The following is a 55379-nucleotide window of genomic DNA, read 5'->3' on the forward strand; positions in this document are numbered from 1 at the left end:
ACGGGGTCCGGCCTGCGGACCATGGGCAATAAGGCGCGGCAGGTGTGCGAGGCGCTCGCCACGCTCGGCGCCGTCACCGTCGCGCGGGTGCACGGCGACGTGATCGGCGCGGGCGTGGCGCTCGCGATGTTCTGCGACCTGCGGGTCGGCGCCGACACCAGCCGGTTCCGGCTGCCCGAGCTGGCGTTGGGCCTGCCGCCCGCCTGGGGCGGCATCCTGCCCCGGCTGCTCAACGAGGTGGGAGCCGCCCGCATCCGCGAACTCGTCCTCACCGGCGAGGCGTTCGACGCGGCCAGGGCCGTCGAGCTGTCCGTCCTGCACAAGGCCGTGCCCGAGGCCGGGCTGGACGCCGCCGTCGACCAGTGGGCGCGGCCGATGCTCCGCCGCTCCCCGGCCGCGCTGCGCGCCGCCAAGACGATGCTCAACGCGTACGGCGGCGCCCACCGCCTGGCGGACGCCACCCTCTTCGACGGCGAATGGCTGGCCTCGGTGATGATGGCGGCCGAGTCCGCCAAGCGCCAGTGAACTCCCGCTCCCGCGCGGCTACTTCGGCGCGGCCTCCAGCGCCTGCCGCAGGTGGCCGCCCGACTCCGTCAGCAACCGGGCCGCCGTGGCCGCGTCCACATGGGCGAGCAGCGTCAAGATGGCGTGCTTGACCTCGCCGTCGGTGGCGGTCAGCGCGTCCTCGATCGCCTCCTCGTCCGCGCCGGTGGCCAGCGCGACGATCCGCCGCGAGCGCGCCCGCAGCTTCTCGTTGGAGGCCCGCACGTCGACCATGAGGTTCCCGTACGTCTTGCCGAGCCGGATCATCGTGATGGTCGAGAGCATGTTGAGCACGAGCTTCTGCGCGGTGCCGGACTTCAACCGGGTGGAACCGGCGATCAGTTCGGGCCCGACGACGACCTCGATGCCGTGGTCGGCCGCCGCCGCGAGCGGCGAGTCCGCGTTGCAGGACAGGCCCACGGTGAGCGCCCCCGTGGCGCGCGCGTACTCCACCGCGCCGACCGCGTAGGGAGTGCGCCCGGAGGCGGAGACGCCGACGACGCTGTCGGCCGGGGTCAGTCCGAGCGCGGCGAGGTCGGCGGCGGCCAGCTCCTTGCTGTCCTCCGCGCCCTCGATGGAGGTGATCATCGCGGACGGGCCGCCCGCGATCAGTCCGAGCACCTCGCGTCCCGGCGTGGTGTTGAAGGTCGGCGGGCACTCGCTCGCGTCGAGCACGCCGAGCCTGCCCGCCGTACCGGCGCCCGCGTAGATCAGCCGTCCGCCGCGTTCCATCCGGGCGGCGATCCCGTCGATGGCGGCGGCGATCACGGGCAACTGCCCGGCGACCGCGGCCGGAACGGTGGCGTCCTCACCGTTCATGGTCCGCGCGATCTCCAGGGTGGGCATCCGGTCGATCTCGGCGAGCTCGGGCCGGAACGCCTCGGTGGTGAGGGTCTCCAGCTCGCGGCGCAGCTCGGTGTAGTGCGACATATGCGGCTCGTTCATCCTTCTGCTGTGGGGGTCGTGGAGTGGTGCGGACCGGCCGTCAGGCGCGGCCCGAGCGGGGACTGTGCCGGTGCGCGAGCGCTTCGTACGAGGCGGACAGCGCCGGGGCCGCGGTCTCGTAGGTGCGCTGCGCGACGCCGATGAACAGACAGTCGACGACGAGGAGCTGACTCGTACGACTGGACATCGCGGCGGGCCGCAGCTCGCTCTCGCGGGAGGTGGACGTGGTCAGGACCAGATCGGCGTACTGCGTGACCGCGCCGTCCGCCCGGCCGGTGATGGCGATGGTCGTCGCCCCCCGGTCGAACGCGGCCCGCAGCGGCTCGATGACGTCGTGCGTACTGCCCGAGTGCGTGATGGCCAGCGCCACATCGCCCGGCTTGAGCTGTACGGCGTTGGTGACCGCCAGGTGCGGGTCGGCGTGCGCGTGCGCGATCAGGCCGATCCGCAGCAGCTTCTGCGCCAGGTCCTGGCCGACCAGCGCGGACGCGGCTATCCCGTAGATGTCGGTCCGCCGCGCGGCGGCCAACGCGGCGACGGCGGCCTCCAGTTGGCCCATGTCGAGCTGGGCGGCGGTGTCGGCGAGGGTCTGCTGCTCCTCCATGGCCAGCTTGGTGACCACGTCGGCGAGCGGGTCGTCGACGGCGATGTCGGCGGTGACGGCGGGCGGCGCCCCGGTGGCCTGCTGGGCGGCGAGCGCGGCCAGCGCCAGCCGCAGATCGCGGTAGCCGGGGTAGCCCAGCAGCCGGGCGGTGCGGACGACGGTCGCCTCGCTGGTGCCGGTACGCACCGCGAGCGCCGTGACGGTCAGATGGGCACAGCCCGCCGGATCACCCGCGACGGCTTCCGCGACCCGGTGCATGGACCGGGTCATCGACGGCGCGAGGGTGCGGACCTTGGCGGCGAGGGCCCCCGGGTCGGGGGGCGTGACGGGGAGGACGGGCGCGCCGGACACGCCGCGGAGGGCGCGGACGCTCGGGGAGAAAGTTTCCTTCACGCTATAGGTCACCTTCTGAAAGGTATTTTCAGAGACGGCCGTACGTCAAGGCACCCGACGATCACGGCGTCCGCGTCCGCCGGGCTTGCGACAATGGAGGGATGGAAGGTGAAACCGTGCTGCATGGTGCCCGCGCTCTCGTGCTGTCCGACCTCAGCGCCCGCGGTGTCGCGGAGGCCGACATCGTCTCGCTGGTCGAGGACGCCGTCAGCAAGCGCCGCTGGTGGCTGGAGCAGTGGCCGGACGGCGCGGAGTACATCCCCGGGCTGCTCGCCCAGGACGTCCAGGACGCCCTGCTCGAACGCTACGGGCGCTGGCCGCTGTGCCCGGACTGCGACGACCCGCACGCCCTGGCCGTCGAACCCGAACTCGGCCCCGACCCGCACTGGGTCTGCGAGGCCCGCGGCGCCGTCGTCGCCCCCGTCGGCGCCCTGACCCCGGTGAACCCGGTATGACCCACGACACCGAGTCGGACCCCTCATGACCCTCTACATCGACCCGCCGACCTGGCCCGGCCACGGCCGCCACTGGTCCCACCTGGTCAGCGACGTCTCCTACGCCGAACTGCACGCCTTCGCCGCCCGCCTCGGCGCCCCGTCCCGCGCCTTCGAACGCGACCACTACGACATCCCCTCCGAGCGGTACGCCGACGCGGTCGCCCTCGGCGCGGTCGAGACCGGCAGCAAGGAGATCGTCCGCCTGCTGACCGCCGCGGGCCTGCGGCGGCGCAAATACGTCAGGCCGTGAGCAGGTCCGGCTCCGTCAGGCCGTGAGCAGCTCCAGCTCCGTCGTCAGATTGCGGCGGGCCGTGCGCTCCCACTGGTCCTTGCCGTAAGGGGTGCGGAACAGGGCGGGGAGGGCGAGGAGTTGGCGCAGGACGGCGGCGCGGCCGGCGCGGAAGGCGTCGTCGGGGACGAAGCCGTACTCGGAGCGGACGGCGGCGGCGTAGGCCGCGTAGGCGGCGGGGTCGCCGGCCAGGACGGCGAGGTCGGCGTCGCAGAGGACCGCGCCGTTGTGGTCGCCCTCGGCCGGGTCGTGGGTGACCGTCAGACGCACCAGGCGGGCGACCTCGGCGGTGCGGTCGGCGGCCACGCCCGCCTCGGGCAGGGCGCGTTCGGCGAGGTGGGCGCTGCGCTCCTCGTTCTCCGAGCGGTCGGGGCGGTAGACCGCGTCGTGGAACCAGACGGCGAGGGCCACCGCGTCCGGATCGGCGGCGTACGCGGTCAGTTCGGTGGCGTGGTCCAGGACCGCCTGGAGATGGTCCAGCGTGTGGTAACGCCGCTGCGGTTCGGCCCAGCGGCCGAGCAGATCGGCGCCGTACGGCGCGGGGTCGGGGGCGGGCGCGTCGTCCGCTGTCGGCTCCTGGCAGCGGCGCAGCAGGTCGCACCACTCGGCGAGCAGGGCGTCGTAGCGGGGGTGAGGGGCGGCGGGCGTGAAGGACATGCCGGTAATTGTGCGCTACACGTCTCGCGCGGGAGTGACGCATGTGGCACCCTTGCTCATATGTCTAGACCAATCTTCGAGGTGATCGCCCTCGGCGCGGACGATGCCGTAGCGGCCCGGGACGGCGGCGCGGACCGCCTCGAACTGGTCACCGACATGGCCGCGGACGGGCTCACCCCCTCCCGCGCCACCTTCGGGGCGATCAGGGCGGCCGTCGACATCCCGCTGCGCGTCATGCTGCGGCTGTCCGACGGATTCAGCGCCGGTGACGCGCGCGACCTCGACGCCCTGTGCGCCGCCGCGCAGTCCTTGCGGTCCGAGGGCGCTGACGAGTTCGTCCTCGGCTTCCTCGACGACGGCGGGCGCGCCGACCTCGACGCCGTGCACGCGCTGGTCGACGTCATCGACGGCTGCCGCTGGACCTTCCACCGGGCCATCGACCGCGCCGCCGACCGCGACGCGCTCCGCCTCCAGCTCGCCGGGCTGCCGGGCCTCGACACATACCTCACCGCGGGCGCCGCGGACGGCGTGCCCGCCGGGCTCCCGGTGCTCTGCGACGAGGCCGCGCGCACCGGCGAACCGGGGTACGAACCCCAGCTCCTCGTCGGCGGCGGCCTGCTCCTGGAGCATGTGCCGCACCTGCGCGGCGCCGGGCTCGACGGCTTCCACGTCGGCGGCGCCGTGCGCCCCGCGGGCTGGGCCTCCCCGGTCGACGTCCGCGCGGTCGCCCGCTGGCGCGCCGCCCTGGACACCCCGGTCCCGGTCTCCTGAGGCCGGGCGGCACGGCCGTCGCGCCGCCCCGGACGGTCCCGCCGGGCCGGGGCACGTACCGGCGGTTGTCGTACCCCCGCGCCACAATGGAGCCATGAGCGTCATGGACCTGGGCGAGCTGCGGCTTCTTCGGCGTGCCCGCGACCGTATGGACCGCGAGTACGCCCAGCCGCTCGACGTCCCGGCCCTGGCCCGGACCGCGCTGATGTCGACCGGCCACTTCAGCCGCCAGTTCCGCGCGGCGTACGGCGAGACCCCGTACTCCTACCTCATGACCCGCCGCATCGAGCGCGCCACCGCCCTCCTGCGGCGCGGCGACGTCAGCGTCACCGACGCCTGCTTCGCCGTCGGCTGCACCAGCCTCGGCTCTTTCTCCGCCCGCTTCACCCAGATCGTCGGCGAGACCCCCAGCGCCTACCGCGCCCGCGACCACAGCGACTTGGAGGTCGTCCCCGGCTGCCAGGTCATGCTGGTGACCCGCCCCCGCAAGACGGGCGGCGCCGCCGCGCGCTCGCCGCTGTGAGCCCGCGCCCGTCGCCTCCGATATCGGCCGGACAGCCCCTAGCATCGGCCGTATGACCGTTTCCATCAGTGCCGTGCACGTCTTCGTCGACGACCCCGACGCCGCCCTCGTCTTCTACCGGGACACCCTCGGTCTCACCGTGCGCAATGAGGTCGAGCACGACGGCTTCCGGTGGATCACGCTGACGACCAAGAGCCAGCCGGAGATCCAGATCGTGCTGTCGCAGCCGCACGCGGGGCGGTCGAAGGAGGACGGGGACACGCTGGCGGCGCTGCTGGCCAAGGGGGAGCTGCGGCCGCTGCACTTCCGCAGCGACGACCTCGACGCGACGTTCGAGGCCGTCGCGGGGGCGGCGGGGGCCGAGGTGCTCCAGGAGCCCGCCAGCCAGCCGTGGGGGGTACGGGACGGCGCCGTACGGGATCCGGCGGGCAACTTCTTCCGCATCGAGCAGGCGTAGCGCGCAGCGGCGCGCCCGCCAGACGAGACCTTGCGGACGCGGCCTAGGCCGGGGCCAGGGCCTCGGGGAGCGGCGCGGTGTGCAGCACCGCGAGGCCGGAGACGGCCCGGGTGAGGCAGACGTACAGGCGTCGCAGGCCGGTGCGGACGTCGGGCTCGGCGGCCACGATGTCCGAGGGCTCGTCGAGCACGACGTAGTCGTACTCCAGGCCCTTGGCCAGGGACGCGGGCACCAGCGTGACGCGGGCCTCGGCGGAGGTCTCCTCACCGGGCGAGACGTACTGGATTCCGGCGGCCTCAAGTGCCGTGGCCAGTACGGGAATCCGCGGGTCGGCGGCGATCAGGCCGACGGACCCCTCGTGCCGGAGCGCCGTGTCGCAGGCCGCGAGCACGGCCGCGTCCAGCGCGCCGGCGGCGACGGCCCGTACCGACATCGTGCCGGCCGCCTCACGGACGGACGTGGCGGGCGCGAGGCCCGGCGCGATCTGCGGCAGCAGCCGCGTGGCGTACGCGATCACCTCGCGCGGCACACGGAAACCGGCCGTCAACTCCTCGACGCGGGCGTCCGGCTTGCCGAGATGGCCCAGCGCCTCGGCCCACGAGCCGGTGGCCCAGGGCGTGGTGCCCTGCGCGAGGTCGCCGAGCACGGTCGCGGACCCGGTCGAGCAGCGCCGCCCCACCGCGCGGTACTGCATCGGCGACAGATCCTGCGCCTCGTCCAGCACCACATGCCCGAGCGACGACGTCCGCTGCACGAGGTCGTACGCCTCGTCGATCAACACCGCGTCGGCGGCTGACCACTTGGCCGACGCGAGCCCCCGCGCGGGCTTCGCCCACAGGATCGTCCGCTGCTCCTCGGCGTCCAGCACCCCGTCCGCCGCCTCGGCCAGGAACTCCGGGTCCGACAGCAGCCGCAGCACCGTCTTGGCCGGATCGACCGCGGGCCAGCACGCCTTGACGGCCGCCTTCACGGCGGGAGTTCGCGCCACCGCGTCCTGCACGCGGTCGTCCGGCGCCTCGCCCGAGCGCTCCATCTGTACGAGGACGACGTGCGCGATCCGCTGCGGCAGCGCGTCGTGCGCGGCGCCGTACCGGATGTCGCGGGCCGCCAACTCCTTGACGATCTCCTCCAGTTCGTACGCCGGGACCCGCCAGCGCCGCGAGCCGCGCACCACCATCACCGGCTCGGTGGGCATCCGGATGCCGGACCGCACCGCCCGTCGCAGCACCTCCGCCATCCGCGCGTCGCCCTTGACCGTGGCCGCCGCCGCCGAGTCGGTGCCGCGCACCTCGACATGGGCCACCAGGTCGTCCACGGTGGCCTGCTTGACCTGCAACTCGCCCAGCGCGGGCAGCACTTGCTCGATGTACTGGAGGAAGGACCGGTTCGGCCCGATCACCAGCGTGCCGGTCCGCGCCAGCCGCTCGCGGTGCGCGTAGAGCAGATACGCGACCCGGTGCAGGCCGACAGCGGTCTTCCCGGTGCCGGGCGCGCCCTGCACACAGACGCTGCCGGTGATGTCGGCGCGGACGATCTCGTCCTGCTCGGGCTGGATGGTGGCGACGATGTCGCGCATGGGGCCGACGCGGGGCCGTTCGATCTCGCTCTGGAGCAGCTTGCTCGACGTCCCCGGATCCGCCGCGCCCTCCGGCGGGTCGGTGAGGTACTCGTCCTCGTACGCGGTCAGGTCCCCGCCGGTGTAGCCGAACCTGCGGCGCAGCCGTACGTCCATCGGCTTGCGGCGCGACGCCTGGTAGAAGGGTTGCGAGACCGGCGCGCGCCAGTCGATCACCATCGGGTCGCCGTCCGCGTCGTGCACATGGCGGCGGCCGATGTAGAACTGCTCGCCGGTCGCGCCCTCGGCCAGTTCCGTGCCGGGCGCGTGCAGGTAGTCCAGGCGGCCGAAGAAGAGCGGGGTGTCGGCGAGGTCGGAGAGCGCCTTGATGCGGTCGTCGATCTCGGCGGCGAGGATCTTGGCGTTGACCCAGTTTCCCGTCACGTCCGCGATGTCGAGCGACTCCACGTCGTGCCGCATGGCGCGCAGCGCGGTACGGGACGAGGCGAGGTGGGAGCGTTCCCTGCCGAGCGGGTCGGGGGAGTGGTCGGTGCGGTCCTGCGGGCTGGGGCTGCTGCCCTGGGTCGGGACGTGCGAGGGCACGGCTTTGCCTCCGGCTGATACGAGTGCGTACGCGAGGGGTCGTCGGCGAGGCGACGAGCCGACCGGTTTCCGTCCGGCCGGCGGCACTCCCGTGGGGAGGCGGCAAGACCGGCGATCATACGCGTCCGCGCGGGGAGCCGCGAACGAATTTCACCCCCCGTTCGACCTGCGGTCGGGCGGGGCGGAGACGCGGCCCGGGGGCCCGGGGGAGCCGCAGGTCGTAGGGCCTCAGGGTGACCCTGATACCCGGGTCAGGGTCCGGTGTCAGACCAGAGTCGGACACGGAGCGTGCGAGTTAAGCCCTGAGCCCGATGTAGGCCGTATGCCTGATTTCGTACGGTGGATTCATGACCACCACCACCGTTTCCCCAGGTCCCACCGTCCACGGCGGCACCGCTCTCGGTGCCCGCCCCGATCACCCCCGCCACCTGCTGGGAAGCACGCTGCGCGCGGTCCGTGTCTTCGCCGTCACGGCCGTCGAAGTGGTGCTGCTCGGCAACGAGGGCAAGCGCCACTGAGCGGCGGCCCCGCGCCGCGTTGACGATCACCGGCGGGCAGGTCCACTACTGTCGCCGCGGTGACCGCTCCCGCGCTCGGCCCGGCGCGCCCCGCCGACCGTCCCGCCGACCCTCGCCGTCCCCGTAGCGCCCGCTGTCCCGGCACCACCGCGCTGGCGCTCGCCGCGCTCGCGCTCTCCCTCGCCCTCTTCGCTGCCTGGTGGCTCCGCCGCCCGGTCCCGATGGCCGACCTTCAGGTCTACCGCGCCGAAGGCGCCGCCGTCCTGGGCGGCCGGGACCTGTACGGATTCCGCGTCACACGCTGGCGGCTGCCCGCCACGTACCCGCCCTTCGCGGCCCTGCTCTTCACCCCGGTCGCCCGGCTCCCGCTGTCGGCCGCCCGCGCGGCCTGCGTCGCCGCCAATCTGGCCCTGCTGGCCGCCCTCGTCCGCCTCTCCCTGCGGCTGGCCGCGGACACCGGGACCGCCGCCGCCGACGCCGTACGGTCCCGGCGGTACGCGGTGCCCGTCCTGCTCGGCACCGCGGGCGCGCTCTGGCTCGAACCCGTCTTCCAGACGGTGGTCTTCGGGCAGATCAACCTCGCCGTCGCCGTCCTCGTCCTGTGGGACCTCACCCGCCCCGAGGGCGCGCGGGGCAAGGGTTTCGCGCTGGGCCTCGCGGCGGGCGTCAAGATCACGCCCGCGCTGCTGGCCGTGCACCTCGCGCTCACCGGCCGCCGCCGGGAGGCGGCCCGCGCCGCCGCCGGATTCGCCGCGAGCGCGGCGCTCGGGCTCGCCGTCCTGCCCGGCGCCTCGCTGGACTTCTGGACCGCCCGGCTCTACGAGACCGACCGGGTCGGCGAGGTCTGGATCGTCGACAACCAGTCCCTCCAGGGTCTGCTCGCCCGCGTCCTGCACACCCCGGCCCCCGGCCTGCTCTGGGCCGCGTCCGCCCTGGTCACCGCCGCCGCGGGACTCGCCGTCGCCGCCCGCGCCCACCGCGGCGGCCGGCCCGCGCTCGGCCTGCTCTGCGCCGCCGTCACCGCGCTGCTTATCTCGCCGGTGAGCTGGTCCCACCACTGGGTCTGGTGCGTGCCCCTCCTGGCGTTCCTGGCCACGCGCCTGTCCGCCGAAGGCCCAGGCCCAGGCCCGGACAGCGGCCCCGGCCCCGGCTCCCGTACGGCACGGTCGCGCGGCCCGCGCGCCGCCGACCTGCTCGGCCGCCGCGCCGCGCTCCTCGGGTGCGCCGCCGTCTTCTACGGCCGCAGCATGTGGCTCGTGCCGCACCAGGGCGACCGCGACCTGCGCTTCTCCTGGTGGGAACAGCCCCTCGCCGCCCCCTACCCCCTGCTCGGCCTCGCCCTGCTGGCCGGCACCGCCCTGAGTACCCGCCCACGCCGACCTGAGTACGACGCCGGATCCGGCCCGGCCGCCCGGTCCGTTGAATGGATGACATGACCAACAGCCGCCCGTACGTCCCGCAGGACCCGTACGGCCCGCCGCAGCCGCACGAGTGGCAGCACGGCGCGGGCACCCGTCCGCAGGTCCCGCAGAGCCCCGCCTACGGCCCCGCCCCCGTCATGCCTCCCTTCGTGCCCCGCTTCAGGCCGCCGGACCACGACAGCCACGCCTACGTCGCCCCGCTGATCGCCACCGTCCTCGGCGGCCCGGTCATCGCCTTCTGCGGCCTGATCGCGATGTTCTCCCCGATGGCGACGGACTCCTGCACGCCGAACGGCTGCCAGGCGCTGACCACCATGCTCCTGGTCGCCCCCGCCGTCCTCCTGCTCGCCGTCGTCGCGCTCGTCGTGTCCTGGGCCCTCCCCTGGCGCCTGCGCCACCGCACGACCCGCGCCGTCGCCTCCCTCGCCGCCCCGCTCCTCGCCGTCACCACCCTCCTGATCTACTTCCACCTCCCCGCCGCCGGCTGAGCCCCGTCGTGCGACGGGCTCCGGTCCGGCTCTGCGAACTCCAGCGTTCTGCCGATGTGCGCCAGGCGCGCGCTGTAGGAGTCGAGCAGGAACACCGACGGGGTGGAGATGGTGACGCAGACGCAGTAGCTGTGCGGCGCGGGAACGATCAGCTCCAGGACGCCGACGGGGAGCGGCGGTGTGGCCAGACCCGGTTCGAGGGTGGGGAACTGGAGGCTGCGCAGCGCCGTCGTCATGACGCCGGGCCCGCACGGAAGCTTCGCGGCGAGGACCATGTCCTCCGGGCCCTGAAGGCCCTCGCCGAGCGGGAAGCTCAACTCCTGGAGCGACCCCTCGGGTACGGCCGAGAACACCTTGCGCACCGCGGCCTGGTAGATGCCCTCCGCGGTGAAGACGCGGCTCGCGGGGGTGTGGCCGCTCGGCCGTACCGTCACCGCGACCAGGCCCATGGACAGCCGCTCGCCCCCGTCGACGTTCTCGGTGCCGATGCACATGGCGGTGAGGACGACATTCTCCCGGGCCGTCAGCAGCGGCAGTTGCTGCCGCAGGCTCTCGCCCGCCGCCTCCCGTTCTTCCTCACCGGCCTCCGGCAGCAACTCCGCCATGGCCTGGCGCCAGCCGTCGGACCCGGTGGGGTCGGGCAGTCGCACGAACTCGTCGGGGACGTGGTGGTGGAACGCGTAACGGAAGGCGGGGACGGTGTCAGGACCTGAGGCGCCCGTCCCGCGCTGCTCGGCGACGCTCATGCGGCGGTACCGAACCGCGACGGGTCCAGATGCGAGGTGAAGGCGCTGCCGGACGAGGTCAGGACCGAGGACGGGTCGAAGACGGGCCGCTGGGGGCCGCTCGCCGCAGGGGCGGGCGCGGCGGTGGTCGTGGGCGGGCTGACGTAGTTCACCAGGGGGCCGACCACCGGGATGTCACCGACCTCCCACTTCCCGTCCGTCCAACGCCCCTTGCTCCAACTGCCGTTGTGCACGTTGGAACCGATGGCGAGCGCGGCTCCCACCCAGGTGGCCCCGGTGTCGATCATCTCGCCCGCGCCCTTGAACACCCAGCCCTTGCCCGCCATGGCGAATCCGCGGGCGGTGTTCGAGACACCGCTGGGGATGCCCTTGAGACCCTTGAAGATGTTGCCGAATCTGACCTCGCCGAGCGACTTCATGAAACCGGAGGTCAGTCGCAAACTGCGCCCCGCCTCCACCAGCCCCTCACCGGCCCTGGCCAGCCGCGCGCCGCCGAGACTCACGGCACCGGCGAACACGCCGACCGCGTCCCAGGCCAGGGTCTCCCACGACACGTCCGCGCCGCCCGCCTTCGCGGCCAGATGGAAGGCGAGCGCGAGAGCCGCGACGACGAACGCCGCCATGCCGAGCCCCGATATGAAGATCGCTGCCACACCGATGACCATGGCGACGTCCGCCAGGATGTCGCCGATCAGCTTCCAGAACTCGGGGTCGCTGATCACGTCCCAGGCGCCCTCGGCGAACGCGGCCACCGCGTGCATCGCCTTGTCGAACCAGCCGGGCTCGGGCGGCGCGTCGTCCGCCGCGCCGTGGATGAGCCGCGCGGTGTCCGAAGCGGCCTGCGCGTGCTCGGACTTGAGCGCGTGGCCGCGGTCGCGGACGGCCGCCAGTTCGGTGGTGGCGGAGTCCAGGGAACTCTTCGTGGTCTTGGTGTCGCCCTCGTGCCGCTCCTTCTCCTGGTCCGTCATCCCGTCGGTGGAGGAGGGGAGCGCGTCGACCGCGGACTGCGCGGAGCTGACCCGCGCCGCGGCGTGCGCCGCGTCCGACTCCAGCCGCCGGGCCCGCGCCTGGAAACCGTCCAACTGCCGCTCCCAGGAGGTGAGAGCGCGATGCGCGGTGCTCAGCGATGTCAGCGCCTTCTGGAGATACGGCGGCACTTTCGCGTATGCCTCGGTGAACGCGTCCGCGGACTTCCCGACCCACGCACCGTCCGCGCTGCCCATCTTGCCCAGTTCGGTCTTCGCGGCGTCGCTTCCGCCGATGACCCGGCCGATGGCCAGCGTCAGGGCACGGGTCGATTCGAGATCTCCGGGTGCCGGATCAAAACCAAGGTGCGGATACGTGTCTGAAGCCATCAGTTCTCCCCCTCGAACCACGACGGTGGCCACTGAACGTTTTACGGCGGCGGCCACCGGACTCCGCTTGCCGCCAAGCGATTCCGATGCCGCGCGAGTCTGAGCCGCGCGATGCCGAGCCCGATCAGGTACACGGCGAAGAAAGCCAGCCATACGCCCGCGCCGACGAGGACGTGACGCACGGTGTATCCGGGAAAGAAGAGGACGCCCGCTATGACGACGAGCAGCACCAGGATGTTCTTCCGCACCCGTCGGCCGTAGCGAAGGCACGCGTCGACGACCATCCGCGAATGGATCAGGCGCACGTCACCCGCCGCCGACTTCGCGGGCCGCAGTCCGCGTCCCTCGACCATTCCCGGCAGCGGACCGCCCCCGGCCGGGTCGGGATACCGGGCCGCGGTCCGCGCGGCGAGATCCCCCGACTCCGGGTTCCGCCGGAAGGTCATCAGCGGCTGGTTCATCGAGCGGCTGCCGGGCGCCGGGCCCGCGTACCGGTAGCCGAACTGCTCGGCCACGTAGGCGTAAGCGGCGAGTTTCCTCAGGCCCGGAGAGGTGAGTTGCACCTCGTACTGGTCGCGTCCGGTGCTGACGGCGTCCCTCAGCGCGGTGAGCGGAGTCCTGCGTGGCATGAAGCGCTGTTCACCTCCCTCTCCCTGGCCGTCGGTCGTCGTCGGTCCTTCACCTGCCGCCCGGGCTAGGAACCGCCGTGCTCCTGGCTCTTCTTCCGCAGGTCGTCCGCGAGCTTCTGGTCCATCTTCTGGAATTCGTCGGACGCCTTGTCGGCGTATTCGGAGATCCCCTTCGTGGCCTTGGAGAGTTGCCCGAATCCGTAGTGCCACGAGTCGGCGAAATCGTCACAAGCGGAATGCAGATCGGCGTGCCCGAGCCGGCTTGCGTCGACCCGCTGCATCTCCTTGGACGCGCCCCGCATGTGCTCACCGCTGGTCTCCAGGGTCCGCGCGATCCCCTTGACCTCGTCGCCGAAGAACTTCAGAAACGACAACTGAGCCTCCGTTCCGCCGATATGCAGGACGCGAAAAGGCTATCGGAAACGGTCTAGGCCGTCTCGCCTTCCAGGAGGCCGTCGGCGTCGATGATGCGATAGGCGTAGCCCTGTTCGGCGAGGAAGCGCTGGCGGTGGGCGGCGAAGTCCTGGTCGATGGTGTCGCGGGCGACGACGGAGTAGAAGCGGGCCTCGTGGCCGTCGGCCTTGGGGCGCAGGACGCGGCCGAGGCGCTGGGCCTCCTCCTGGCGGGAGCCGAAGGTGCCGGAGACCTGGATGGCGACGGTGGCCTCGGGGAGGTCGATGGAGAAGTTGGCGACCTTGGAGACGACCAGGACGGAGATCTCGCCGTTGCGGAAGGCGCCGAAGAGCTTCTCGCGCTGGGCGTTGGTGGTCTCGCCCTTGATGACGGGGGCGTTGAGGTGCTCGCCCAACTCGTCGAGCTGGTCGATGTACTGGCCGATGACGAGGGTCTGCTGCCCCTTGTGCTGGGCGACCAGGGCCTCGGTGACGCGCCGCTTGGTGGCGGTCGTGGCGCAGTAGCGGTACTTCTCCTCGGGCTCGGCGGTCGCGTAGGCGAGCCGCTCGGAGTCGGTGAGGTTGACGCGGACCTCGACGCAGTCGGCGGGCGCGATGTAGCCCTGCGCCTCGATCTCCTTCCAGGGCGCGTCGAACCGCTTCGGGCCGATGAGGGAGAAGACGTCGGACTCGCGGCCGTCCTCGCGGACCAGCGTCGCGGTCAGGCCGAGCCGCCGCCGCGCCTGGAGGTCGGCGGTGAACTTGAAGACCGGCGCGGGCAGCAGGTGCACCTCGTCGTAGAGGATCAGGCCCCAGTCGCGGGAGTCGAACAGCTCCAGGTGCGCGTAGACGCCCTTCCGCTTGGTCGTCAGCACCTGGTACGTGGCGATGGTGACCGGCCGGATCTCCTTGCGGGTGCCGCTGTACTCGCCGATCTCCTCCTCGGTCAGCGACGTCCGCTTGATCAGCTCGCTCTTCCACTGCCGCGCCGAGACGGTGTTCGTCACCAGGATCAGCGTGGTCGCCTTGGCCTCGGCCATCGCGCCCGCGCCGACCAGCGTCTTGCCCGCGCCGCAGGGCAGCACGACGACACCGGAGCCGCCGTGCCAGAAGTTCTCCACGGCCTGCCGCTGGTACGGCCGCAGCGCCCAGCCGGTCTCGTCCAGCTCGATCGGGTGCGCCTCGCCGTCCACGTAACCGGCGAAGTCCTCGGCGGGCCAGCCGAGCTTGAGCAGCACCTGCTTGATCTGGCCGCGCTCGGAGGGGTGCACCAGCACCGTGTCCGGGTCGATCCGGGCGCCCACCAGCGGCTGGATCTTCTTCGAGCGCAGGATCTCCTCGAGGACCGGGCGGTCGGTGCTGGTCAGCACCAGGCCGTGGGTGGGGTGCTTGCTCAGCCGCAGCCGCCCGTAGCGGTCCATCGTCTCGGCCACGTCGACCAGCAGCGCGTGCGGCACCGGATAGCGCGAGTACTCGACCAGCGCGTCCACCACCTGCTCGGCGTCGTGGCCCGCCGCCCGCGCGTTCCACAGGCCGAGCGGGGTCAGCCGGTAGGTGTGGATGTGCTCGGGGGCGCGCTCCAGCTCCGCGAAGGGCGCGATGGCGCGGCGGCAGGCGTCCGCCTGCTCGTGATCGACCTCCAGGAGGAGCGTTTTGTCGCTCTGCACGATGAGACAGGACACGCATTACCTCCGCTGACGGGACCGAACAGAGAATTGTACTGCGAATGGCGGTCAAGACCGCGTGTCGCGGTTCACCCCGATGGCGGCCAACCCTGCGCGCAACCGTTCGCCATCCGAGCGAAGCTGCGCCGATCGCGTACGTGGCGACCGGCGCGTCGCACCCGACCTGCTGTTATCTGCCCGCTATGGACAACCCACTGTCTCCTCCCCCCGCGCTTCCCCCCGCAGACCCGCGTGAGCGGGGGAAGCTGCGGGCCGTAGCGGCCTCCACAGCCGTCGTCGGTGCCGCGGTCATGGCCGCGGCCGGGCTGCTGCTCCCCGGTTCGGCGGCCGGCGCGGCCCCGAGCCCGGCGGACGGGCCCTCGTACAGCGATACGGGATGGTCGTCCGCCCCCGACACCGGGTGGCCGTCGCCCGGCGAGAGCACGTCGTGCCCGCCGACGACCCCGCCGTACTCGTCACCTCCCACGACGCCTCCCACGACGCCTCCGACCTCGCCTCCCACGTCCCCGCCCACCACGCCGCCGACGACGGGCTGGACGACGCCTCCCACGTCCCCGCCCACCACGCCGCCGACGACGGGCTGGACGACGCCTCCGACGACCCCGCCGACCACGCCGCCCACCTCGCCTCCGACCACGCCCCCCACGACCCCGCCCACGACGGGCTGGACGACGCCGCCCACCACGCCGCCCACCACGCCCCCCACGACGCCCCCGACCTCCCCGCCGACCACGCCCCCCACCTCACCTCCGACGACACCCCCCACGACGCCCCCCACCACTCCGCCCACGACGGGCTGGACGACGCCCCCGACCTCCCCGCCCACGTCACCCCCGACCTCCCCGCCCACGTCACCTCCGACCTCGCCCCCCGGACACCTCCCGCACACCGGTGCGGAGACCGAGTGGCTGGCCGTCGCGGCGGCCGGAGCGCTGGGAGCGGGCGGGCTGCTCGTCGCGGCGACGCGCCGCAGGGGCCGCCACGGCTGAAGTCCCCTGCCGCCCAAGGAGATCGGCCGTCCGAGTCGTCGTGTGCGGACGGCGTACGGCGGCCGGTCGCGGGTATGCGCCGCCATGACGGTGCCTATCCGAGGGGGGCAAGGGTTCATGGCGGTGAGGATGGCGCTGTTCCGCACGGCGCCGAAGGAACCGAAGGACGGGCCGAAGGCGAAGGCGCCGAAGGCCACGGCGGACCCGGCCCCCACGGCGAAGTCCGCGGCCAAGCCCGCACGCACCCCCGTACGCAAGGCCGCGCAGCCGCGTACCAACGCCCAGGCCAGGACCCGTCAGAAGGCACCGGCGAAAGCACCCGCGAAGACGGCAGCGACGGCACGGACGACGGCTCGGGACACGGCGTCCGCCCGGACCTGGCCCTGGACGAAGGCCGCGCCCCCGGCCGCCGAGGCCGGTCCGAAGGCGACCCCGGAGCCCGAGCCGAGGCCCACGCTGAAGTCCAGGTTCGGGCCGAAGCCCAAGGCCGCGCCCGTCGTCGAGCCCGAGCCGGCCGAGGAGCCGTACGTCCCCCTGCTGCAACGCCGTTCGTGGGGCGCGACGCTCGCCCGCGTGGTGGTGCTCGCGGCGGCGATCGTCGGGATGGTGGCCTTCGCGGTGGCGCTGGCGAAGGTCACGCTGGTGCCGTCACCGGCGTCCGTCTCGCTGATCCACTCCAATCTGCATCCGGGCCACTCGATCAGGGCCTACCTCAACGGGCCGAGCACGCGCGACGCGGTGAAGCAGATCGGCGGGAACATCCTGCTCGGCGTGCCCTTCGGAATCCTGCTGCCGATGCTGTTCCCGAAGGCGCGCGGCCTGCTCAGGGTGGGCCTGCTGACCGGTCTGGTGATGCTGACGGTGGAGACCACCCAGGGCGTCATCATCGTGGGCCGGTCCTTCGACATCGACGACGTCATCCTCAACACCGCGGGCGCCCTCATCGGCTACCTGCTGCTGGGCCTGCGCCTCGGCCGCGCCCTCTACCCGCGCCGCCACCACTGGTGGCAGCGCAGGCGCCCGGACAGCGGACCGCGCCAGGACGGGCGCCGCGACGTCCGGCGGGGCCTACGGCAGGAAGGGATCGCGCGGCCGGAAGGGACCGTGCGGCCGGAAGGGACCGTGCGGGCGCGCGTCAGGCCGGGTCGTCGGCCAGCTCCGAAACGCCCGTGACCCGGTGCAGCGCGAAGGTGCGCACCTCGTCCACGGTGTGGTCGTACGCCGTCACATAGCCGCCCTCGACCCGTACCGGCGCGATCACCCGCTGACTCGCCGCGCCGTCCGCGTTGACGTAACCGATCCACAGCGACTCGCCGCTCAGCACCGCCGCCTGCATGGTGGCGAGCGTGTCGGCCGCGGGCGTACGGGGCAGGCCGCCGTCCGCGCTCCCGGCGGCGGTCGAGGACACCGCGGAGTCCGGCGAGCGGCGCACGGCGGTCGAGGCGCGGTCGCCCGCGCGGACCGCCTTCACCGCGGCCCCCAGCAGCGCCTCCGCGGGCACCGGCGGCCCGTCCGTGACGGGCGTGGGCGGCGTACGCGGCGGGGTGCGGCGGGCGTCGGCGCGGGTGATCAGCACATCGCCGTCCGCGGACTCGGCGGCGGGCGCCAGGCCCATCGCGCGCAATTTGTCGAGCAGCACGGCCGGTTCGGACTGGGCCGCGAGCACCGTCGGCGCCAGGCGGCGCAGCCCAAGGCCCGACGCGCGCCGGTCGGCGAGCAGTTCGGTCAGCAGCGCGTCGTCGTCGCAGCGCAGATACGCCGACGCGGCCCCCACCCGCAGCGTGCCGTGCCTGCGCGCCACGTCGTCGATCAGGTAACTCAGCGGCTGCGGCACCGGCGTGCGCGAGTGCGAGGTCAGGAAGTCCTGGAGCTCCGCCGCCGTGCGCCCGGCGTCCAGGGCGCGCCGTACCGACTCCGGTGTGAAGCGGTAGACCGTCGCGCCGCCCTTGGACTCGATGTCGGCCAGCACCCCGAGCGTCTCGGCGAGCGGCGCCATCAGCGGCCCCGGCGCGACCGCCGTCAGGTCGGCCTGGAGCAGTACGTGGTCCAGCGGCTCGGGCAGCAGCGGCGCGAGCAGCCCGGCCGCGGCACCGGCCGCCGCGGCGGACTCCGCCGCCGTGCGGGTCCCCGCGCCGCCCAGCAGCGGCCTGGCGTGCGCGGCGAGCGCCCCGCGCCCGGTCAGGCCCAGATTCTCGGCGTCCTGGAGCGTCCAGCGCAGCAGGTCGGCGCGGAGCGCGTCCGCGCCGGGCCGCAGCGGCCGTTCCCAGCGCAGCCGGGCCAGCAATTCGTCGGGGGCCGCCGCTGAGCCCGGCGGCAGATCGGCGAGGACGCGCAGCGCGCGGCGGCGCACCCGGGGCGCGAGCGACCGGTCGAGGTCGGGGCCGAGCGCCGACAGCGCGCGGCCCTTGGCGTCCTTGCTGCCGACCACGCCCGGCGTCCGCGTCGCCGTCAGCCAGGCGGCGGCCAGCGTCGCCCACCGCTCCTGCGCGGGCAGCAGCAGCCACTCGTCGGCCGCGGGCGTCGGCGCGTACGCCTCGTCCAGCTCGCCGTCCGTCGCGATCAGCCCGGCCGCGTAGGCCAGCTCCAGCCAGAAGGCGGCCTGCGCCTCGGTCAGGTCGAGCGCGGTCGCGGTCCGCTTGAGGTCGCGGACGCTGATGCCGCCCGCGCGCAGGACGGAAGGACCGCCGGTCTGCCACTCCTTCAGCAGTTCGCCGACCGTGCTGACGGCCGTGAACGCCTGCCCCGCCGCCGTCATGTCCACGGTCCGCTCGGTACGCGGCACCGGCGCGACGGCGGGCGGCAGCGGCTCCGGGGTACGGTGCGCCCGGCCGCCGCGCAGGCTCAGCGCGGCCTCGCGCGGCAGCAGCACATTGTGCTGGCCCGCGGGCAGCAGCAGGCCGCGGGCGAGCAGCCACTGCACGGGCGTCACCGCGTCCGCGGCCCGCACCGGCACGGTCGCGTCCCGTACCTCGCCGTACGGCGGCCCCCACACCAGCCGGTCGAGCACCTTGCGCGCGTCCCCGTCCGGCGCGGTGTCCAGCAGCGCCGCCGTGCGGTCGCGGTCCGCGAAGAGTCCGGCCAGCGCGGTGACCGCGCTCATCGGGTCGTGCGTCGGATCGAGCCCGGCGTCCGCCAGGATCTCCTGGAGCCGGGAGGGCGACATGCCCGAGGTCGCCTCGCTCACCGAGGGCCCGAGGCCGGTCGCGGACGGCACGGTGGCGGCGGGCGCCAGCACGTCCCGCGCGGTGCGCACCAGCCGCAGCCGGTCGTCGGGGCCCCACAGCAGCGCCCGCGCCCGCAGTACGTCCACGGCGCGCGGCAGCGCGGCGGTCACCGCGGCCACCAGCTCCGCGTCCAGCGGCTCCGCGTGGCCGGTGCCCTCGGGGCCGCCCGTCATCAGCGTGAGCAGCGTCCCGTACGAGCACGGGTCCCGCGTCACCGACAGGGCCTCGGCGACCTGCTGCGTGAAGCGGTCCAGGTGCTCCAGCGCGCGGACCACCGACGTACGGGTGGAGGCGCGGGTCGCGAGCTGCGTCAGGTCGTTCGGTACGGGGCTCAGCAGGTCCGGCCGGGCGCGCAGCAGCCGCCCCAGCGCCTCGTCGTCACGTGCGCGCAGGTCCTCCGCGAGCGTGCGCGGGACAGATCCTTGCCCTCCGGTCGTCATCCGTTCCACATTAGCCCCCCTCGTCGCGGCGGCCATGGATGGCGGCCGCGGATGAGGACAGCGGTGACGGCGGGCGGGTACGGTCGGTGCAGGGTCGGACACGGGCGCGGACAAAGGGGCTTGGCGGTGGGTGTCGAGAGCGACCAGATGGTGTTCGACTACCTCAGCCGGATCGGCGACCTCGCGCAGACCGCGCTGCCCGCCTCCCAGCGCATGCGGCTGGTCGCGCAGCTCCGCACCGACATCGACCGGGAGCGCAAGGACAGCGACAACCCGGCGACCGTCCGCCGCATCCTGGGCCGGATCGGCAGCCCGGACGCCGTCGTGGAGGCCGCGGCAGGCGGCTCCGGCGACGCCTCGTCCGGCGCCGCCGCCCCCGAGGTCCCGGCCCCGCCCTCGTCCCCGTCCGCGCCCGCCGGGGGCCCCTACGGCCCGTACGGCGTGCCGTCGATGCGGAAGACGGCGGGCAGGGACGGTACGGAGAAGGCCGACGGCGGCAAGGGCGGCGGCAGGGGCGGCGGCGGGGGCGCGGGAAAGAAGGACGACTGGTGGGACCGGGACGAGCGCCGCGACGGTCACCTCAGGGCCGGTGACGAACTCACGGGCCTGCCCGGTATGACCGGCGGCGTCTTCATCCCCTTCGACGACGAGGATCTGGACGACGACGGTGACACCCGGGCCAGGGTCAGGCCCGGGGCGCCGCGTGCGCCGGTCGAGGAAGAGGCCGAGGAGGAGGCCGCGTACGAGGAGGAGGTCGCCGCCCGTCCGCGCCGCCGCTGGCTGCCGCGCCGCCGCGCCGCCCGTACCGTCACCTGGGGCAGCCCGCTGCTCCTGCTCGCCGCCGCCCTTCTCGTCGCGGGCGCCGTCATCGGCTCCTGGATTCCCCTCGGCCTCGGCTGGCTCGCCGGTTATCTCTCCCGTCAACTCACCCGACGCCAGGCCAAATTCGGCATCCTCGGGATTCCCGGGGCCGCCGCCCTCGGGCTCGTCGTCTGGGTCTGGGGGCGCGACACCGGCAAATGGGGCGATCCCATCGCCCAGGGGCAGATGGGCCACGCCTTCCAGGACGCCTATCCCTTCGCGGTCCGCGTCGCCGCCGTTGGCTCCGCCCTCTACCTGATCCTCCGCGCCCGCCGCCGCGCCTAGGGCTCCGCCCCGGTACGCCCCCCTCGCGAAGGCGGGTTCTCCCCGGGGCGGGGGGCCGCTCTTTTAGGGGCGCTGCCCAGGCGGTCCCTTTCCGCTGGGCGGCGGGCCGATCTTTTAGGGGCGCGGGGAACTGCGCGCTCAGCCACGATGCTCCCGCAGGTCACCACCGGCCCCAGAGGGGCAGATCGGTTGTCGTCGGGCCACCGGCCCGGTGGGGGCTGGTCGCGCAGTTCCTCCCCCAGCTACCGCTGGGAGGTGCCCCCAGCGCCCCTTCGGGGGCACGATCCGCCGTGCGGACAGCGCGCCGCCGCGACGGCTGGTCGCGCAGTTCCCCGCGCCCCCTACGGGGACGAAAATCGGGTTGACCCGGCGGGGGAGAATGGAGGGCGTGACCAGCGACCTCAGCCCCGTACCGCCCCGGCCCACCCTCACGGTGGGCTTCGACCTCGACATGACCCTCATCGACTCCCGCCCGGGGATCAAGGCCGTGTACGACCGGCTCTCGGCGGAAACCGGCGTGTGGATCGACTCGGAGCTGGCGGTCACGCGGCTGGGCCCGCCGCTGGACGACGAGCTGGCGAACTGGTTCCCCGCGGAGCGCGTGGCCGAGATCGGCGATCTGTACCGGGCGCTGTATCCGGACCACGCCATCGCGCCGACGCCCGCGATGCGCGGTGCGGCGGAGGCGGTCGCGGCGGTGCGGGCGGGCGGCGGGCGGCCGGTGGTGGTGACGGCGAAGTACGGGCCCAACGCGGAACTGCACCTGGCGCACGTCGGGATCGAGGCCGAGGTGCGCGGCTGGCTGTGGGCGGAGCAGAAGGCGCAGGCGCTGATCGAGTACGGCGCGAGCGTGTACGTCGGCGACCACGTCGGGGACGTGCGCGGCGCGCGGAAGGCGGGCGCGCTGTCGGTGGCGGTGGCCACGGGCCCGTGCGACGCGGCGGAACTGCGGGCGGCCGGAGCCGATGTCGTCCTGGACGATCTCACCGAATTTCCGGCCTGGTTCGCGGCCCACACGTCCGCGGCTGCCTGAGCGCACCGGGGACGGCGCAAGCCGCCGCCGGCTTCGGCGGGAGAGCCCGGCGGCCGGTTCAGGAACCGGCCGCGCCCCGCTCCCGTGAGGTCTGCCGCTGCGCGAGGGCGGACCGCAGCAGCCCGCACAGCGCCACCGCCATACCCACGCCCATCAGCATGGACACGAAATACGCGGGCGTCGGCAGCGTATGCGTGCCAAGCAACAGCGGCGCGACGGTGACGAGAGTGCCGACCGCGCCCACGAGGAAGACGATCGCGCCGACACGGACCAGGAGGTCACCGGCGCCCATGGTTTGTTTGCTCACCGGACAAGGGTAGATCCGTTCAGGGGGCGGTCGAACGGCCGGGGAACGGGACCTTGGCGTCTTGTCACACAGCACCAGGCCATTAGCCTTGGTGCCAGCGGGTCTCCGATGGACCCGCTGAAGTCTTATTCAGAGTCGTTTCGAGCAATGAGGACGAGGTCGGACGTGCCTACCGGCAAAGTCAAGTGGTTCAACAGCGAGAAGGGCTTCGGCTTTCTCTCCCGCGATGACGGCGGCGACGTCTTCGTGCACTCGTCGGTGCTGCCTGACGGAGTCGCTGCGCTCAAGCCCGGCCAGCGCGTGGAATTCGGCGTCGTCGCAGGACAGCGCGGTGATCAGGCGCTTTCGGTGACACTTCTGGATCCCGCTCCCTCGGTGGCGGCGGCACAACGCCGTAAACCCGATGAGCTGCTGCCGATCGTCCAGGACCTCACCACGCTGCTCGAAGACGTCGCGCGTTCCCTCCAGCGCGGCCGGTATCCCGACAAGGCGCACGGACACAAGATCGCTTCCGTACTGCGCGTTGTCGCCGATCAGCTCGACGTATGAGTCCGCTATGACGTAGGGAAGTCGACCGTTTTTAGCGCCGCTTTGCCGGAAGCCCGCCTTCCGGTAAAGCGGCGAAGTGCCGAAGTACGCAAGTGCCGAAGTGCGCAAGTGCGCAACGGGCACGGTGAATTCCGGCCACCCGACGAAAATCTCGGTCAGAATGCGAGCGCGTCGGGGGCGAGCGGCGGCACCAGTCCCTCGGCAGCGGCCCGCGTCAACAGTCCGCGTACGGCGGCGTATCCGTCCTCGCCGAGATCGGCGGTGAACTCGTTGACGTACAGCCCGATGTGCTGGTCCGCGACCGCGGGGTCCATCTCCTGCGAGTTCTCCAGCACGTAGTCGCGCGACGGCTCCGGGTCGTCCCACGCCATCCGCACCGACGTACGGGCCGATTCGGCGAGCGCGTGCAGCCGCTCCTTGCCGAGCGAGCGCTTGGCGATGATCGCGCCCAGCGGGATCGGCAGCCCGGTCGTCGCCTCCCAGTGCTCACCCATGTCCGCGAGCTTGTGCAGGCCGTAGTTCCGGTACGTGAAGCGCGCCTCGTGGATCACCAGACCGGCGTCCACCCGGCCGTCCCGTACCGCGGGCATGATCTCGTGGAACGGCAGCACCACGATCGCCCCGACCCCGCCCGGCACCTCGGTCGCCGCCCAGAGCCGGAACAGCAGATACGCCGTCGACCGCTCGCTGGGCACCGCGACCGTCTTGCCCGCCAGGTCCGCGCCCGGCTCCCGGGTCAGCACCAGCGGCCCGCAGCCGCGCCCCAGCGCCCCGCCGCACGGCAGCAGCGCGTACTCGTCCAGCACCCACGGCAGCACCGCGTACGACACCTTCAGCACGTCGAACTCGCCGCGCTCGGCCATCCCGTTGGTGATGTCGATGTCCGCGAAGGTCACGTCGAGCGGCGGCGCCTGCGGCACCAGGCCGTGCGCCCACGCGTGGAAGACGAAGGTGTCGTTGGGACAGGGGGAGTACGCGATCCGCAGCGCGGCGTCGTGCGGCGCCCCGGCCGGGCCCGTGTTCGCGGTGTCAGTCGTCATGTGTGGCTTCAACCTCCAAGGCGGCCGGGAGCTTCCCGAACGCCACCGTCAGGGCCGCCAGCGCGTCGCCGATCCGCCACGCCTCGCGGTCACGGGGGCCGACGGCGTTCGACACCGCGCGGATCTCCAGCATCGGCACGTCGTGCGCCGCGGCGGCCTCCGCCACCCCGAAGCCCTCCATCGCCTCCGCGACGGCGCCCGGGTGACGGCCGCTCAGCTCCGCGGCCCGCTCCCCGCTGCCGGTGACCGTGCTCACGGTCAGCAGCGGGCCGTACGCCGCGCCCAGCGCCCGCGCCACGCCCCGGCTCAGCCGCGCGGGCGGCCGGTGCTCAGAGGTGCCGAAACCCAGCTCCACGACCGGTACGAAGCCCTCGTCGGTCTGCGCGCCCAGGTCCGCCGCCACGACCGTCTCCGCGACCGTCACATGGCCGACGGGCGCGACCGGCGCGAAACCGCCCGCGATCCCGGCGCAGACCACCAGGCCGTACGGAGCGCCCGCCGCCTCGGCCAGCGCCAGCGCGGTCGCGGTGCCCGCCGCCGCTGCCGCCGGACCCACACCGGCGGCGATCACGTCCGCCGTCACGGCGGTGGGCGGTGGCGCCGCGCTCAGCCCTGCCTCGACGGCCGCGCGTTCGGCGTCCACCGCGGTCACGACGAGGAGCCTGCCGTAAGGCGCGGGCGCGGGACCGGGTTCCGGGCCGGGCGCGGGACCGGCGGCGCGGTCGGGTGTCACTTGCCGCGGACGAGCTTGATCTTCCAGATGCCGTACGTCTTGCGGCCCGTCAGGTCGCCGGACTCCACGATGTTCAAGGTGACTTCCTTGACCTGCGTGGACTGGCCGGTCTGCTGGTCCTGCACGGTGAACAGGGTGCCGCTGTCGAGCGTCCAGTACGTCTGGTTCTTGAGCAGTTCCTGCGTGACGAGCTGGGTGCCGTTGGCGAGCAGCCAGCCCTTCTTCGCCAGCTTCGGGTCGACGCCGATGCGTACCTGGTCGCCCAGGCCGACCGTGAGGTGGTGCTTGGGGGCGGCCGTCAGACACGCCTCGAAGATCGCCTGGGGGAGCAGCTTGCCGTGGGCGTAGCACTTGTCCACGGCTTCCGCGGTCACGGACCGGGTGCCCACGGTCACGGTTGCCAGGGGGGTCGGCTTGTCGCAGGCGGTCAGGGCGACGAGCCCGAGGGAGACGGCACCGATGGTGGTGGCAGCGCGGCGAATGCTCATGGCAGGAGGCTACCGGGCTGTTGCCCCCAGGCTGCGCGGGGGTGGGACGTGTCCCGCGACGGCCCGGCGATCACCGCCGCCGTACACCCGTACCGGTTACGGCCGGACCCCCGCCGCGTACGCCAGGGCCCCTACCGCGTACGGCCGGTGTCCTTACGCCACCCGTGCCGACGCCGTGTTGCCGCCGCGCCGCGCCGAGCCGAACAGGCCGCGTACCGACACCACGAACGCCACCAGCACCAGACAGGCCGCGACCGACATGCCGAGCTGGCCGTTGAGCGGGAGCACTATGCCCAGGCCGCCGCCGACCACCCAGGAGAGCTGGAGGGCGGTCTCGGAGCGGGCGAAGGCGGAGGTGCGTACCAACTCCGGCACGTCGCGCTGGATCAGCGCGTCCAGCGACAGCTTCGCCAGGGCCTGCGAGATGCCCGCGACGGCCGCCGCGGCGGCGACGGTGACCAGGCCGTACCAGGTGGCCGCGGCGATCGTTGCCGTCAGCGAGCAGATCAGGACGCTGCCGATGATGATCTCGGGGCCGCGCGCCTTCAGCCACGCGCCGAGCGCCGTGCCCAGCGCGTTGCCCGCGCCGGCGGAGACGACCACGACGCCCAGGGAGGTCGCCGCGGTGAGGCCGCCCAGCGGATGCTCGCGCAGCATGAACGCCAGGAACATCGTCAGGAAGCCGGACAGCGAGCGCAGCCCCGCGTTGCCCTGGAGGGCGTGCAGCACCGAGGAGCCGACGCCCAGCAGGCTCGGCCGCTTGCCCGGAATCCCCGACGGCTCCGGCGGCGCCTCCTCGTCGGCCGACAGCCGGACCTTGCCCTCGCCGCGCGAGGAGTCGACCTTCGAGGGCAGCGACATCGACAGCAGCGCGCCGACGATGAAGATCACGAAGGCGCCGTAGAGCGGCCACTGCGGGCCGAAGGCGTGCAGCCCCGCGCCGACCGGCGCGGCGATGGCCGTCGCGAGCAGACCCGCCAGCGTCACCCGTGAATTGGCCTTCACGAGTGTCGTTCTGTCCGGCAGAAGCCGTGGCACCACCGCGCTCCGCACCACGCCGTACGCCTTCGACGCCACCAGGACGCCCAGCGCCATCGGATACAGGCCGAGGCCCGCGGTGCTGATCACCCCGGCCATCGTCCAGGCCAGCACGCCGCGCGCCATCATCGCCATCGCTATGGCCGCCCGGCGGCCGTGCTGGAGCCGGTCGAGCAGCGGACCGATCACCGGGGCCAGGAGCGCGAACGGCGCCATCGTCACGAGCAGGTAGAGCGCGACCCGGCCGCGGGCCTGTCCGGTCGGGACCGAGAAGAACACCGAACTCGCGAGCGCGATCGTGATCAACATGTCGCCCGCCGAGTTCACGGCGTGCAGTTCGATCAGCTTCGCCAGCCCCGACTCGCCCGCGCCGCCCGCGTGTGTCGTACGCCTGATACGACGGCGCAAGGCACCGCCGGACCGCCCCACGCCGTTAGCGAGGGCGCGTCCGGCCCTGCGCACGGGCCCTGGGCCCGCAGTCACCGTTCGTGCCACGACAGCAATCCTGCCCCAATCGGAAGACCACGCACCCCCTCCTTTGCGCACGTGGTGCGCACAGGTAGCGTGCGATCGCGCAGAATGGGTGACAACAGGTGCGCCCGAAGACGCTCGGGCAGGGCCACGAAGGCAGAAAACCAAGGCGTCGAAGCGGTCCGCAGGTCCGCTCCGCCCCGGTTTTCCGCGTCGGGTCCGTCGCGTCGCGGCGCACACGTGAGACGGCGTAGAGAGAGAAACGATTTCTGTGAGTGCTGCGATGCGAAGCCGTACCCCTGACCGCCTGTGCGCCGAGGCGGTCGATGTCGCGCTGGCTGTGACGGAGGAGGCGGCGGGGCCGCAGTCCGTCGGCGAGCACCTCGGCGTCGTCGCCGAGGGGGACCGCGTCGTCACCCACTACTTCGCCTGTAAAGAGCCCGCCTACCGCGGCTGGCGCTGGGCCACCACCCTCACGCGGGCCTCCCGCGCCAAGGTCGTGACCATCGACGAGACGGTGCTGCTGCCGGGCGACGACGCGATTCTCGCGCCCGAATGGGTGCCGTGGAGCGAGCGGCTGCGGCCCGGCGACATGGGCCCCGGCGACCTGCTGCCCACCGAGGCCGACGACCTGCGCCTGGAGCCGGGGTGGACCGGCGAGGACGACGAGCGCTTCCCGGGCTTCCCCGACGGGTCGGCCGACGCCCCGGACGGCTCCGCGGGTCCCGAGAGCGCCGCGGACTCCTCCGACGCCGACTTCGTGGTGCCCACGCCCGCGACGATCACCGCGGTCGCCGCCGAGATCGGCATGGGACGGCCGCGGGTGCTCTCCCGCTACGGTCTGCACGCCGCCGCCGACCGCTGGGAGGAGCAGTTCGGCGCCAAGACGCCCATGGCCCAGGCCGCGCCCGCCAACTGCGTGAGCTGCGGCTTCCTCGTCGCGATCAAGGGCTCCCTCAGCCAGGCGTTCGGGATCTGCGCCAACGAGTTCTCGCCCGCCGACGGCCGCCTGGTCTCCCTGTCCTACGGCTGCGGCGGCCACTCCGAGGCCGCCGTGATGCCCAAGACCCCCACCCCGCCGCCGATGGTCCTGGACGACATGGAGGAGACCGAGCAGGTCTCCCTGCACCCCGGCCGCGTGTCCCCGGCGGACGACGACGCCGCCGGGGCGGACGGGCCGGGCGGCTCGTAGCCGCGGTACCCCCGGCCGGTGGGCCGGGGGCGGCGGTGAACCCCGTGCGGGCGACCGCGCCGCGCGGGCGCGGCGCCATTGGCGGTACGGTCGCCCCGACAGGGGCCCGGCCGCGGGCCGCAGCAACAACCGGAGGGCCACGTGAGCCGCGCAGGGACCCGACCGACGGTCGTCACGGAAGCCACCAGCGACCCCTTCGGCACCGCCGCGCTCCGCGCGGGCGTGACCACCGCCTGGTCCGCGTCGGCCGCCCGCTTCCGTGAGGACGCGAACGCCGAGGAGGACCTGGCCCTCGGCGGCTACCGCGACCGCCTCGTCGTGGAACTGGCCCAGAACGCCGCCGACGCGGCGGTACGGGCCGGTGTCCCCGGCCGCCTGCGGCTGACCCTCCACGGGGCCGGTGAGGGCGATGACGACCCCGCCCTGCTGGCCGCCGCCAACACCGGCGCGCCGCTCGACGCCGCCGCCGTCGAATCGCTGTCCACGCTCCGCGCCTCCGCCAAGCGCGACGACGGCCCGGCCGCCGTCGGCCGCTTCGGCGTCGGCTTCGCGGCGGTGCTGGCCGTCAGCGACGAACCGGCCGTGGTCGGCCGCACCGGCGGCGTCCGCTGGTCGCTGGCCGAGGCCCGCGCGCTGGCCGCCGAAGTCCCCGGCCTGACCGATGAGTTGCGGCGCCGCGACGGCCATGTCCCGCTGCTGCGCCTGCCGTTCCCCGCGGAGGGCCGCGCGCCCGACACGTACGACACCGTCGTGCTGCTGCCGCTGCGCGACGGCGCCGCGGGCGACCTCGCGGCCCGGCTGCTGGCGGCCGTGGACGACGCGCTGCTGCTCGCGCTGCCGGGCCTGTCCGAGGTCGTGGTGGAAACCCCGGACGGGGTACGGACCCTGACCCGCCGTCAGACCGACGACGGCGACGTGGTCATCGAGGACAGCGACCGCGACGGCGCCGCCCGCTGGCGGGTGTCGTCCGCCTCCGGCGCCCTCACCCCCGACCTGCTGGCCGACCGCCCGGTCGAGGAACGGCTGCGCCCCGTCTGGTCGGTGACCTGGGCGGTCCCCGTGGACGAGGAGGGCGCCCCGGCCGCGCCCCGCACCGCGCCCGTCGTCCACGCGCCCACGCCCACCGACGAACCGCTCGGCCTGCCCGCGCTGCTGCTCGCCTCCTTCCCGCTCGACCCGACCCGCCGCCACGCCGCCCTCGGCCCGCTCACCGACTTCCTGCTGGCCCGCGCCGCCGAGTCGTACGTGGCGCTGCTGGCCGGCTGGCGGCCGGTCGGCACCGGCGTGGTCGACCTGGTGCCGGGACCGCTGGGCAAGGGCGAACTCGACGCCGAGCTGCGCCGCAGAATCCTCGCCGAGCTGCCCCGTACCGCCTTCCTGCCGCGCGCCGCCGAGCCGCGCCCCGACGACCCCGAGGCGGCGCAGAAGGCCGCGGACGACGGCTCCTGGGACGGCGGCGGCCCGCTGGCCGGTGAGGCGCCCGCGCTGCGCCCGGTCGAGGCCGAGGTCGTGGAGGGCGCCACCGCGCAAGCCGTACGCGTCCTGGCCGAGGTGCTGCCGACGCTGGTCCCCTCCACGCTCGAACGGCGGCCCGCGCTGCGCCAGTTGGGCGTCGCCCGGCTGACCCTCGCCGACGCCGTGGACCGCCTCGCGGGCACCGAACGCCCCGCGGGCTGGTGGTGGCGCCTGTACGACGCGCTGGCCGGAACCGACGCCGACGTCCTCAGCGGCCTCCCGGTGCCGCTCGCCGACGGCCGTACGGTCGTCGGCCCGCGCCAGGTGCTGCTGCCGGTGCCGGGGGAGGGGGACGACGGCGACACGGGCGCGGTGGACCCCGCCGCGCTGGCCCGCCTCGGCCTGCGCGTCGCCCACGCCGACGCCGTGCACCCGCTGCTCGAAAAGCTCGGCGCGTCCCCCGCCACCCCGCGCGCCGTCCTGACCACCCCTCAGGTCAGGGCCGCCGTAGCCGCCTCGCTGGACGACGAGGGCGCCGCCTGGGACGACGAGAACGCCCTGGACGCCGAGGAGTTGGCCGACACCGTCCTCGCTCTGGCCCGCGCGGCGGGGCTCGCGCCCGGCGAGGAGCCGTGGCTCGCCGCCCTCGCGCTGCCCGACGAGGAGGGCGAACTCGCCCCGGCCGGCGAGCTGGTCTTCCCCGGCAGCGCCCTGGAATCCGTCCTGCGCGAGGGCGAACTGGCCGCCGTGGACGCCGAGTTGGCCGAGCGCTGGGGCGAACAGCCGCTCGCCGCGGTCGGGGTGCTCGCCACCTTCGCGCTGGTCCGCGCCGCCGACGTCGTCCTCGACCCCGACGACCTCGAACCGCGCGACAGCGACTGGGCCGAGCCCGACGACATCGGCCTGCTCGACGCCGTCGACGTGTGGTGCGAGGACGTCCTGGACCGCCTCCCCGAGACCGACGTGCCGCCGGTCGCCACCGAGGTGATCGGCGTCCGCGACCTCGACCTGGTGGACGACGACGCCTGGCCGCAGGCGCTGGCGCTGCTCTCCCGCCCCCCGCTGCGCGACGCGATCACCGCGCCCGTACGCGTCCTGCTCCCCGACGGCACCACCGACTCCGTACGCCCCTACGCCGCCTGGTGGCTCCGCGACCACCCCGTGCTCGACGGCCGCCGCCCGGTCGGCCTGCGCGCGGCGGGCGGCGACCCGCTGCTCGCCGGGCTCTACGACGAGGCCGCCACCGGCACGGCCGTCGACGAGCAGGTGCTGCGGGCGCTGGGCGTCCGCACCTCCGTACGCGCGCTGCTGGACGAACCGGGAGGGGCCGCCGAACTCCTCGCGCGGCTGGCCGACCCCGAGCGGCGGGTCACCCCCGCCCAGCTCCACCACCTCTACGCGGCGCTGGCCGAACTCGACCCCGAGCAGGTCACGCTCCCCGACGACCTGCGGGCCGTCGTGGACGGCGTGCCCCGCGTGGTCGACGCCGCCGACGCGTTGGTCGCCGACGCCCCCGACCTGCTGCCGCTCGCCGCGGGCCGCGCCCTGCTGCCCGTGCCGCCGCGGCTGGCCGCGGACCTCGCCGACCTCTTCCAGGTCCGCCGCCTCAGCGACGCCGTCGAGGCCCGTGTCGTCTCCGAGGGCGAGATCCACGACGTGCTGCCCGCCGTCCACGACCTGCTCCCCGGCGCCCCCGCCACGTACATCGAGCACGAGGAACTGCTCGTCACCGGGGACGTCGAACTCTCCTGGCGCTACGTCGACGGCACCCTGCACGCCTCCACGGTCGAGGGCGTGGCCGCGGGCCTGGCGTGGGCCACGGCCCACTGGCACCGCCGCTTCGAACTGGCCGCACTCCTCGAAGACCCCACCCGTACCGAGGAGTTGGCCATGGACCGCTGGTTCGACTGACGGACCCTCAGGCGTGGGGGTTCACGCCGTGTCGCGCCTGCGCACCCACCCCCACACCACTTCGAGCACCAGTCCGCCCGCCACCGCGATACCGACGGCCGTCCACGGCATCTGCGCGCCCACCAGCTTCAGCGCGAAGAAGGACTGGAGCCACGGGACGACCAGCACGATCAGGAAGCCGACGCCCATCGCCAGCACCAGCGCGATCCGCCACCAGGTATAGGGCCTGGCCACGATCGCCAGCACCCACACCTCCAGCAGGAACAGCGTGAGCGTGGCCGCGCTGGTCTCGGCGTCCAGCGCCCCGCTGCCGGAGTAGTGGTGCCGGGCCAGCAGGTACGACAGCATCGCCGCGAGCCCGCAGATGATCCCCGCGGGGGTCGAGTACCGCATGACCCGCCGGACGAAATGCGGCTTGGCCCGCTCCTTGTTGGGCGCGAGCGCCAGGAAGAAGGCGGGCACGCCGATGGTGAGCGTGGACAGCAGCGTGAGGTGCCGCGGCAGGAAGGGGTACGGCACCTGCCAGCACACCACGAGCACCGCGAGCAGCACGGAGTAGACCGTCTTGGTGAGGAACAGCGTGGCGACCCGGGTGATGTTGCCGATCACCCGCCGGCCCTCGGCGACCACCGAAGGCAGCGTCGCGAAGCTGTTGTTGAGCAGCACGATCTGCGCGACCGCGCGGGTGGCCTCGGAACCCGACCCCATGGACACGCCGATGTCGGCGTCCTTGAGGGCGAGTACGTCGTTGACGCCGTCGCCGGTCATCGCCACGTTGTGCCCGCGGGACTGGAGGGCGCCGACCATGTCCCGCTTCTGCTGCGGCGTGACCCGCCCGAAGACGGCGCCGTCCTCCAGCACTTGCGCCATCTCGTCCTGGTCGGTGGGCAGTTGGCGGGCGTCCACCGGGGCGTCCGCGCCCGGCAGCCCGAGCTTGCCGGCGACCGCGCCGACCGACACCGCGTTGTCGCCGGAGATGACCTTGGTCTGCACATTCTGCTCGGCGAAGTACCGCAGCGTGTCCCCGGCGTCGGGCCGCAGCCGCTGTTCGAGGACGACCAGCGCGTACGGGGTGACGGTCTCGGCCACCCGCGGGTCGTCGAGCGGGCGGTCGGTGCGGGCCAGCAGCAGCACCCGCAGGCCCTCGTTGTTGAGCTGGTCGATCTCGGCGAGCGAGCCGTGGCCGGTGGGCAGCAGCACGTCGGGCGCGCCGAGCAGCCACGTACTGCTGGTGCCGTCGGGCTCGTTGAAGGCGGCGCCGCTGTACTTGCGGGCCGAGCTGAAGGGCAGCGCCTCGGTGCAGCGCCAACCGCCGTCCGCGGCGGTGTCCTTGGCGGCGCTGTCGTCCTGGTCGCCGTCCTGGGAGCCGCCGTTGGAGCCGTCCTTCGAAGCGCTGCCGCCCGGCCGGGGGTAGGCGTCGATGATGGCCTGGAGGCTGGCGTTGGGGCGCGGGTCGGAGGCGCCGAGCGCGGACAGGACGCGGGCGACGTAGTCGCGGTCCGCGCCGTCCAGCGGGCGCAGGTCCGAGACGTCCATGCCGCCCTCGGTGAGGGTGCCGGTCTTGTCCAGGCAGACGATGTCCACCCGTGCCAGGCCCTCGATCGCGGGCAGTTCCTGGACCAGGCACTGCTTGCGGCCCAGCCGGATCACGCCGATCGCGAAGGCCACCGAGGTCAGCAGCACCAGACCCTCCGGCACCATCGGCACGATGCCGCCGACCGTACGGCGGACGGCCTCGCTGCCGTCGTGGCTCTCCACCGTGAACTGGCTGATGATCAGGCCGACCGCGGTCGGCACCATCATCCACATCACGTACTTGAGGATCTGGCTGATGCCGTTGCGCAGCTCGGAGTTGACCAGCGTGAAGCGGGACGCCTCGTCGGCGAGCTGCGCCGCGTACGCCTCCCGGCCGACCTTGGTGGCGGTGAAGGCACCGCCGCCCGCCACCACGAAGCTGCCGGACATCGCCTGGTCCCCGGCGTGCTTGAGCACGGGGTCGGCCTCACCGGTCAGCAGCGACTCGTCGATCTCCAGGCCGTCGGCCTCCTCGATGACGCCGTCCACGACGACCTTGTCACCGGGGCCCAACTCGATGAGGTCGCCGAGGACGATCTCCGAGGTGTGGATCTCGGCCGACGCACCGTCACGGCGCACCGAGGGCTTGGACTCGCCGATCACGGCGAGGCTGTCCAGGGTCCGCTTGGCGCGCAGCTCCTGGATGATGCCGATCGCGGTGTTGGCGACGATCACGAAGCCGAAGAGGCCGTCCTGGATCGGACCGACCACCAAAATGATCAGAAAAAGGAAGCCGATGATCGCGTTGAACCGGGTGAAGACATTCGCCCGGACGATCTCGGAAGTTGAGCGGGAGGAGCGTACCGGTACGTCATTGACCTCGCCGCGCGCGACGCGTTCCGCGACCTCGCCGCCGGTCAGTCCCGGTTTCCGGGTGACGACCTCCGTGTCCGTGCGTTCCGTCATGGGTCCGACGGTACGTGGCGCCCGGCGCTTCTACCCGGCGGAGGTCCCTTCCTGACCGCGCGCCGCGGCGGCGCGACGGATCGCGGCCCGCCGCGCGGTGACGTATTTCAGGCCGATCAGCCCGAGCCCCGCACCCGCCAGACAGGTCCAGATCAGCCACGTATGGCCGTGATCCGCGTACCAGCCGTAGAAGGGGAGCTGCACGACGAACAGCACGGCCCAGATGATCGTGCCGACTGTGACAGTGGCCACATCGTTGGCCTCCAGCGGCTCTGGGGCCTCGCGCAGGGGGGTCCGGTTGCTGCTCATGCGCCCATCGTAAGGGGGCCGGTCGCGGTGCCCGCGAGGTGGTGGCGGCCCTGCGGTTCAAGGATCTACGCGCGCAGATGGCGTTTGACAAGTTGTTTATTCATACTGAAGCAGCCACGCGCTGGCCGAATTTGTTCGTATGATCATCCAAGCTGAGTACCTTGAGGACCCGTATGCCGCCCGCCGCCCCCGGCCTTGACCGCTATTTCCGGATCTCCGAGCGCGGGTCCAGCGTCCCGAGGGAGATTCGCGGCGGTCTCGCCACGTTCTTCGCGATGGCGTACATCATCGTGCTCAACCCGATCATCCTCGGCTCCGCCGTGGACAAGTACGGCCACCACCTGGTCGGCGGCCAGCTCGTCACCGCGACCGTGATCACCGCCGCCTTCACCACCCTGCTGATGGGCGTGGTCGGCAATGTGCCGATCGCGCTCGCCGCCGGGCTCGGCGTGAACACCGTCGTCGCCCTCCAGCTCGCGCCCAAGATGAGCTGGCCGGACGCGATGGGCATGGTCGTGCTCGCCGGTTTCGCGATCATGATCATGGTCGCCACCGGGCTGCGGGAGCGCGTGATGAGCGCGGTGCCGCTCGGCCTGCGCAAGGGCATCGCGATCGGCATCGGCCTGTTCATCATGCTGATCGGCCTGGTCGACTCCGGCTTCGTCACCCGTATCCCGGACGCCGCTCACACCACCGTGCCGCTCCAGCTCGGCTCCGACGGCCACCTCAACGGCTGGCCCGTGCTGATCTTCATCCTCGGCACGCTGCTCACCCTGGCGCTGATCATCCGCAAGGTCGCGGGCGCGATCCTGATCTCCATCGTCGCGATGACGGTCCTCGCGGTGATCGTGGACGCCGTCGCCGACATCCCCGCGGCCAACTGGGGCCTCACCGTTCCCAAGTGGCCCGGCAATCCGGTCGCCAGCCCCGACTTCGGCCTCATCGGCAAGGTGAGCCTCTTCGGCGGCTTCCACCAGGTCGGCATCCTGACCGGCGTGCTCTTCGTCTTCACCGTGCTGCTGTCCTGCTTCTTCGACGCGATGGGCACCATCCTCGGCGTCAGCGACGAGGCGGATCTGCTGGACGAGAAGGGCGACCTGCCCGGCATCAACAAGGTGCTGATGATCGACGGCATCGCCACCGCCGTCGGCGGCGCCTCCTCCTCGTCCGCCAACACCTGCTTCGTGGAGTCCACGGCGGGCGTCGGCGAGGGCGCCAGGACCGGTCTCGCCAGCATCGTGACCGGCCTGATGTTCGTGCTCGCGCTGTTCTTCACACCGCTGGCCACCATGGTCCCGGCCCAGGCGGCCACGCCCGCCCTGGTCGCGGTCGGCTTCCTGATCCTGGCGGGCTCGGTCCGGGAGATCGACTGGAGCGACTTCACCATCGCGGTGCCGGCGTTCCTGACCATGGTGATGATGCCGTTCACGTACTCGATCACCAACGGCATCGGCATCGGCTTCCTGAGCTTCTGCCTGCTGCGGCTGGCCGCCGGCCGCGGGCGCGAGGTGCCGGTCGCGCTCTACGCCGTGGCCGCGGTCTTCGCCTTCTACTACCTGATGCCCGCGCTCGGCCTGCTCTGAGCCGGTGCCTGAGGGGTGGGGGCGGGTCCGCTCAGCGGCCCGTCCTGCCCGTAGAACCGCTCGGTCTCGTCGACGGCCGTCTTGAACCGTTCGTCGAAGTCGTCACGGATGAGCGCCTGGACCACATAGTCCTGGGCGCTCATTCCGCGTTTGGCGGCATGGTCGCGGATCCGGTCCCACAGGTCTGCGTCTATGCGGAGGCTGAGCACTCTCGATGCCATACGCCCAAAGGTCCCCGGACGGGGGGCCGCCGCGGGGGACTTTCGGCGGCCATCTCACCCGTATGGGTGAGATAAGGGCACATGAGGGTTGAGTGGGGTCCCGCTTGGCCAAGTTTTACTTAGATTAGCTAATGAGCTAACCTAATGAACGTGACCGAACTGTCCGAGGACGACCGCGCCGCGGTGAATTCGCTGCGCTCCGCCGTGATGCGCCTCTCCCGCCGACTGCGCCACCAGCGTGTCGACGAGACGCTCAGCCCGACCGAGATGGCGGTGCTGGGCACCCTGGCCCGCTGCGGGTCCGCCACCCCTGGCGAACTGGCCCGCAGGGAACACGTGCAGCCGCCGTCGATGACCCGCATCGTGGCGATGCTCGAGGCCAAGGGGCTGGTCCGCCGGGAACCCCACCCCGACGACCGGCGCCAGGTCGTGGTGAGCCAGACCGAGCAGGCCGAGGCGATCCTCGCCGACGCCCGCGACACGCGGAACGCCTGGCTGGCCCGGCTCACCGAGGGGCTGACCGACGAGGAGCGCGCGGTGCTCCGCGAGGCGGCTCCCGTCCTGGAGAAGCTCGCTCACCTGTGACCGGTAGGACGTCGTACGACGCGCGTGAACCGTATGACCGTATGACCAGCACGAAGCGTGTGACCTGCACGAACCGTATGACCGTATGACCTGCGCGAACCGTATGACCAGCACGACCAGCACGACCAGCACGAACCGCACGACCGTATGCACCGCACGAGCTGTATGACCCGTACGACACCTGTGCCGCGCGAGCCATCGGACAGCATGACCGACCACCTGTTGAAGGGGAGGCGAGACCCGATTGAGTTCGGCAGCCGGACCAGGCACCGCAACCGAACCTGACCGACCCGCGGACGGCAGGACGAGCACCTTCAGCTCGCTCAAGGTCCGCAACTACCGGCTTTTCGCGACCGGCGCCGTGGTGTCCAACACCGGCACCTGGATGTCGCGGATCGCCCAGGACTGGCTGGTGCTCAGCATCACCGGCTCGTCCTTCGCGGTGGGCATCACCACCGCGCTGCAATTCCTGCCGATGCTGCTCTTCGGCCTCTGGGGCGGCGTCATCGCCGACCGTTACCCCAAGCGGCAGATCCTGATCCTCACCCAGGCCGTACTCGGCCTCCTGGGACTCCTGCTGGCCGCCCTCACCCTCAGCGGTGTCGTCCAGGTCTGGCACGTCTACACGATCGCCTTCCTGCTCGGCATGGTCACCGTGATCGACAACCCCGCGCGGCAGACCTTCGTCATGGAGATGGTCGGCCCGAGCCATGTGCGCAACGCGGTCTCGCTCAACTCCGCGAACTTCCAGTCCGCGCGCCTGATCGGCCCCGCCGTCGCCGGTGTGATGATCACGGCCGTCGGCAGCGGCTGGGCCTTCCTCTTCAACGGCCTGTCCTTCATGGCCCCGCTCGTCGGCCTGCTGCTGATGCGCACCTCCGAGCTGCACCGGGTCGACCGCGTGCCCCGCGGCAAGGGCCAGCTCCGCGAGGGCCTGCGCTACGTGGCGGGCAAGCCGGACCTCATCTGGCCGATCGTCCTGGTCGGCTTCATCGGCACCTTCGGCTTCAACTTCCCGATCTGGCTCTCCGCCTTCGTCAACCAGGTCTTCCACAGCGGCGCCAGCACCTACGGCCTGCTCAACACCCTGATGGCGGCCGGTTCCCTGCTCGGCGCGCTGCTCGCCGCCCGCCGCACCCGTACCCGGCTGCGCATGCTGGTCGCCGCGGCCTGCGTCTTCGGGCTGCTGGAGGCCGCCGCGGCCGTGGCGCCCGCCTTCTGGATCTTCGCCGTCCTGCTGGTCCCGATCGGCATCTTCGGCCTGACCTTCAACACGACGGCCAACGCCACCGTCCAGCTCGCCACCGAACCCGTCATGCGCGGCCGGGTGATGAGCCTGTACATGATGGTCTTCGTCGGCGGCACCCCGATCGGCGGTCCGGTGATGGGCTGGGTGACCGACACCTACGGCGCCCGCGTCGGCTTCCTGTCCGGCGGCCTGATCTCCGCGGCGGCCGCGGTGGCCGTCGCCATCGTCCTGGCGCGGATCGGGGGCCTCCGGCCCTGTCTGAACCTGCGTCGCGGCAGGACCAAGGGCCGGCCCCTGCTCTCCTTCGTGCCTCGCGAGCCGGTCACCGGCGATGTGGACGCCGAGGACGCGCCGGAGGCGGCGGGGGAGGGCGCTCCGGCGCCCGGCCCGGACGCGAAGACGCCGACGCCTCAGGGCCAGGCGCGGGACCGGTCCCAGGCCCAGGCTCAGACCCGGTCCCAAGCCCAGGCTCAGTCCCAGGCGCGGCCTCAGACCCAGCCTCAGGACGACGAGTCGGCGCCCCGGCTCACCCCGGCCGTATGAGCCCGCGCGGGCTCACGGGACCGGTGCGGGCGGCTGCCCAGGCGCGGGACCGGTCCCAGGCTCAGTCCCGGACCCGGTCCCAGGCGCGGCCCGTATGAGCCCGCGCGGGCTCACGGGACCGGTGTGGGCAGCGGCCCCCGCCGGGTCGGTTCCGGCACGGCCGGTTCCGTCCCGGTCGGTTCGGGCACGGCTGGTTACGGCACGCCTGCTTATGGCATGGCTCGCTCCGGCCCGGTCGGTTCGGGCACGCCTGCTTATGGCATGCCTCGCTCCGGCCCGGCGCGTTCCGGGCCGCCCGGTCACGGCTCGCTGGGCCACGGCTCGCCCGGTCCCGGTACGGCCGGTGCCGTGAGGCTCTTCGTCGCGCTGCTGCCGCCACCGTCCGTCGCCGACGAACTGGCCGACGCGGTCGGCCCGTTGAGGCGTCTGCCCGACGCCTCGGCGCTGCGCTGGACCGCCCGGGAGAGCTGGCACTTCACCCTCGCCTTCCTCGGCGAGGTGGCCGACCCCGTCAGACCTGAGCTGGCGGAACGCCTCGGCCGGGCCGCCGCCCGTCACGAACCCTGCGCACTGCGGCTGTCCGGCGGCGGCCGGTTCGGCGACCGCGCGCTGTGGGCGGGCGCCGACGGCGACCTGACCGGTCTCGCCGCGCTGGCCGGCTCCGTACGGGACGCGGCCCGGCGGGCGGGCGCGCCACCCGACGCGGAGCACGCCTTCCGGCCCCACCTCACCCTGGCCCGCGCCCAGCGCGGCCACGCGGTGAGCCTGCGGCCCTTCGCCGACGCCCTCACCGCCCTCCACGGGGCGGCCTGGAGCGCCGACACCCTCCACCTGGTCAGCAGCGCCCTGCCGCGCTCCGGGGTCCCCGGCGAGCAGCCCCGCTACACGACGCAGGAGTCCTGGCCGCTGGGGCGCCCGGCGGCCCACCGGCCGGAGGGGTGACCGGGGCCGGTTAACCTCGGGGTGTGGACCCCAAGACCCGTACTCGTGTGATGACCGCCGCCTTCGTCCTGATGCTCGTGGTGGTGGTCGTCGCCGCCGCGCTGGGCTGACCCGCGGCGGCACCCCGGACTGTCCGTCCACACCACCCGGCTGCGCGGGCCGCCCGGCCATCTGGCCGTCCGGGCCGGATCACGGCTCGGCGGGCACGGCCGCCGCGGCTGTTCCGAGCGCCGCGCCCGCCGTACCCGCCGTGTTCCTCCGGGCTCCGCCGTGTTCCTCAGGGTTCCTCTGGGTTCCCTCGGTGCCGGGACCTACCAGGCGAAGGCTTCCGGGGAGGGCCCAGGACCGGGGAAGATCTCGTCGAGCGCCGCCAGGAACTCCTCCGAGAGCTCCAGCTCCAGCGCGCGCAGCGCCGAGTCGAGCTGGTCCTGCGTGCGCGGGCCGACGATCGGACCGGTCACACCCGGACGGGTGAGGAGCCAGGCGAGACCGACGTCACCGGGCTGGAGGCCGTGCTTGTCGCACAGGTCCTCGTACGCCTGGACCTGGTCGCGCAGCTTGCCGTCCTGGAGCGCCTTCGCGGTGTGCCCGCTGGTGGAACGCGCGCCGCCGCCCTCGCGCTGCTTGCGCAGCGCGCCGCCGAGCAGACCGCCGTTCAGCGGCGACCAGGGGATCACGCCGAGGCCGTAGTGCCGCGCCGCCGGGATGACCTCCATCTCCGCCCGCCGCTCCGCCAGGTTGTACAGGCACTGCTCGGTGATCAGACCGAGCGAACCGCGCCGCGCCGCCGCCTCGTTGGCCTGCGCGATGTGCCAGCCCGCGAAGTTGCTCGACCCGGCGTAGAGGATCTTGCCCTGCTGGATCAGGACGTCGATCGCCTGCCAGATCTCCTCCCACGGAGTGTCCCGGTCGACGTGGTGGAACTGGTAGACGTCGATGTAGTCGGTGTTCAGCCGCTTGAGGCTGGCCTCGACGGCGCGCCGGATGTTGAGCGCGCTGAGCTTGTCGTGGTTCGGCCAGGGCTCGTCGGCGGTGCCCATGTAGCCGTTCACCTTGGTGGCCAGCACCGTCTTGTCGCGGCGGTCGCCGCCCTTGGCGAACCAGGTGCCGATGATCTTCTCGGTGCGGCCCTTGTTCTCACCCCAGCCGTAGACGTTGGCGGTGTCAAAGTAGTTGACGCCCGCCGCGAGGGCCGCGTCCATGATCGAGTGGCTGTCCGCCTCATCCGTCTCCGGGCCGAAGTTCATCGTGCCGAGAACCAGACGGCTGACCTTGAGGCCGGTACGTCCGAGCTGTGTGTACTCCATGGCGTTCAGCCAAGCTCTTGGAGTGCGCTCGAATCAAGGGGCAATCCGGGGGGCACCCGCGGCGTCGTCCGCCGTTCGGCCCGCGGTCCTGGCGCCGTTCGGCTCAGTACTCGTTGTAGGGCGCCCCGATGTCCCACGCCTGGTACATCGCGTCCGCGAAAGCCGCCGCCAGTTTGTGCTCGCCCGCCGCGTTGGGATGGGTGCCGTCGTAGGTGTGGAGCAGGATGTCGTACCCCTCGGGGCGGGAGGCCAGCAGCAGCGGCGAGGCGGGCGAGTCGTGCTCGGCGACCGCCTTCGCCATGCGGGTGTTCAGCTCCGCGCACTGGTCCGCGAAGCCCGGATCCAGATCGGCCCTGGTGTTGGGGATGACCGGCAGCAGCACCATCCGCAGCGCGGGGCCCGCCGCGCGGGCCGCCGCGATGAACCGCTCCACATTGCGCGCGGTCTGCTCGGCGTCCGTGTAGAAGCCGAGGTCGATCAGGCCGAGCGATATCAGCAGCACGTCCGGGCGGTGCTCCCGTACGGCGTCGCCGATCATCGGCACCATGTGGTGCCAGCCCTCGCCCCAGCCCGCCAGATGCCGCCTGGCCCGCTCCGGGAACAACGGGTCGGCGTAGTCGGAGGAGACGGCCGCGCCGGCCGCCGTGTCGTACAGCGTGGTGCGCGGCCCCACCACAGTGAACGGCTCGCCCAGCTCGTTCAGGTGCTGCCACATGCGGTAGCGCCACGTGTAGTCGCCCGCGGCGCCCACGGTCATGGAGTCGCCGACGAATAGGTAACGCATGCCGGGCATCATCCCCGACCGCCCGCCGACCAGGGACACTGGGGTGCATGCGTGCGTATCTCCTGACGGCCGCCGCGTGCGCCGCCGTGGCCCTGGCCTGCGGCACCGCCGTACCCGCCGTCGCCGACAGCGGCCCCTCGGTCGCCTTCTCCCTCAGCGACCCGCGGATCACCGAGTCCAGCGGCCTGGCCGCCAGCCGCCTCCACCCCGGCGTGTACTGGACGCACAACGACAGCGACGACGGCCCGTACGTCTACGCCGTCGACTCGGCCACCGGCAAGACCGTGGCCAGGGTGACCATGCGCGGCATCCACGCGCGGGACGTGGAGGCGATCTCCCTGGGCCCCGACGGCGACCTCTACGTGGGCGACATCGGCGACAACCTGGGCGGCACCTGGCCCGAGGTCTGGATCTACCGCTTCCCCGAGCCGAAGCAGCTCGGCGACCGCACCGTCGACGTCACCCGCTACACCGTCCGTTACGACGCGGGACCCCGTAACGCCGAGGCCCTGATGGTGCATCCGAAGACGGGCCGGGTGTACATCGCCAGCAAGAATCAGGACGGCGGGGCGCTTTACGCCGGTCCGGCCGAGCTCAGCGCGGGCGGCGTCAACACCTTCCACCGCATAGCCGACGTCCCCTGGGTGACCGACGGCGCCTTCTCGCCCGACGGCACCCGCCTGGTGCTGCGCGGCTACCTCGGGGCGACCGGCTACCGCTGGGCCGACGGGGCCCCGCACAAGATCGGCAGCCTCGACGTCCCCATGCAACGGCAGGGCGAGTCCGTCACCTTCACCACCGACGGCCGGAATCTGATGTTCGGCAGCGAGGGCAAGAACAGCGACGTGTGGCGCGCGCCGCTCAGCGGCGACGAGCTGCCCGACAGCGTGGCCGCCTCGGCGAGCGCGTCGGCGGACGACCACAAGGGCGCCCAGACCTCTTCCGCGGCCTCTCCCGGGGCCTCACCGGGCACGGCCAAGGACACCGGCACCACGAGCACCGGCAGCAGGGTCGTGGGCATCGGGGTGCTCGCCGTGATCGGCGCCATCGGCGTGGGCGCCCGCAAGTTGCTGCGCCGCAATCGGGAACGCCACCGCGACTGACGCCGACTGGGCGCGGCGGTATGGGCGTAGGGGCGGTACGGGCGCACGGGCGTAGGGGCGGTACGAGCGGGCCGACAATACGACGGTATGCCGCGACCCCGGCCGTCCTGCCTGGCCGGGGTCGCGGTTGCCGTATGTGTGGCAGCGGTCAGAGCTGCCCGATGACGTAGTCGATGCAGGCGGTCAGCGCCTCGACGTCGGCCGGGTCGACGGCCGTGAACATCGCGACCCGGAGCTGGTTGCGGCCCAGCTTGCGGTACGGCTCGGTGTCCACGATCCCGTTGGCCCGCAGCACCTTCGCGACGGCCGCCGCGTCGACGCCGTCCTCGAAGTCGATGGTGCCGATGACCTGCGAGCGCTGCGCGGGGTCCGCCACGAACGGCGTCGCGAAGGAGGACTTCTCCGCCCAGCCGTACAGCCGCGACGCGGAGTCGGCGGTGCGCTTGACCGCCCACTCCAGACCGCCCTGGCCGTTGATCCACTCGAGCTGCTCCTTGAGCAGGAAGAGCGTCGACAGCGCCGGGGTGTTGTACGTCTGGTTCTTCACCGAGTTGTCGATCGCCGTCGGCAGGTCGAAGAACGCCGGGATGTGCCGCCCGGACGCGGCGACCGAGGCCGCCCGCTCCAGCGCGGCGGGGGAGAAGGCGGCGACCCACAGGCCGCCGTCTGCCGCGAAGTTCTTCTGCGGCGCGAAGTAGTAGACGTCCGTCTCAGTGATGTCGACGGGCAGACCGCCCGCGCCCGAGGTGGCGTCCACCAGGACCAGGGCCCCGGCGTCCGCGCCCGCGACCCGGCGCAGCGGCGCCGCGACACCCGTGGACGTCTCATTGTGCGTGAAGGCGTATACGTCGACGCCCGCCTCGGCGACCGGCTCCGGGTGCGTACCCGGCTCCGACTTCACGATCGTCGGCTCCTGGAGCCACGGCGCGAGCTGCGCCGCCTTCGCGAACTTCGACGAGAACTCGCCGAAGGACAGGTGCTGCGACTTGCTGTCGATCAGCCCGTGCGTGGCGATGTCCCAGAACGCGGTCGAGCCGCCGTTCCCGAGCACCACCTCGTAGCCGTCGGGCAGCGAGAAGAGCTCCTTGACTCCCTGGCGGACCTGGCCCACCAGGTTCTTCACCGGCGCCTGCCGGTGGGAGGTACCGAGCAGGGACGTCCCGGTCGCGGCCAGCGCTTCGAGCGCTTCCGTCCGCACCTTGGAGGGGCCCGCCCCGAATCGTCCGTCGGCGGGCTTGATGTCAGCGGGAATCTCGATATCGGCCACGGTCGCAGCGTAGTCCGTCACGGGCGTGTTTCCGGGAGCGTTCCATCGGGTGAGACGGTGTCACACAGGGTGTGCGCCCCGGCCGGCCGGGCACCTGGCCCCACGTCGCGCACCGGCGCGCGAAACGGCGAAGGGGCGCGCGAGGACCGGCCCGACGGCCCTCCCGCGCCCTGCGCCGAAATGCGCCGCGGTTCAGTGCGCGATGCTCGCGAAACCCTCGATGTCCCGCGGTCCGCGGACACCGGGCCCCACGTAGCGCGCCGAGGGCCTGACAAGGCGGCCGGTACGTTTCTGCTCCAGGATGTGCGCGGACCAGCCGGCCGTACGGGCGCAGGTGAACATCGAGGTGAACATGTGCGCCGGGACCTCCGCGAAGTCCAGCATGATCGCCGCCCAGAACTCGACGTTCGTGGCGAGCACCCGGTCGGGGCGGCGGGCGTGCAGCTCGGCGAGCGCCGCCTTCTCCAGCGCCTCGGCGACCTCGTAGCGCGGCGCGCCCAGCTCGCGCGCCGTACGCCGCAGCACGCGCGCCCGCGGGTCCTCGGCGCGGTAGACGCGGTGGCCGAAGCCCATCAGGCGCTCACCCTTGTCGAGGGCGGCCTTCACGTACGCCTCCGCGTCCCCGGTCCGCTCGATCTCCTCGATCATGCCGAGGACGCGGGACGGCGCGCCGCCGTGCAGCGGGCCCGACATGGCGCCGACCGCGCCGGACAGCGCGGCGGCGACGTCCGCGCCGGTCGAGGCGATGACCCGGGCGGTGAAGGTGGAGGCGTTCATGCCGTGCTCGGCCGCCGACGTCCAGTACGCGTCCACCGCCGCGACGTGCTTGGGGTCGGGCTCGCCGCGCCAGCGGATCATGAACCGCTCGGCGATGGAGTGCGCCTTGTCGATCTCCTTCTGCGGCACCATGGGCAGCCCCTGGCCGCGCGCGGACTGGGCGACGTACGACAGCGCCATCACCGCGGCGCGCGCCAGGTCGTCGCGCGCCTCCGCCTCGTCGATGTCCAGCAGCGGCCTGAGACCCCACACCGGGGCGAGCATGGCGAGCGCGGACTGCACGTCCACCCGGATGTCGCCGGAGTGCACCGGGATGGGGAAGGGCTCGGCGGGCGGCAGACCGGGGTTGAACTTCCCGTCGACCAGCAGGCCCCACACGTTCCCGAAGGACACATGGCCGACCAGGTCCTCGATGTCGACACCGCGATAACGCAGCGAACCGCCTTCCTTGTCGGGCTCGGCGATCTCCGTTTCGAACGCGATGACTCCCTCGAGTCCGGGTACGAAGTCGGACATGAGGCGGCTCCTCTTGATGATCACGACAGTGCGGTGGTGCGGCAGTGCCTGATGAATGAGATGACGACGGTGCCCGGGGGTGTGCGGGCGGGAGTGTGCCGGACGGGCCGACCCCACGGTCATGCCCCGCCCGAGGGGCTGTCACCCTGCTCCATCCGGATCAGCCTGGACCGTCCCACGATCCGCCGGACAGGACCTGGCCCCGGCCGGTCATTCTCCTTGCTGCCGGACGCGCCGGACAGCGTGAGTTCCGGCACATTCGCGGACGTCGGCGCCGGGACCCGCCGTCCTGCAAGATGTGCCCGTGCGACAACCACATGAAGAGCGCCAGGTGCGGCCCCTCCCGGCCGCGGACCCGGCGGCGATGCGCGAGCAGTACCGGGCCGCGGGACTGACCGAGCCGGAGCTGGCGTCCGACCCCTACGAGCAGTTCGCCCGCTGGTTCGCCGACGCCGTACGGGCACGGGACGACGGCGCGCTCGCCGAACCCAACGCCATGGTGGTGTCCACGGCCGACGCCGACGGCGTACCCAGCTCCCGTACGGTCCTGCTCAAGGGCTACGACCAGCGCGGGTTCGTTTTCTTCAGCAATTACGCGTCGCGCAAGGGCCGCGAGCTGGCCGCCAACCCGCACCTGGCGCTGCTCTTCCCCTGGCATCCGATCGCCCGCCAGGTGATCGTCGGGGGCTCGGCGGCGCGCGTGCCGCGGGACGAGACGGCGGCGTATTTCCGCAGCCGCCCGTACGGTTCGCGGATCGGCGCCTGGGCGAGCGAGCAGTCGGCCGTGGTGGCCTCGCGCGAGGTGCTGGAGGCGCGCTACGCGGAGCTGTGCGCGCGCTGGCCGGAAGGGACGGACGTGCCCGTACCGCCGTTCTGGGGCGGCTTCAGGGTCGAGCCGCGCACCGTCGAATTCTGGCAGGGCCGGGAGAACCGGCTGCACGATCGGCTGCGCTATACGCGCGGTGCGGACGGCGGATGGGGAATCGAGCGCCTGGCGCCGTAAAACGCGGGTGCCGGAACGCCGGTGCTGGAGCGTGGGTCCCGGAAGGCCGGTCCTTGAGGGCCGGTCCTGGAGCGCTGGTTCCGGAGCGCTGGTCCTGCTGGAACGCGAACGACCCGCGGGCTGCTCCCCGGAGCCAGGAGGCTCCGGGCACCGGCCGGACAAGTCCGACGAGCCCGCGGGTCGGGTGAACTGCGTGGGATTGGCGCGCTTCGCGCACGCCCAGTGCGCGGAGCTAGCCCGCAGCCACCTCACGTGTCCGAGTGCACTTCATGCGTCAGACCACCTCCCTTCGTGTGTCCCGCAACAGTAAGAAGTCGGCCGGAACCGCACAACCTATTTATGGAAATCTCGTGTGACGCAGCCCACACCAGAGTTCAATGTTGCGACGTGCAGCCTTTCGACGCGCAATCAAAGCCGCTCGATGACGGCGGCAGTGGCGACAACAGCGGTGGCGAAGTCCACGGGAGCCAGGGGGGTGGCGACGGCATTGCCCCGGACGGGGCCCATGACGGGCACGAGGGCGACGAGCACTTGCTCGCCGCGCTCCTCGACGGCATGGAAGCGGGCCTGTGCGCCTTCGACCGCCATGGCGTGATCACCCACTGGAACTCCGAAGCCGTCCGCATCCTGGGCTGGACCGCGCAGGACGCGATCGGGCGGCACGGATTCGCCGGCTGGGCGGCGCGTACGGCCGACGCCCGCGAGACCGAGGAACGCCTGCTCGGCGCCATGGACGGCCCCGGCCGCCAGGTGCACGAATTCGCGCTCGTCACCAAGGACGGCCGCCGGGTGCTCGTCCGCACCCAGTCGGCGGCCGTGCAGGGCGCCGACGGGCAGCCGAGCGGCGTCTATTGCGCCTTCTCCGAGGTGCACGCGCAGATCGACCTGGAACGGTCGATCGCTCTCAGCGAAGTGCTCTTCACCGACGCCTCATGGGGTGTGGTACTGATCGACGCCGATCTGCGCCCCGCCGTGGTCAACGCGCACGCCGCCCGCCTGCTGCGCACCGGCCGCGACTCGCTGCTCGGCAGGCCGCTGGGCGACCTGCTCGCCCAGGGCGTCGAGGAGCTGGAGAACGTACTCCAGCACGTGCTCTCCGAGGGCGCGCCGCCCGCCACCACCGACTTGTGGGTGACCGTGCGCGGCGACGAGACCGGCGGGCGCTACTGCTGGCGCAGCGGATTCGTCCGCCTCGGTTCGCCGCTGGGCGAGGAACCCGTACCGCTGGGCGTGGGCTGGCTCTTCCTGGACATCACCCGGCAGAAGGCGCTGGAGAAGGACGGGGCCCAGGTGCGGTTCCGCTACCAGCAGCTCCACCGCGCCGACCGCGCCGCCGCCGAGTGCGAGAGCGCCCTTGAGGCCGCGACCTTGCAGCTCGACTTCGCACTGGCCGGATTCGCCGACCACGCCCTGGTCGACATCACCGACGACGCGGGCCGCCTGATCCGGATCGCGGCGACCCCGGCGGGCGAGCCCGGTCCCGCCGACGCCACCGAGGACAACTCCATCCCGGTCGGCTACGACGTCGCCCACCCCGTCCTCCAGGCGCTGGAGCGGATCGGCACCGTACGCGCCAGCTTCGGCGCGCTGACGGCGGACGAACCGGCGACCGGTGAACGGATCGACGAGTGGGCGGCGGCCAGGCGCTGGCCCTCCGGGACCGTGCACGGGCTGGCCACGGTGCTGCGCAGCAGGGGCCGTACGGTCGGCGCGCTCACCTTCCTGCGCGGCTCGGGCCGCAGGCTCTTCGACCGGGCGGACGCGGCGTACGCGGAGGACGTCGCGGCGCGGGTCGCCATGGCGCTGGACCTGGCGGGGCTGACGGGGGACCGCTGAGCGCCGACGCCCCGCGCGGGGCGTCGGCGCCCGGTGGACGAAGGCCGGTGCGGGCGCGGCCCGTCGCCGGTCAGTGCCGGAAGAAGATCCGCTCCCGGTACTCCTCGAAGATCCGGCCGTTCCAGTCGTGGCCGCCGTCCACGTTGCCCGAGCGCAGCATGGGCGGGGTGACGCCGCGGGCGGCGAGCCCGGTGGCGGCGGTCGCGACGACGGCCTGCATCAGGGCGCTGATGACGACCGTGGAGGCGGGGGCGAAGGGCGCGGGGATGGCGTCGTCGGTCAGCTCCGCGTCGCCGACCGCGATCTTGGAGTCGAGGACGATGTCGCAGTGGTCCTTGAGGAAGGTGCCCGAGGCGTGCCGGGAACGCGTCTCCTTGGCGTACGCGACCGAGGTGACGCCGATCACGGTGAGGCCCAGGGCGCGGGCGTTCTGCGCCATCTCGACCGGCAGCGCGTTGCGCCCGGACAGGGAGATCACGAACAGGACGTCGCCCGGCCGTACGGGGCTGGTGTCCAGGACGGCGCCCGCGAGGCCGTCGACTCGCTCCAGGGCGCTGCCCAAGGTGGCGGGCATCACGTCCACGCCGACGACGCCGGGAACAGCCAGTAGATTGATGAGGGCGAGGCCGCCCGCCCGGTAGACCACGTCCTGGGCGGGCAGCGAGGAGTGGCCGGCACCGAAGACGAAGACCCGCCCGTCCGCGGCGATGGCGTCGGCGACGGCGTCCGCGGCGGCCTGGATGCCGGCGGCCTCCTCGTCCCTGATCCGGTGCAGAAGGGTGATCGCGGCGTCGAAGTATCGGTCGGCCAGGGACTCGCGAGGCTCACTCATGCGGATCACCGTGCGGCCCCCGCGAGCCGGTGTCAAGAAAGGGCGACGACCGGATCGGGGACCGTTGTCGGCGCTATGGGTCAGAATTGGTTGAGGGCCACGCACGAACAAACGAGGGGCGCGCATGTCCGGATTGATCGACACGACGGAGATGTATCTCCGCACCATCCTGGAGCTGGAGGAGGAGGGTGTGGTCCCCATGCGCGCCCGAATCGCCGAGCGGCTCGACCAGAGCGGCCCGACGGTCTCCCAGACGGTGGCGCGGATGGAGCGCGACGGGCTGCTGCACGTCGCCAACGACCGGCATCTGGAGCTGACCGACGAGGGGCGCCGCACCGCCACCCGCGTGATGCGCAAGCACCGCATCGCCGAGTGCCTGCTGGTCGATGTGATCGGCCTGGAGTGGGAGCAGGTGCACGCGGAGGCGTGCCGCTGGGAGCACGTGATGAGCGAGGCGGTGGAGCGGCGCGTGCTCGAACTGCTGCGCCACCCGACCGAGTCGCCGTACGGGAACCCGATTCCCGGACTCGAGGAGCTGGGCGAGAAGGGCGAGGCCGATCCGTTCCTGGAGGACGGCATGGTCAGTCTCAACGAGCTGCAGCCGGGCGCCGCCGGGGCGAGCGTCGTGGTGCGCAGGATCGGTGAGCCGATCCAGACCGACGCGCAGGTGATGTACACGCTGCGGCGGGCCGGTGTGCAGCCGGGCGCCGTGGTCAGCGTCACGTCGTCGGCGGGCGGAGTGCTCGTCGGCAGCGGCGGCGAGGCGGCCGAACTGGACGCCGAGATCGCCTCGCACGTCTTCGTGGCCAAGCGGTAGACCCACGGCTTCGTGCCTTCCTGAAGGGTGAGGGCCCCGGCGCCGTCGAACGGCGTCGGGGCCCCTCCTCCCCTTGTCCCTCCCCTTGGGACCCCCTCGAAGGACCCGGGACCCCGAGCCTCCCGAGTGCCTCCCGCGGCCCGCTTCCCCTGCGCGCCGCGCCCCGCAGAAGTCCTCCCCTCGGCCTGAGCCGCCAATCCTTGAGCGTTGTCACTCGAAAGAGCGGTGTTGGGCGCGTGACGAGCTTGTTCGAATAAAAGTTCGATAGCGTGGGGGTTCTGGACGAGCCGGCCGCGAGCGTGCGGCCGGACGGACGAGATCGACGGAAGGGGGTGGGGCACATGGCCGGCCACGCGACGCGGCAGGCGGCTCGGCACACGACGCGGCATACGACCCGGCGCACCGAGGTGATCGGGGCCGACGGGGCCCGGCTCGCAGCCTGGGATTACGCGGCCGAGGTGGATTCCGGTGCCGGTTCCGCTTCCCGTTCCGCTGGTGACTCCCCTTCCCGCTCCGGAGCCGGTCCCGGGCCCGGTCCCGAATCCGGTGCCCGGCGTCCCGGCGTGCTCCTCCTGCACGGCCTGCTCGGCCGCGCCTCGCACTGGGCGCCGACCGCTCGCCGTCTCTCCTCGCGCTACCGGGCCGTCGCCCTCGACCAGCGCGGCCACGGACGCAGCGCGAAGCCGGAGGGCCCGTACACCCCGGAGGCGTACGTGGCGGACGCCGTCGCCGCCGTCGAACAGCTCGACCTCGGCCCGGTCACCCTGGTCGGCCACTCCATGGGGGCGCTCACCGCCTGGCAGGTCGCCGCGAGCCGTCCCGACCTCGTGGCCGCGGTGGTCATCTGCGACATGCGCGCGGCGGCGCTCGGCGAGGCCGGGCAGCGCGAGTGGGAGGACTGGACGCGGTCCTGGCCGCTGCCCTTCGACACGCTCGCCGACGCGCGCCGCTGGTTCGGCGTGGAGGACCCGTGGGCCGATCCGCCGAATCCGGCCAGAGGTGACTTCTTCGCCGAGGTCATGGAGGAGCGGGGCGACGGCTGGCGCCCGCTCTACGCGCCCCGCCATCTGCTGCGCTCCCGCGACCCCTGGATACGTGACGCCCACTGGGACGAGCTGGCGCGGGTCGGCTGCCCCGCCCTCGTCGTCCGCGGTCTCGACGGCGAGCTGGGCCGCGCGGAGGCCCAGGAGATGGTCCGGGTGCTGCCCCGGGGCAGTTACGCGGAGATCCCGGACGCCGGTCACCTCGTCCCGTGGGACCAGCCCGACGCGTGGTGCGAGGCGGTCGAGGGCTTCCTGCGGGGCGCGCTGGCGGAGCCGCAGACGGCGGAGAGCCGCTGAGACCGGGGCGTACGGGGGGCGTTCGTCCGGCGGCGGGTCGCGGGTGCCGGTGGGGAGGCAGTGGTGGCCGCGGTGCCGCCCGGCCTCCCAGCCGGTGGGGCAGGCGTCGGCGGTCGGTCAGGCGGAGGCGCGGGAGCCGTAGTCGGGGGAGGCCAGCCGGCGCGGGTAGTAGCCGGGGTTCGGGCCCTCGGCGGGGCTGGCGGCGCCGGTCAGCCGGTAGCGCTCACCGACGGCGGTGGCGCGCACGATCGTGAGGACGAGCAGGAGGAAGGCGCCGCCGACGAAGCCGGAGAGGACCGGCGAGCCGTCCGTGCGATCGCCGAACGCGGGGGCGGCGATGCCGGAGGGGTCCTGCGTCACGGTGACGTGCTTGCCGACCGACGCCCGGTCGCAGCGGATCTCCCGGTCCACCATGGCGCCGCTGTCCAGCCGGACCCGGCACGACTCCCAGGACGTACGCAGCGTCGTGCGGTTCGTGTACTCGGTGATCACACCGGTGGACACCTCACCGCGCGCCGCGAACAGCGCGCTGGAGACGGCGTAACCACCGACGAACATGCAGAAGAGCAGAAGGAGGAAACCGCACATGACCTGACCGATGGAACCGTGCAGCCAGTACAGCGTCAGCACCATGGTGACCGAGGCGGTCACCACGATCAGGGCGACGCCCGCCACGGCGAAGGAGCCCGCGTAGGTGGCGTGCGACCAGCCGATCGCGACCGCGACGGTGGCGAGCACGGTGAACAGCAGGGTGACGGCGCAGCGTGCCCAGGCGGCGCCGCGGGTCGGGGAGCCGATCCGGCCCGCTTCCCACACGCGGGCGAATCCGGTGGGCGGTCCGGCCGCGAGTCCGGTGGGGGGTCCGGTGGGGGGTCCGGCCGCTTCCGGGTCCTGGGGCGTGCCGGGAAGCGGCGCCGTCATCGGTCGGCCTGCGGTGAGGTCGTGCCGGTGGCTGTGCCGGTGCCGGGGCCCGTGCCCGTGTCGGCGCCCGTGCTCGCGCCGGGGCCGGTCGGCGTCACGGTCTGGCCGTTCCCGTTTCTGTTCCCGCTTGCGGGTCCGTCCTCGGCCGCGGATGCCGTTGCGGTGCCGTCGCCGACGGTGCCGTCGTCGTCCGCGAAGCTGACGCTGCGCAGGATGGCCATCGTCAGCTCGCTGAACTCGCCCCAGTAGTTGACGGCCGCGGTGTCCAGGGTGAAGACCGCGGTGTAGGGGCCGGTGGGGAAGGGCACGTACACCTGCACCTGGCCCATCTGGAGCTTGACCTCTTCGCCGCTGGCGGTGAGTTCGGCGCCGATGACGTATTCGCGCAGGGTCACGCAGGAGACGGCGGGGCCGCAGGGCAGGTCGAGCCAGCGGGCGTCGTTGGTCTCCTCGCGGACCAGGATCTCCCGGATGCCGAGCGCGGCGACCTCGGGGGAGGGGTGGTCGGAGGCGATCGCGGCGACCGTGAAGGAGCAGTGGGCTATGCCCTCGTCGATGGAGAACAGGCCCATCGCGGAGTACGCGAGTCCCCGGTCGCCCATCGCCTCGCCGAGCGCCGCGTAGTACGGGGCGGCGGGCGTCCACAGGTCGTCGTTGCCCTCCGGGTACATCTCCCGTACGAACTCCTCGGCGAGCGCGGCGCGCTCCTCGGGGGTGGCCGCGATCGGCAGTCCGTGGAAGGACTCGGGGACGACGAAGGACAGCGGGGGGACGTCCGACATCTCGACGGCCTGGAGTTCGAGGCCGGTGTCGTCCGCCGCGGCTGTCGGGCCCGCCGCGGCGGGGGTTTCCGGGGTGGTGGCGTCCGGAGGGGGAGTCGTCATGGTGGTCTCGCCTAGAGGTTCTGGACGGCAGAGGTCGTCAAGGGGAGTCGGGGCGTCGGGCGTCGGGGCCTTGGACAGCGGGGCGTTGGACGGCTGGGCGTCGGGCGGTGGGGCGTCGGGCGGTGGGGCTTCGGACGGCGGCCGAGGACCGTCGGGGTCAGAGGTCGCCGGGCTGCGGGCGGGCCGGTTCGCCGGACTCGCCCATGATGACGGAGTGGGTCTCGAACAGCCCCTTGCCGACCTTCGCCGGGACCTGGGATTCGACGAGGACGGCGCCGCTGGCCAGCCGGAAGGCGCGCGGCGGCTGCGCCGCAGCGGGCAGTTCGCCGACGAAACGGGCCAGCCGCTCGCGCTGTCCCGCGGTCAGTTCGGACTCGGGCAGCGGCTTGCGCCGCTCGGCCAGCACCCCGGCGAATTTGTCGGCCGCTCCGGTGGACAGCCGTACCCACGACCCGTCGGTGAAGGTGACGCGCACATCGTGCCCGCCCTCGCTGAACGCCAACTGCTCGGCGCCGCCCACCGACTCGCGGGGCGTCTCCCACAGGACGGTGGCGGACGCCGTGAGGTCGGGCCCGACGCCCAGCAGCAGGAAGCGGCGTTCGGTGACGACCGCGTCCACGCGGGTGCGCTCCGCGCTGCGCGCGGGGTCCAACTGCCACGGCACGGTACGCGCGACGGTCCCCGGCGCGGCCCACATCACCGGGAAGTCCTCGGACTCGTTCGCCGGGTCCTGCGGCGCCGACCGCGACGCCCCGCCGACCTGCACCGAGTTGCCGCCGGTCACCGCCTCGACGGCGACATGCAGCGCGGTCACGATGCCGCCGAGCAGCCCGCCGCCGACCCGGTCGACCTTCTGCGTCGTCTTGGAGTGCAGGGTGTACTCCGGCCCGGCGGGCCAGCCCGGCAGCTCCGCCTGGATGTCGCGCCGCTCGGTGTCCCGGAACCACCGCGAGCCCGCCACCGGATGCGCGTAACCGGTGGCGAAACGGATCGGCGTACGTACCAGCGTGGATTCGTCCTGATCCGGGAACCAGTCCATCGTCGTGCGCCTTTCGGTCGGCTCTGAGCGGAGTCGCTGTGCTGAGTCGCTGTGCGGGTCACTGTGCGGGTTCGCTGTCGACGTCGCCGTGGAGTCCTCGTGCGGCGGCCGTGCGGATACGACCGTACGCGGTCGCCGGTCGGCGCCGGTCGTCAGTTGGCGGTGGCCGCCCGGTCGAAGCGGTCGCCGAGGTGGACGGCCTCGCCGATGTGCTGCGGGATCGAGTAGAGCTTCGGCGCGAGCTTGAGCCCCACGTCGATGGAGCGGCCCACGTTGCCCATCGCGTCGATCGCCACCCGGCCGCCGGTGACCATCTTGATGCCCTTCGTACCGATCAACTGGCCACCGTGGTAAAGCTGCTCGGAAACCGTCTGCATACGATTGATGATCTTGCCGTCGGAGATGACCTGCCCGGCGGTCTTGAGGCCGCCGAACTCCAGCGTGACGTTCTTGAACAGCTTTATCTGCTTGCCGCCGGCGATGAAATCGCCCGCTTTGCCGACGAAGTTCCGGCTGATGGTGGTGACTCCGCGGAATCCCTCGCCGAGTTCGGCGGCGCGGGTGGCGGCGATGGCTCCGTCGGCGACCTTGGCGCCCTTGGCGAAGGCGCCGATTCCGGGTATCGCGCCCAGCGCGTCGAAGCCGATGCTGATCCAGCTCACGTCGGCGCCCGCGGCCATGGCGATCAGGTGGGTGATCAGCGCGGCGGCGCTGGTGACGACGGCCGCGGCGGCGAAGATCGCGCCCAGCGGCTCGAAGGGCGCGGTGATGATGGCCAGTACGCCGAGGAGGCCGCTGAGGTCGCTGAGCAGGTCGCCGATGAGTTTGATCATGTCGGCGTGGTCCTTGACCCACTGGATCGTGTCGTTCCAGGCGTCCTCGATGCCGTGCACCATGCGGCTGAACAGGCCCGGCTTGTCCGGGGCGATGTCACCGGCCTTGTCCAGGTCGTGGCTGATCGCGTTGGCGGCGCTGGTGAAACGGTTGTGCAGCTCTTCCGCGCGGTGGCGCACGCCGTCCAGCGCGTTGTTCGCGTCGGTGACGGCCTGCTGCTTCTTCTTCGCGTCGGCCGCGGCAGCCGGGTCCGGGTCGGGGGACGCCTGAGGCTGCGGGTGCGGAACGCTGTTGTCCGTGGGGATGCCCGCCGCGGTCTTCGCGTGGTCGAGCGTGCCCTGCTTGCTGGCGGCCTCCCGCTCCAGCGTGTCGGCCTCCGCCTGGAAGCCGTGGAGCTGCTCGGCCCAACGGCCCAGCGCGCTGGACGCGCGGCCGAAGGAGTCGTGCGCCTTCTTGATCAACGGGGTGACATCGCTGTCGATGTGAGAAATGAAGGCCCTGGCGGCCTCGCCCTTCCAGTAACCGCAGTCGAGCCGGCCCAGTTCGGAGACCGTGGTGCTCAACTCGGTGTGCACATCACCGATCTGCCGGGCCAGTGAGCGGGTGCGCTCGACGTCCCCGGGCGTGGGGTCGAAGCCCAGATGCGGAAAGCTGCGCGTCACGCCCGTCACTTCCCGCCGGTCTTGAGGGAGTTGGCGAGTTGCAGGTCGGCGTCGTCGAAGGTCTTGCCGATCTGGTCGATCATGTGGACCGCGGTGTCGGCGTGCTGGCCGATCTGCTTGATGCCGTAGTGCCAGTCGTCGGCGAAGTCGTGGACGTCGTCTATCAGCTTGGGCGCGCCGACCGACTCGCCGTTGGCATTGCCCATCGCCCGGCTCACCGTGTCCATTCGGTCCGCAATGGTGGAGAACGTCTTTCGCAAGTCCCCCATCACCGTCCCGTTGATCTGCAAGTCCCCCATGGAAAATCAACCCTTTCTCGGCATTACGTAAGATTCCGCGGGCCGCGTGCGGATCTCAGGGCCCCTACTCTATTAGGCGTATGCGGGCCGTCGATGGCCCACTGGTCACGGTCCTGTGGCAGTCGCGTGTGTGCGCGGATTCACCCACGCCTGCTTCG

53 protein-coding genes and 1 pseudogene (1 of these 54 running past the window's edge) are annotated in these 55379 nt (G+C 72.8%); 25 read left to right on the forward strand and 29 right to left on the reverse strand.

Going from position 1 to position 55379, the window contains the following annotated elements; all coding sequences use genetic code 11:
• Positions 1–525, forward strand: the 3' portion of a protein-coding gene (locus ACIQCJ_RS04180; protein ID WP_391043565.1) for an enoyl-CoA hydratase-related protein. The gene continues 240 nt to the left of window position 1, outside the view; the window shows 525 of its 765 coding nt (coding positions 241–765); the start codon falls outside the window, past its left edge; its stop codon occupies positions 523–525.
• Between the two features lie 18 nt (positions 526–543).
• On the opposite strand, the gene murQ is transcribed toward ACIQCJ_RS04180, so the two are convergent.
• Positions 544–1488 (reverse strand): N-acetylmuramic acid 6-phosphate etherase, encoded by a 945-nt coding sequence (murQ, locus tag ACIQCJ_RS04185; RefSeq protein ID WP_355337360.1) that lies wholly within the window; start codon positions 1486–1488, stop codon positions 544–546.
• A 40-nt stretch (positions 1489–1528) separates the two neighbouring features.
• Complete coding sequence (locus tag ACIQCJ_RS04190; protein ID WP_391043062.1) at positions 1529–2497, reverse strand: SIS domain-containing protein; 969 nt, start codon at positions 2495–2497, stop codon at positions 1529–1531.
• Positions 2498–2586: 89 nt separating this feature from the next.
• On the opposite strand from ACIQCJ_RS04190, the gene ACIQCJ_RS04195 reads away from it, so the two are divergent.
• Both ACIQCJ_RS04195 and ACIQCJ_RS04200 read left to right on the forward strand, forming a co-directional pair.
• Entirely contained in the window at positions 2587–2940 is a 354-nt protein-coding gene (locus ACIQCJ_RS04195; RefSeq protein WP_391043064.1) for a hypothetical protein, read from the forward strand.
• 25 nt (positions 2941–2965) lie between these two features.
• Entirely contained in the window at positions 2966–3232 is a 267-nt protein-coding gene (locus ACIQCJ_RS04200; protein WP_355337366.1) for a DUF4031 domain-containing protein, read from the forward strand.
• A 15-nt stretch (positions 3233–3247) separates the two neighbouring features.
• On the opposite strand, the gene ACIQCJ_RS04205 is transcribed toward ACIQCJ_RS04200, so the two are convergent.
• Positions 3248–3928, reverse strand: coding sequence for a hypothetical protein (locus tag ACIQCJ_RS04205; protein ID WP_402710637.1), 681 nt, complete (start codon positions 3926–3928; stop codon positions 3248–3250).
• Between the two features lie 60 nt (positions 3929–3988).
• Between ACIQCJ_RS04205 and ACIQCJ_RS04210 the strand changes: the two genes are divergently transcribed.
• The 3 genes from ACIQCJ_RS04210 to ACIQCJ_RS04220 all read left to right on the forward strand — a co-directional run bounded on the left by ACIQCJ_RS04210 (position 3989) and on the right by ACIQCJ_RS04220 (position 5679).
• The gene (locus ACIQCJ_RS04210; protein ID WP_391043066.1) at positions 3989–4699 is read left to right on the forward strand and encodes a copper homeostasis protein CutC; all 711 of its coding nucleotides are present in this window, start codon (positions 3989–3991) and stop codon (positions 4697–4699) included.
• Positions 4700–4802: 103 nt separating this feature from the next.
• Positions 4803–5222, forward strand: coding sequence for a helix-turn-helix transcriptional regulator (locus tag ACIQCJ_RS04215; RefSeq protein WP_355338040.1), 420 nt, complete (start codon positions 4803–4805; stop codon positions 5220–5222).
• A 52-nt stretch (positions 5223–5274) separates the two neighbouring features.
• The gene (locus tag ACIQCJ_RS04220) at positions 5275–5679 is read left to right on the forward strand and encodes a VOC family protein (protein ID WP_188285367.1); all 405 of its coding nucleotides are present in this window, start codon (positions 5275–5277) and stop codon (positions 5677–5679) included.
• 43 nt (positions 5680–5722) lie between these two features.
• Here the strand turns inward: ACIQCJ_RS04220 and ACIQCJ_RS04225 are convergent, their stop codons facing one another.
• Positions 5723–7837 (reverse strand): HelD family protein, encoded by a 2115-nt coding sequence (locus ACIQCJ_RS04225; RefSeq protein WP_402710638.1) that lies wholly within the window; start codon positions 7835–7837, stop codon positions 5723–5725.
• Between the two features lie 347 nt (positions 7838–8184).
• Here ACIQCJ_RS04225 and ACIQCJ_RS04230 point away from each other — a divergent pair, with 347 nt between their 5' ends.
• Genes ACIQCJ_RS04230 through ACIQCJ_RS04240 form a run of 3 tightly spaced genes read left to right on the forward strand, consistent with a single transcriptional unit; the run spans position 8185 to position 10264 of the window.
• Positions 8185–8355, forward strand: coding sequence for a hypothetical protein (locus tag ACIQCJ_RS04230; RefSeq protein ID WP_355337380.1), 171 nt, complete (start codon positions 8185–8187; stop codon positions 8353–8355).
• 59 nt (positions 8356–8414) lie between these two features.
• Positions 8415–9791: a glycosyltransferase 87 family protein gene (locus tag ACIQCJ_RS04235; protein WP_402710639.1), complete on the forward strand. Its 1377-nt coding sequence runs from the start codon at positions 8415–8417 to the stop codon at positions 9789–9791.
• The gene (locus ACIQCJ_RS04240; protein ID WP_402710640.1) at positions 9788–10264 is read left to right on the forward strand and encodes a hypothetical protein; all 477 of its coding nucleotides are present in this window, start codon (positions 9788–9790) and stop codon (positions 10262–10264) included. The genes ACIQCJ_RS04235 and ACIQCJ_RS04240 overlap by 4 nt, the downstream gene beginning before the upstream one ends.
• On the opposite strand, the gene ACIQCJ_RS04245 is transcribed toward ACIQCJ_RS04240, so the two are convergent.
• The 6 genes from ACIQCJ_RS04245 to ACIQCJ_RS04270 all read right to left on the reverse strand — a co-directional run bounded on the left by ACIQCJ_RS04245 (position 10237) and on the right by ACIQCJ_RS04270 (position 15804).
• Positions 10237–11010 (reverse strand): hypothetical protein, encoded by a 774-nt coding sequence (locus ACIQCJ_RS04245; RefSeq protein WP_402710641.1) that lies wholly within the window; start codon positions 11008–11010, stop codon positions 10237–10239. The two genes, ACIQCJ_RS04240 and ACIQCJ_RS04245, sit on opposite strands and share 28 nt — an antisense overlap.
• Positions 11007–12365, reverse strand: coding sequence for a putative T7SS-secreted protein (locus tag ACIQCJ_RS04250; RefSeq protein ID WP_402710642.1), 1359 nt, complete (start codon positions 12363–12365; stop codon positions 11007–11009). The genes ACIQCJ_RS04245 and ACIQCJ_RS04250 overlap by 4 nt, the downstream gene beginning before the upstream one ends.
• A 41-nt stretch (positions 12366–12406) precedes the next feature.
• Entirely contained in the window at positions 12407–12994 is a 588-nt protein-coding gene (locus ACIQCJ_RS04255; protein WP_402710643.1) for a hypothetical protein, read from the reverse strand.
• Between the two features lie 65 nt (positions 12995–13059).
• Positions 13060–13368, reverse strand: a complete 309-nt coding sequence (locus ACIQCJ_RS04260; protein ID WP_402710644.1) for a hypothetical protein — start codon at positions 13366–13368, stop codon at positions 13060–13062.
• A gap of 53 nt (positions 13369–13421) precedes the next feature.
• On the reverse strand, positions 13422–15068 hold the full coding sequence (locus tag ACIQCJ_RS04265; protein ID WP_355337392.1) for a DNA repair helicase XPB: 1647 nt from the start codon (positions 15066–15068) through the stop codon (positions 13422–13424).
• 172 nt (positions 15069–15240) lie between these two features.
• The gene (locus ACIQCJ_RS04270) at positions 15241–15804 is read right to left on the reverse strand and encodes a hypothetical protein (RefSeq protein WP_402710868.1); all 564 of its coding nucleotides are present in this window, start codon (positions 15802–15804) and stop codon (positions 15241–15243) included.
• Between the two features lie 136 nt (positions 15805–15940).
• Here ACIQCJ_RS04270 and ACIQCJ_RS04275 point away from each other — a divergent pair.
• Together ACIQCJ_RS04275 and ACIQCJ_RS04280 are read left to right on the forward strand one after the other, a co-directional pair.
• Positions 15941–16060 (forward strand): annotated as a pseudogene (locus tag ACIQCJ_RS04275) (LPXTG cell wall anchor domain-containing protein); the annotation flags it as partial.
• 117 nt (positions 16061–16177) lie between these two features.
• Positions 16178–17233: a VanZ family protein gene (locus tag ACIQCJ_RS04280; RefSeq protein WP_402710645.1), complete on the forward strand. Its 1056-nt coding sequence runs from the start codon at positions 16178–16180 to the stop codon at positions 17231–17233.
• Here the strand turns inward: ACIQCJ_RS04280 and ACIQCJ_RS04285 are convergent.
• The gene (locus ACIQCJ_RS04285) at positions 17196–19724 is read right to left on the reverse strand and encodes a helicase C-terminal domain-containing protein (protein WP_355337395.1); all 2529 of its coding nucleotides are present in this window, start codon (positions 19722–19724) and stop codon (positions 17196–17198) included. The two genes, ACIQCJ_RS04280 and ACIQCJ_RS04285, sit on opposite strands and share 38 nt — an antisense overlap.
• Before the next feature lie 126 nt (positions 19725–19850).
• On the opposite strand from ACIQCJ_RS04285, the gene ACIQCJ_RS04290 reads away from it, so the two are divergent.
• The gene (locus ACIQCJ_RS04290; RefSeq protein WP_402710646.1) at positions 19851–20870 is read left to right on the forward strand and encodes a hypothetical protein; all 1020 of its coding nucleotides are present in this window, start codon (positions 19851–19853) and stop codon (positions 20868–20870) included.
• 379 nt (positions 20871–21249) lie between these two features.
• Positions 21250–21903 (forward strand): haloacid dehalogenase-like hydrolase, encoded by a 654-nt coding sequence (locus tag ACIQCJ_RS04295; protein ID WP_391043085.1) that lies wholly within the window; start codon positions 21250–21252, stop codon positions 21901–21903.
• A 58-nt stretch (positions 21904–21961) separates the two neighbouring features.
• On the opposite strand, the gene ACIQCJ_RS04300 is transcribed toward ACIQCJ_RS04295, so the two are convergent.
• Positions 21962–22210 carry a hypothetical protein gene (locus ACIQCJ_RS04300; RefSeq protein ID WP_355337403.1) on the reverse strand — a complete coding sequence of 83 codons (249 nt, stop codon included), beginning with the start codon at positions 22208–22210 and terminating at the stop codon, positions 21962–21964.
• A gap of 165 nt (positions 22211–22375) precedes the next feature.
• Here ACIQCJ_RS04300 and ACIQCJ_RS04305 point away from each other — a divergent pair, with 165 nt between their 5' ends.
• The gene (locus ACIQCJ_RS04305; RefSeq protein ID WP_033173507.1) at positions 22376–22759 is read left to right on the forward strand and encodes a cold-shock protein; all 384 of its coding nucleotides are present in this window, start codon (positions 22376–22378) and stop codon (positions 22757–22759) included.
• 155 nt (positions 22760–22914) lie between these two features.
• Here ACIQCJ_RS04305 and ACIQCJ_RS04310 read toward each other — a convergent pair whose 3' ends face one another.
• The 4 genes from ACIQCJ_RS04310 to ACIQCJ_RS04325 form a co-directional block, all read right to left on the reverse strand.
• A complete protein-coding gene (locus ACIQCJ_RS04310; RefSeq protein WP_355337408.1) occupies positions 22915–23799 on the reverse strand; it encodes a 1,4-dihydroxy-6-naphthoate synthase in 885 nt (294 codons plus the stop codon).
• Entirely contained in the window at positions 23789–24451 is a 663-nt protein-coding gene (locus tag ACIQCJ_RS04315; protein ID WP_355337411.1) for a futalosine hydrolase, read from the reverse strand. Before ACIQCJ_RS04315 ends, ACIQCJ_RS04310 begins: the two co-directional genes overlap by 11 nt.
• Positions 24452–24528: 77 nt before the next feature.
• Positions 24529–25020 carry a hypothetical protein gene (locus tag ACIQCJ_RS04320; protein WP_355337414.1) on the reverse strand — a complete coding sequence of 164 codons (492 nt, stop codon included), beginning with the start codon at positions 25018–25020 and terminating at the stop codon, positions 24529–24531.
• A gap of 153 nt (positions 25021–25173) precedes the next feature.
• Positions 25174–26553, reverse strand: a complete 1380-nt coding sequence (locus ACIQCJ_RS04325) for an MFS transporter (protein ID WP_391043088.1) — start codon at positions 26551–26553, stop codon at positions 25174–25176.
• Positions 26554–26812: 259 nt separating this feature from the next.
• Between ACIQCJ_RS04325 and ACIQCJ_RS04330 the strand changes: the two genes are divergently transcribed.
• The gene (locus tag ACIQCJ_RS04330; protein ID WP_402710647.1) at positions 26813–27721 is read left to right on the forward strand and encodes a DUF3027 domain-containing protein; all 909 of its coding nucleotides are present in this window, start codon (positions 26813–26815) and stop codon (positions 27719–27721) included.
• A gap of 141 nt (positions 27722–27862) precedes the next feature.
• Complete coding sequence (locus ACIQCJ_RS04335; RefSeq protein ID WP_402710648.1) at positions 27863–31087, forward strand: sacsin N-terminal ATP-binding-like domain-containing protein; 3225 nt, start codon at positions 27863–27865, stop codon at positions 31085–31087.
• A gap of 21 nt (positions 31088–31108) precedes the next feature.
• Here the strand turns inward: ACIQCJ_RS04335 and ACIQCJ_RS04340 are convergent, their stop codons facing one another.
• Together ACIQCJ_RS04340 and ACIQCJ_RS04345 are read right to left on the reverse strand one after the other, a co-directional pair.
• Positions 31109–33568 carry an HAD-IC family P-type ATPase gene (locus tag ACIQCJ_RS04340; RefSeq protein ID WP_402710649.1) on the reverse strand — a complete coding sequence of 820 codons (2460 nt, stop codon included), beginning with the start codon at positions 33566–33568 and terminating at the stop codon, positions 31109–31111.
• A gap of 30 nt (positions 33569–33598) precedes the next feature.
• Entirely contained in the window at positions 33599–33877 is a 279-nt protein-coding gene (locus ACIQCJ_RS04345; protein WP_355337425.1) for a DUF2530 domain-containing protein, read from the reverse strand.
• 173 nt (positions 33878–34050) lie between these two features.
• On the opposite strand from ACIQCJ_RS04345, the gene ACIQCJ_RS04350 reads away from it, so the two are divergent.
• Entirely contained in the window at positions 34051–35460 is a 1410-nt protein-coding gene (locus ACIQCJ_RS04350) for an NCS2 family permease (RefSeq protein WP_402710855.1), read from the forward strand.
• Here ACIQCJ_RS04350 and ACIQCJ_RS04355 read toward each other — a convergent pair.
• Positions 35430–35681, reverse strand: coding sequence for a ribbon-helix-helix protein, CopG family (locus ACIQCJ_RS04355; RefSeq protein WP_355337428.1), 252 nt, complete (start codon positions 35679–35681; stop codon positions 35430–35432). The genes ACIQCJ_RS04350 and ACIQCJ_RS04355 overlap by 31 nt on opposite strands.
• A 144-nt stretch (positions 35682–35825) precedes the next feature.
• Here ACIQCJ_RS04355 and ACIQCJ_RS04360 point away from each other — a divergent pair, with 144 nt between their 5' ends.
• From ACIQCJ_RS04360 to thpR, 3 genes are all read left to right on the forward strand, one after another.
• On the forward strand, positions 35826–36266 hold the full coding sequence (locus tag ACIQCJ_RS04360) for a MarR family transcriptional regulator (RefSeq protein WP_355337431.1): 441 nt from the start codon (positions 35826–35828) through the stop codon (positions 36264–36266).
• Positions 36267–36510: 244 nt separating this feature from the next.
• A complete protein-coding gene (locus ACIQCJ_RS04365) occupies positions 36511–38058 on the forward strand; it encodes an MFS transporter (protein ID WP_402710650.1) in 1548 nt (515 codons plus the stop codon).
• A 348-nt stretch (positions 38059–38406) separates the two neighbouring features.
• Entirely contained in the window at positions 38407–39000 is a 594-nt protein-coding gene (gene thpR, locus ACIQCJ_RS04370) for an RNA 2',3'-cyclic phosphodiesterase (RefSeq protein ID WP_402710651.1), read from the forward strand.
• A gap of 311 nt (positions 39001–39311) precedes the next feature.
• Here thpR and ACIQCJ_RS04375 read toward each other — a convergent pair whose 3' ends face one another.
• Both ACIQCJ_RS04375 and ACIQCJ_RS04380 read right to left on the reverse strand, forming a co-directional pair.
• On the reverse strand, positions 39312–40307 hold the full coding sequence (locus ACIQCJ_RS04375; protein ID WP_391043100.1) for an aldo/keto reductase: 996 nt from the start codon (positions 40305–40307) through the stop codon (positions 39312–39314).
• A gap of 103 nt (positions 40308–40410) precedes the next feature.
• On the reverse strand, positions 40411–41091 hold the full coding sequence (locus tag ACIQCJ_RS04380) for a GDSL-type esterase/lipase family protein (RefSeq protein WP_402710652.1): 681 nt from the start codon (positions 41089–41091) through the stop codon (positions 40411–40413).
• A 47-nt stretch (positions 41092–41138) separates the two neighbouring features.
• On the opposite strand from ACIQCJ_RS04380, the gene ACIQCJ_RS04385 reads away from it, so the two are divergent.
• Positions 41139–42194: a hypothetical protein gene (locus ACIQCJ_RS04385; protein WP_402710653.1), complete on the forward strand. Its 1056-nt coding sequence runs from the start codon at positions 41139–41141 to the stop codon at positions 42192–42194.
• Between the two features lie 148 nt (positions 42195–42342).
• On the opposite strand, the gene serC is transcribed toward ACIQCJ_RS04385, so the two are convergent.
• Together serC and ACIQCJ_RS04395 are read right to left on the reverse strand one after the other, a co-directional pair.
• The gene (gene serC / locus ACIQCJ_RS04390) at positions 42343–43461 is read right to left on the reverse strand and encodes a phosphoserine transaminase (RefSeq protein WP_355337449.1); all 1119 of its coding nucleotides are present in this window, start codon (positions 43459–43461) and stop codon (positions 42343–42345) included.
• Positions 43462–43653: 192 nt separating this feature from the next.
• Positions 43654–44754 carry a citrate synthase 2 gene (locus tag ACIQCJ_RS04395; protein WP_355337452.1) on the reverse strand — a complete coding sequence of 367 codons (1101 nt, stop codon included), beginning with the start codon at positions 44752–44754 and terminating at the stop codon, positions 43654–43656.
• Positions 44755–45118: 364 nt separating this feature from the next.
• On the opposite strand from ACIQCJ_RS04395, the gene pdxH reads away from it, so the two are divergent.
• Positions 45119–45757: a pyridoxamine 5'-phosphate oxidase gene (pdxH, locus tag ACIQCJ_RS04400; protein WP_391162570.1), complete on the forward strand. Its 639-nt coding sequence runs from the start codon at positions 45119–45121 to the stop codon at positions 45755–45757.
• A gap of 339 nt (positions 45758–46096) precedes the next feature.
• A complete protein-coding gene (locus tag ACIQCJ_RS04405) occupies positions 46097–47593 on the forward strand; it encodes a PAS domain-containing protein (RefSeq protein ID WP_391043110.1) in 1497 nt (498 codons plus the stop codon).
• A 70-nt stretch (positions 47594–47663) separates the two neighbouring features.
• Here ACIQCJ_RS04405 and ACIQCJ_RS04410 read toward each other — a convergent pair whose 3' ends face one another.
• Entirely contained in the window at positions 47664–48425 is a 762-nt protein-coding gene (locus ACIQCJ_RS04410) for an SIS domain-containing protein (protein ID WP_355337455.1), read from the reverse strand.
• A gap of 124 nt (positions 48426–48549) precedes the next feature.
• On the opposite strand from ACIQCJ_RS04410, the gene ACIQCJ_RS04415 reads away from it, so the two are divergent.
• Positions 48550–49242, forward strand: coding sequence for a metal-dependent transcriptional regulator (locus tag ACIQCJ_RS04415; RefSeq protein WP_188279958.1), 693 nt, complete (start codon positions 48550–48552; stop codon positions 49240–49242).
• Between the two features lie 341 nt (positions 49243–49583).
• The gene (locus tag ACIQCJ_RS04420; protein WP_355337458.1) at positions 49584–50582 is read left to right on the forward strand and encodes an alpha/beta hydrolase; all 999 of its coding nucleotides are present in this window, start codon (positions 49584–49586) and stop codon (positions 50580–50582) included.
• Between the two features lie 117 nt (positions 50583–50699).
• Here the strand turns inward: ACIQCJ_RS04420 and ACIQCJ_RS04425 are convergent, their stop codons facing one another.
• The 5 genes from ACIQCJ_RS04425 to ACIQCJ_RS04445 form a co-directional block, all read right to left on the reverse strand.
• Positions 50700–51503 carry a hypothetical protein gene (locus ACIQCJ_RS04425; protein ID WP_402710654.1) on the reverse strand — a complete coding sequence of 268 codons (804 nt, stop codon included), beginning with the start codon at positions 51501–51503 and terminating at the stop codon, positions 50700–50702.
• A complete protein-coding gene (locus ACIQCJ_RS04430) occupies positions 51500–52387 on the reverse strand; it encodes a hypothetical protein (RefSeq protein ID WP_391043114.1) in 888 nt (295 codons plus the stop codon). The genes ACIQCJ_RS04425 and ACIQCJ_RS04430 overlap by 4 nt, the downstream gene beginning before the upstream one ends.
• A gap of 157 nt (positions 52388–52544) precedes the next feature.
• Complete coding sequence (locus ACIQCJ_RS04435) at positions 52545–53426, reverse strand: hypothetical protein (protein WP_401856189.1); 882 nt, start codon at positions 53424–53426, stop codon at positions 52545–52547.
• A gap of 152 nt (positions 53427–53578) precedes the next feature.
• Positions 53579–54922: a putative T7SS-secreted protein gene (locus ACIQCJ_RS04440; RefSeq protein WP_402710655.1), complete on the reverse strand. Its 1344-nt coding sequence runs from the start codon at positions 54920–54922 to the stop codon at positions 53579–53581.
• 5 nt (positions 54923–54927) lie between these two features.
• Positions 54928–55149, reverse strand: coding sequence for a hypothetical protein (locus ACIQCJ_RS04445; protein ID WP_317452509.1), 222 nt, complete (start codon positions 55147–55149; stop codon positions 54928–54930).
• Positions 55150–55379 lie beyond the last annotated feature (230 nt).

Source organism: Streptomyces sp. NPDC093221 (assembly GCF_044753885.1).
Taxonomy (GTDB): domain Bacteria; phylum Actinomycetota; class Actinomycetes; order Streptomycetales; family Streptomycetaceae; genus Actinacidiphila.

Bases quoted from the DNA above. Each gene is read 5' to 3' on its own strand.
- murQ (WP_355337360.1), bottom strand. From the start codon at position 1,488: ATGAACGAGCCGCATATGTCGCACTACACCGAGCTGCGCCGCGAGCTG.
- ACIQCJ_RS04195 (WP_391043064.1), top strand. From the start codon at position 2,587: ATGGAAGGTGAAACCGTGCTGCATGGTGCCCGCGCTCTCGTGCTGTCC.
- ACIQCJ_RS04200 (WP_355337366.1), top strand. From the start codon at position 2,966: ATGACCCTCTACATCGACCCGCCGACCTGGCCCGGCCACGGCCGCCAC.
- ACIQCJ_RS04205 (WP_402710637.1), bottom strand. From the start codon at position 3,928: ATGTCCTTCACGCCCGCCGCCCCTCACCCCCGCTACGACGCCCTGCTC.
- ACIQCJ_RS04210 (WP_391043066.1), top strand. From the start codon at position 3,989: ATGTCTAGACCAATCTTCGAGGTGATCGCCCTCGGCGCGGACGATGCC.
- ACIQCJ_RS04215 (WP_355338040.1), top strand. From the start codon at position 4,803: ATGGACCTGGGCGAGCTGCGGCTTCTTCGGCGTGCCCGCGACCGTATG.
- ACIQCJ_RS04220 (WP_188285367.1), top strand. From the start codon at position 5,275: ATGACCGTTTCCATCAGTGCCGTGCACGTCTTCGTCGACGACCCCGAC.
- ACIQCJ_RS04230 (WP_355337380.1), top strand. From the start codon at position 8,185: ATGACCACCACCACCGTTTCCCCAGGTCCCACCGTCCACGGCGGCACC.
- ACIQCJ_RS04240 (WP_402710640.1), top strand. From the start codon at position 9,788: ATGACCAACAGCCGCCCGTACGTCCCGCAGGACCCGTACGGCCCGCCG.
- ACIQCJ_RS04245 (WP_402710641.1), bottom strand. From the start codon at position 11,010: ATGAGCGTCGCCGAGCAGCGCGGGACGGGCGCCTCAGGTCCTGACACC.
- ACIQCJ_RS04250 (WP_402710642.1), bottom strand. From the start codon at position 12,365: ATGGCTTCAGACACGTATCCGCACCTTGGTTTTGATCCGGCACCCGGA.
- ACIQCJ_RS04255 (WP_402710643.1), bottom strand. From the start codon at position 12,994: ATGCCACGCAGGACTCCGCTCACCGCGCTGAGGGACGCCGTCAGCACC.
- ACIQCJ_RS04280 (WP_402710645.1), top strand. From the start codon at position 16,178: ATGGCGGTGAGGATGGCGCTGTTCCGCACGGCGCCGAAGGAACCGAAG.
- ACIQCJ_RS04285 (WP_355337395.1), bottom strand. From the start codon at position 19,724: ATGACGACCGGAGGGCAAGGATCTGTCCCGCGCACGCTCGCGGAGGAC.
- ACIQCJ_RS04295 (WP_391043085.1), top strand. From the start codon at position 21,250: ATGGAGGGCGTGACCAGCGACCTCAGCCCCGTACCGCCCCGGCCCACC.
- ACIQCJ_RS04310 (WP_355337408.1), bottom strand. From the start codon at position 23,799: ATGACGACTGACACCGCGAACACGGGCCCGGCCGGGGCGCCGCACGAC.
- ACIQCJ_RS04320 (WP_355337414.1), bottom strand. From the start codon at position 25,020: ATGAGCATTCGCCGCGCTGCCACCACCATCGGTGCCGTCTCCCTCGGG.
- ACIQCJ_RS04330 (WP_402710647.1), top strand. From the start codon at position 26,813: ATGCGAAGCCGTACCCCTGACCGCCTGTGCGCCGAGGCGGTCGATGTC.
- ACIQCJ_RS04340 (WP_402710649.1), bottom strand. From the start codon at position 33,568: ATGACGGAACGCACGGACACGGAGGTCGTCACCCGGAAACCGGGACTG.
- ACIQCJ_RS04345 (WP_355337425.1), bottom strand. From the start codon at position 33,877: ATGAGCAGCAACCGGACCCCCCTGCGCGAGGCCCCAGAGCCGCTGGAG.
- ACIQCJ_RS04350 (WP_402710855.1), top strand. From the start codon at position 34,051: ATGCCGCCCGCCGCCCCCGGCCTTGACCGCTATTTCCGGATCTCCGAG.
- ACIQCJ_RS04355 (WP_355337428.1), bottom strand. From the start codon at position 35,681: ATGGCATCGAGAGTGCTCAGCCTCCGCATAGACGCAGACCTGTGGGAC.
- ACIQCJ_RS04360 (WP_355337431.1), top strand. From the start codon at position 35,826: ATGAACGTGACCGAACTGTCCGAGGACGACCGCGCCGCGGTGAATTCG.
- ACIQCJ_RS04375 (WP_391043100.1), bottom strand. From the start codon at position 40,307: ATGGAGTACACACAGCTCGGACGTACCGGCCTCAAGGTCAGCCGTCTG.
- ACIQCJ_RS04380 (WP_402710652.1), bottom strand. From the start codon at position 41,091: ATGCGTTACCTATTCGTCGGCGACTCCATGACCGTGGGCGCCGCGGGC.
- ACIQCJ_RS04385 (WP_402710653.1), top strand. From the start codon at position 41,139: ATGCGTGCGTATCTCCTGACGGCCGCCGCGTGCGCCGCCGTGGCCCTG.
- ACIQCJ_RS04395 (WP_355337452.1), bottom strand. From the start codon at position 44,754: ATGTCCGACTTCGTACCCGGACTCGAGGGAGTCATCGCGTTCGAAACG.
- pdxH (WP_391162570.1), top strand. From the start codon at position 45,119: ATGCGCGAGCAGTACCGGGCCGCGGGACTGACCGAGCCGGAGCTGGCG.
- ACIQCJ_RS04405 (WP_391043110.1), top strand. From the start codon at position 46,097: ATGGAAATCTCGTGTGACGCAGCCCACACCAGAGTTCAATGTTGCGAC.
- ACIQCJ_RS04410 (WP_355337455.1), bottom strand. From the start codon at position 48,425: ATGAGTGAGCCTCGCGAGTCCCTGGCCGACCGATACTTCGACGCCGCG.
- ACIQCJ_RS04415 (WP_188279958.1), top strand. From the start codon at position 48,550: ATGTCCGGATTGATCGACACGACGGAGATGTATCTCCGCACCATCCTG.
- ACIQCJ_RS04420 (WP_355337458.1), top strand. From the start codon at position 49,584: ATGGCCGGCCACGCGACGCGGCAGGCGGCTCGGCACACGACGCGGCAT.
- ACIQCJ_RS04425 (WP_402710654.1), bottom strand. From the start codon at position 51,503: ATGACGGCGCCGCTTCCCGGCACGCCCCAGGACCCGGAAGCGGCCGGA.
- ACIQCJ_RS04430 (WP_391043114.1), bottom strand. From the start codon at position 52,387: ATGACGACTCCCCCTCCGGACGCCACCACCCCGGAAACCCCCGCCGCG.
- ACIQCJ_RS04435 (WP_401856189.1), bottom strand. From the start codon at position 53,426: ATGGACTGGTTCCCGGATCAGGACGAATCCACGCTGGTACGTACGCCG.
- ACIQCJ_RS04445 (WP_317452509.1), bottom strand. From the start codon at position 55,149: ATGGACACGGTGAGCCGGGCGATGGGCAATGCCAACGGCGAGTCGGTC.